Consider the following 42,666-nt stretch of genomic DNA (forward strand, 5'->3'; position numbering starts at 1 on the left):
TCAGACATACTATGCACAGATATAATCACCCGTCCGTCCTTGTGATTATCGGAAAAGGCCATGCACCGGAGTCGGCAAACCGGTATGCAGTGATGTGACTTTAATCTTTATCAGCAGGCGCATTTCGTATTAAGGGAGCCAGTGTTAGCAACCCTGCCCAGGACGGAAGGACACTATCAGGACTGAACGCCAGTTTGGCGATTAAGGGGGTTAAATCTGCAAGCGGATGACAGTGCCCCAGCTGCTGCTCAGTCACACCACGTCCTGATAAAATCTCCTGCCCGGTAATGTGATGACCGAAAAAAGCCCGTGCACTGGTGTCGGCAGACCGGCACGCAGGAATATGACGTTAATCTGTATCAGCAGGTACATCTCGCATTAGGGAGCAAGTGATAGCAACCCCGCCCAGAACTGAAGGCCAGCATGAGGACAGAACCCCAGTTTGGCGATTAAGGGGGTTAAATCCGGCAGCGTGAGTAAGTGCCCGTGCTGTGTTAAAGAAATATTCCCTAAGGACAATCTTCCGCTCGGCCTTTTGTATAAAGTTGTCACCCCGGGAGCGGGGATCACTTTACCTGCTTAGCCTAAATCTTACGTCAATCGCTATCCGGAATTTTAGCTTAATGGTCCTGAGCAAGTTAAAAGGGCTACCCATAATGACGTCCCCAGATGGTGATAAAGGAGTTAATTCCGCCTTCGGCTTACAGTGCCGCAGCTGCTGCTCAGCAACACCACGCCCTGATTAAATCTCCCGCCTGTCCTTGTGATGACCAAAAATAGTCCGTGCACTGGCGTCGTAAGACCGGCATACAGGAATGAGGCGTTAATCTTTATTAGGTGGCAGGATTCGCATCATGGGAGCAAGGGCCCTAGAACTGTAGACTAACATTAGAAAATCACAGTTTGGCGATAAAGGGGGTTAAATAAGTTAAAAGTCTTCGGTGAGCAAATTGGATAAATTTTCAGAAACCAAACCGTTAATAATAAACTTTTAGAAGAATGATTAAAGGATATTAAGTTTTGTATGCAAAATGACACCAGTGATCTGTTTTCACTAATAATGCCGCGCTACTTTGATTACCTTTGGTAAACAAAAATGTAATTTACGTGATTTTCATCTTATAATGTCAGTATTGAAGTTATAAATTTTGTTTACTTAATGCGTACACAACCTAACTGCGATTTGTATTTATGTCACTGTTTTTACAACACATTAATTATAAAACCAAAATTTGCAGCACAGTGATAAACTCATTAAGTCACAACCTCATTTGTTTACTTAAGGCATACAATAAAAAACCAGATTCTTATGAGACATCTGGTTTAATTATTTTTGCTTGAAGATATTTACTCTACGCGGCCAAACCCGCTGCTACTTCTTGAGCATAGAGAATTTCTATTGCCTCGCCATAGCTACAATTCTCGCGGCTTTGAATTTCCCATAATTTACTCCTGTCAGCACTATCCGTAGTAAAACAAAGCTCCATTTTCCGGTCTACGTATAACCGACAGATCTCTTGGAAGTTTTCGAACCTGACTAACATCTCTGAAAACACCTTTTTGACTGTACGAATATTTTTCATACGTTCATATTCTGCATCTGAAGTAGAAAAATATTTATTAGCCTTCATTGCTTCAATGCTTTCTTTTTCTTGTTTCATGATTATCTTCCAAGGCGAGTTAGCAGTCAGGGCCCGGCCAACAGAAGAAGTAAAATAATCTTCAAACGACTGTGTGATACAGATGCCAGCGCAGTTTGTTTTCCTGAACCTACGCCATGCCGCTTCGAGGAAGGAAGAGAAGAATTGGTTTGATTGATTTCCGGCACCTGATGAATTATCAGGACGAATGTACTCCCATGCTTCATCAAGGATGAACAAGCGACGACGCCCATCTTTTTTGATGAACATTGCATGCTGAGCAGCCTGAATGATAGACATTAATACAACTGTCTGAAGGTGGGGGGTGCCTTTTAGCTCCTCCAGTTCCAAAACAATAAATCTGCTGTCGAAGTTGATTGGAGGCAACGTATCGGTAAACCGGTGCCCATAAATTCCACCTTCGCACCATGCTCCGAGTTGCTCCCCAATATCCTTTATACGTTTGTCTTCATGCTTCTTGCAACGCAGAGCAAAGCCGGTTATTGAACCGGTCCGACCTGATTTTCTGGATTCTTGGTACTCTTCTGCAATAAGCTGAAGCATCACTGATTGTTGATAATCATCGATAAGGCCTTTCTCTGAAGCCATAATTTTTAGCTGATTCAAAACCATTATGGTCTGAGCAACTTTGTCTTTTTCTGCATCGTTTGAAGTTGATTCACCGGTAAATTCAGGTGCTTCGTTAAATACATCGTCGTTAACAGTGATGTCAGTTAGGAAGGCAAAGGGATTTAGGGTGAAGTCAGGGGTTTTACCGAAATCAATAAATTGACTGTTTGTATATTGTTCCGCAATCCCCTGGTAAGAACGGCCCACGTCCACAACAAATACTTGAGCACCGTCAGGATCATCATCTGGGTATTCGTTTTCTAAAAAATGCTTAAATGTTGAGCGATAATGAACGAGGTTATTAGATCGCGGTCCAGCTCCAAGATAGTTATTGATTAGATATGCTGTCCAGAATGACTTCCCTGCACCTGACGTTGCACCAATAACCATGTTATAGCTTGCAGAAGTCTTGAAAATATCAAGTCCCATGAGTTGACCTTCACGAGAAACTAAACTCAGTACTGGTCTATCTGTATTACCTTTCCAGGGCCCAAAGATCGGTGTCATATGAGCCGCTCCGGTGTTGCTCACTACTTCGGAACGGTCAAGGTCGAAAATTGTCTTTGGGTCATTGCACATTGGCAGACATGACATAAATGACGGGAAAACGATAAAGGAATCATCTGCTACTTTGACCCGGCTTTCGAGGTAAAAGGATTTGAGATCGTTAGCTGCTGTCTGCACAGAATTGGCATTACTACCCATAACAGTGAAAGTAAGATACCCTCTTAAAAGCTTTGCGCCATCCTCAAGCTCGCGAGTTACGGCCATGTAGTCATTATCCATATCCCGCAGGCGAGGGCAGAATGTGACAACTGAAGGTATACTTGCCTGTTTATTAGTGATTGCTTTGTAGCGGACGTTTTCTTTTGACAACTTGAGCGGATCGGCAAACTGAACAGTCTGAGTGATCATAAATGGGCTGAAAATTGTCTTACGTCCATGCATCCAGTTAACTACTAACTCATACATACAACCGAAATTGACGTATTCAGGAAACTTTACAACGGAAAGTTGTTTGAAGTAACGATGCTCAGATTCGTCGTCACTTTGTGTGACTGATGAGAAATGATTTTCTGTGACTGTATACTTACGGCCGGGAACGTTAACTTGTTCATTAAGCCTTTTCATAGTGTTAACGTCTATGAAACCTTCAGCCCACCGGGAGTTCTTTCCGGGGTTTACGACCTTATCTATACAATAGAGCCAGTTTTCTGCATCGACCTTAAACGGATGCAATCCAATCGTAATTAACTTACTTACAAGTTCAGAGTAAAGTGAATCGATACGCGAATGTTCCAGCTCGGTAGGAAGGGCAGACTGTAAAGGAATCGATAGCGAGATCCATACCTGAAAATCCCTCAACATAAGGTTATCATGATCAGGTTTTAAAGGCTTATGCATACTTCTGTCGTAGTAGTCCAACTGATAACCATTAAGCAGATCTGCTTTAAGCTTATCGTTCCCAGTCATACGCCCACCTCGCACAGCTGACCAAGCACTAAGCTGTAAAGTCAGGTCTGGCAATGCAGTCAGAGATATTTGACAGACAGTATCTGTAGGGAAATCCATTTTGAACATTTCAGCAAGAACATCTTGCTGATTATCAAAAACTCCAGGGGATGGATTACAGATAAACATAAACCCTAATCTGTTGCCATCAATCAAAAAATAGTGAGTCCCTGCTAATTGATCGTAAACAGGGATAAACCCACCTAATTGATGGCGATTTAAACCGCTATTGTAATTATTGATAGCTTCCATATTTGACCTTACAGTTGTCTAACAATGCCGTTCGAAGAGACAGCTTTAGTTGCTTTTTGTTGCTGCTGCATATTTTCCCGGGCCGCATCCTGTACTTCTAAAGGAACTATGCGAGCTGGGTTTGAGGTCGAATTCTTGCCAGCAATCCATGTTTGCGGTTTTACGTTGACATAAACGTAGCCGGGAAGATTAAGCGCATCGTTATCATCGGTATAAGGTGCAAAAGTAATTCTCATTACTTTCCCCTGTTGCAGAACAGCAAGTGGTTCAGGAGCCACTACAGCTTGTTTATAACCTTGCGAACGGTATTGCTGGATCTGCCCAGGGTTGAGAGTCGGGTTAACGGGCTGGCCATTGTAAAGAGAGTACATATCCTTACCAGGGCTGATATCAGAATTAGGTGCAACGTAGCGTGGGGCATTTCCAGCAGAAACCGGATAGCTTGTTTGTTTAACGACTTCCGCAGCCGGATGAACGAAAGGGTTACCAGTTGAAGAGGCAGTGCTATAACTGCTAGTCATCCTTACGTTTGAATTAACCGGTACACCAGAAATAGGCCGTGGTCCAATGGATGAAGTAGGGGCACCCATTTTTAAAGTTTTATCGTACATGACAGGTAACTGACCAACTGGCTTAATTTCGGTTTTTGAATAAGCCACAGGCTGATTTTTAAGGGTAGTAGACTGTGGATATTTGACTTCCCCTGGAGGGCTAATTTCAGTTGGATAACGGCTGTCATTGACAGCCGATTTCTCCTTTCCCGATTCCGACTCTTCCCCCGCCAGTGCAGACAGATCATCTCGATTATTAGTTAACTCCATAACTTCGCGAGGACCTTTACAGATAACGCCCTTTTCAATGCCTGGACATTCGGATTCGGAACTACCGATGGAGCACCCCGTAAGATATGAGGATGTACCTACAACCAGAGCACTGAGTACCAATCTTTTGATGTTCATAAACTAGCCTTAATTTGTCTCAAATGGATTTTTTAAGAGAGGTTCAACGCTTTGGTTCAACCAGTAGTCGAAATCTTTTGGAATGCCATTACCAGCCAAACCATCCTGTCTGACAACTGAAGGTACACCCTGCAATTTATAAATTCCTGCGAGCATCAATGACGCTACCAAAGGTTCCGCCGGACATTCTTCTGCTTCTTTTTGAGAGAGCAATCTTTTTTCAATGTCGGATTTGCTTCCCATTAGCCAACGAAGAATATCGAGGTTGTTTATTTTTCCTTTTTCTTTACTACACCAGAGCCTTCTAAGCTCTTCTTTTGGCTCACCGGGTGAGGGAACTAAAACAATATCTATCCGATACTTGTCCCGATCTGCATAGAATTTCTTAACAAGTTCCATGCAACCGTCACAATCAAGTGTTATGAAAATGGCTGCTTGTCTTTTAAGCTTTGAATTTCCCAGAGGAATGGACGCTACAGTTTCCAGAGGGAAGGGGGCCTCATCAAGACTAATAAAATAGGAATTCCTGATTTCTTCTACAGTCAGAACAGGTTTACGTTTAATTACATCAACAAGGCTTCCCCCAGTAAGGGAGTATCGGCCATCGGTCGTTACTGCCATTAGCTGCGAACGTTCGTCCTGAAAGAGGTATAGCCCACCAGAAGGAATGTATATGGCATCCTTAGGTTTATATCCTTTCATTTTTGATAACACACCCGAGATCTGACTGGGTGAAACGCCACCTTCCTTTGCCTTTGCCATTAACGCAGCAGCATCACTATTAGTTAGGACCTGCTCTGAAGCATAAGTGACCGTATTCGCCATAATGGCGAAAGCCGCCATTAAAGGGAAAAGTAACTTTTTCACTATTGGGTGCCCTCTACTTCTTTGCATTATAAGAACTTGATTGTACCGCTTCAGAGCTATCTTCAAGTTCCATATAAGTGACGATTTCAACACTATCCGGTACAGTAACGGCAAGCGTTGCATCAATAATTAAATAGCCACGGTCACGGTAGATCTTCATTAATGTTCTGAAATATTCTTCGAATTGAGATCTATCATTGTCAGCAGTACGGCCTCCGTGATGCTTGAAAAATTCCTTACGTAATTCAGGCATGTCAAGCACTGCAATCTTGTACGAAGGCTGGGATTGTTTATTGAAGTAATCGTAAACATTCATAAAGCCTTTATAACCATAAATAATGACCAATACGGCAAAGGCGAAGAAAAATAAATACTTCAATATTTTTTCAATATCAATTTCGAAGGTAATTTTTTTTGTTGTCCTTTCTCGCACCATTTTTTTAGTGATTTCAGGTCCAGCTGATTCAGGCGATTCTTTTTTTTCTAAACTATCCATTTAAACCTCAGCGACTGGTCAGATTCGTTGGAATTGTAGTTCCGGTCTGAACGACAAATGTAATAGCTCGGCCAGGGCTAATTTCTACGATTGGCCACTGTTGTTCTGCAATTGCGGTGTAGTAATCGACGAGTCGATTAAGACCACCTTGAGCTGCACCAGCCCCGGCTAATGCCCCAAGTGCACCAAAATTAGGGGACTGATACTGAGCCTGTGAATTAGGGTCGATGTTAAGTGAAGATACCTTACTGGGACTTAAGCTACCGGCAAGTGAAGAAAGTCCACCGGCAAATGCAGCTCCTGCAATTGCGTTACCATTTCGGCTGATAAGCGTGCCTCGGATCCCATTTTTTCCGTCATTTTCACTTACAGCATATGCTTCCAGTTTTACGTCAAAAGCTTTCCCTTTTGAATTAACACAAGAGATAGAAGTGGCACGTATGTAAGCACGCTGTGACGCCAGATCACCAACAGCTGAACCCAGAAGGTTACAGTCACGCAAATCCATGGTGAAATTATTGGGCATGATGACATCTTTTTTAATACGCATCGTTACTGGCATTGGTTCTGATTTGGAAGAAAGGCTTGTAGGCGCTTCAAGCCCGGTAATCAGAACACCAGTGATAATAGATGTTGCCGGAAGAAACATTTCATCTTTTCGGGCAGCATGCCGCGCTTTGCTATCAACTGGCGCAGTACCATCACCTCGTACAGTCCGAGTTGGCGCTTTATCTCCTGCAATGACCTCTCTGCCTTCCTTGATTCTGTTTTCAGACACGGGCATAACCTGAATGACACCATCGGTACCATTAGTCTTAATGGAACTTTGTGTGATTGTTCTCATTGGGCTATTACGCGTAGGTGTGATAGAAGCGTAATTAGGGTTTACGCCATTAATCGGCGCATTAGCATTAAGCTGATAAGGAGCTGCCGGTGCCTGCTCATTAATCGTTTTACGCGAACTACCAGCATCCAAGTTACGATTGCCGTTTCGATTTGTCTGCATATCATTAATTTGCTGAGACAGCTGCTGAAGTTGAGAAGTTAAACTTGCAACTTGGGCTTTAGTTTCCTGTTGGGCTTTTTCTGCTTTTTCGCGGTCCTCTTTCGCCGCATTTTGGTCAAGTCGGTTTTGCTTAACCATTTCTTTATATACTTTCTGGCTTTCTTCATTACTCAATTTGTTCATTTGCGAATCATCTAACAACAAATTGGTCTGCATGTCTTTTTTCTGTGTTTTCTTTTCTTTCTTAACTGGTGTGGAAAAAATAGACTGGCTAATAATATAAACAATCACTACCAGCAGAGCGCCAATAACAGAAAGTCTGACGGTCTTATTTTCCCAGGCCTTTTTAATGTCCATGATTAGCTCCACTTGTAGGTTTCTGGAATCGTTTAATTTTTAGATTTCGTTCGCTGTCAGACATCTGAGGAACGATATAGGGTTCACCTGCTCTGGCCCAGTTTTCACGAACAGATGGATGATTCATTTCAGCTTTATCTATCTGGCTCGTTCTAGATATTTCATGTTTGTAATTAGGTTCCAAAACGTTACTTTTGTGATAGTCAAAAGCATTCTCCTCATTAATATTGCCCTCTCCTACAAATTTATCAATAAGAGTTGGATCGTTCATTATTACTGTCTGAACGGGAAAAGCGTTACTGCCATCTTCGATACTAATGGGTGCGTCCGGAACGATTAATACACTCCTTTTTGGTATATATTCTGACCTGTAGTAAAAGCTGGTTAAAGCAAATACGACAAAACCAATCACGGTGGCCCCAAGCAGATCAGGCAAAGTAACTTTTCCCATATTATTTTCTGATTAGACTTGGTCTGGTTGTAACCCGGGCCTCGCGTTCCTTGAACAATTTATCCCGGACTATGTAAAGCTCTGTTTCTTCTCCCGGTTGCAGGTATGCTTTATCAAATAAAGCACTTGCAATAACGCCTTCTGCCATACACTGCTGATCAGCAACGATTTGACCGTATGGTTTATCGTTTTTCACAAGAATTACATCAATAAGTTCACGTGAGCCAACCAGTCTCTGACCGAGCTTTGCATACATATTAAAGTTACATGGTGACTGCTCTGGCGCAGGAATACGAGAAAGTCGGTCCTGTTGTAAACTGAATCCTGAAGGGACCTCACCAAGAGCCACAGGAGTCAATAAATCAATGATTCTTTGTTTATGATCGTCTTGTTTTGGATCCGTTGGAGCCAGTTCTTCTGACTGGGAGCGGGCCAACATTTCCTCATAGTTTTGCTTATCCAATGAGGTTTCACGTTTGGCTTGCATAGATGGGCTTAAAGATGTAGTAACTGAAATCATCGCACCGGGAACATCAAGCGGTACCAGGGTCAGGTTATAGGTCGATTCAGGTACCTGATCTTCAGACAACATAATCCCGATTGGTTTATCGGTATTAGTTGAAATAAAGACATCGCCACCATTAACAAATATGCTTGCCTCTTCAGCAGGGGTAGAAGTACTGACAGAAGCATTCTTGAAGCTGGTCGATATTCTGTTTTGAAGTCCTCGTGAAACTGGCAGTACCACATTCCCACCAGGCGGCACATTTACACGCTGAACTTCTTTATATCGGTTACGAGCTTCGACATAAAGTTCATCGGCTTTTGACGTGGCGGTCGCATTGGTTGCATTCTGCTGGGAAGAGGTACCTGTTGGTCTCCCATAGCTATCAATTGCACCAGATCGGGTCTGTGCGTCAAATCCGGGGAGACTAGGATTATTTGATAATGCTCCAGTAATAGCGCTTACCGCAGGCGAAGCATTGCTGGCTGGGGAAAGTTGCACGGTAGGGAGATCAGTTGTAGGTTTTTGTCCCTGCGCATTACCGGCTTCACTAAGGTTTGTTTGTGCACCTGACTGTTCAGAACCAGCTTGACCCGGAATAATGGCTTTTGCAGCTCCATTCTGAAATCCGTCAGCACCAACTGGCATTACAACCGGGTTATTAATTGTTGCTGGCAATTGGTATTCTTCAGCGATTACGCAGTTCGAAGTCGTGAGCATGATCAATGCTGTAATTGCGTTGAAGCCTAAGCCCTTTTTTTTAATCATCACTTGTTACCTGTAGACGGTGGCGGATTATCCAGCGTTGCCAGTTGCTCTTTGCCGTTTATCGTAATTTTTTTAATATTCGGTGTTCCGGAATATTGATTTACATATGCAATTCTTGGGCGACCATTTTTCATCCCGAGAACCCATTCATAAGTCCATTTCGATGATTCAGTTTTGTCCGGAACATTTACAAGTCGAGTCGTTTTGGTACCCCAGACATAGACCATGTCATTTTTTGGATCAAAGTAAATATCATTAGGCTTAAAGGTCTGCTCAACACCACGAGCCTGCATGATATTTATCTGCTCCTGTAAAGACTCACTCGTTTTAGCCTGTAGTTCAGGTGAAAGGGCATCGAGGACATAGGCCGTCACAAAGGAAATATTAGTTGGATTAATATTCCCTAAAAGGGTACTAAAAAAGAGAGCCCATTGTGTTTTATAAGATTCCGATGCTTTGTTACCAACAACCGTGATCTCTTCATTCATGTTTGGAGGGGTAACAATCGTCACTGGGTCAGTGAAAAAAAGAATCTTTGCAACCAATAACCCAATGACGGCTATTGAAACAGTATTAATGCGGATAAGTTTTGTATCACGATTAATCAGGGCGCTGTATGTAATTCCAGCACCTGACGCTTCAGCTTGTGGGCTAAATCGTTTTTTAATGTCCAAAAAACGTCCCTTAGCACTTTCATCTTTCTTTACGTATGACTGTTCAAGATCACCGTTTTCATCCTTTTTAGATTTTTTGAAAAAAGGGATGTTAATGCCACTTAGCATTTTCATTCATAGCTCCATCAAGAATACAAATCTCTGATAAATGGATCGTTGAAATAACGGCTACTAAAAACTGCTTTACCTGGCAAAAAACCGAGCCACCAGAGTTTGTGTTTTAGCAATCCTCTTATTCCTGACTCAGCTGCTTTGTTATACGCAATCCAATACACAACCGCTGCTACAACAGAAAACCCGAAGCATTCGAAGATATTCCCAAATGCAACCAGAATGAATGCAAGCCCTAATTTTTTGGCATCCCAAAACAAAATCAGTAGAGGCATGTTGATCCTGAAAGGGAATCTATAGGTATGCTGAGGAACGTCGTTCTGCTTACTCATTAAAAATCCAGAGAGGGGGATGAACCCCCTCATGCATGATTAACAATAAATTACAGCGGTACGCCAGCATCCATAAAGGTGCTGATAATTTTCTCGCCGTTGGCCATTACCAGCATCATGAATAATGAAACCAGTGCCAGGCCCGGGTTAGGCTTAAGGACAGAGAAATATACGCTTGAGATCAACATCGCGGCTGCCAGAATTTTGCCCGGAGCTCCAGTCATACTTTCACTCATGTATGACCAAATATCTCCCAGTGCCCCATCATCTGAACCCGCATATGCCAGACCGCAAAAAAGCACGGTCAGCAGAACAAACAAAATCACTTTTGCGCTTTTTGTTTTAAAAAGTGCAGCCGTGTTAGATTTCTTTTCACTAAGGCCAATATTTAAAGAAAGTTCCATAATTACTCCGTGTAGATTTGAGTTCACGTAAACGCGAATGAATAATACTTTTTTATTCCGATCCTTCCGTTCGCATAAACCCCCTTTTTTTAACGTTTAGCGATTGGTGAATTTTTAAGCAAAGGGCCTAAAGCATAATCTTTGAAAGGTACCAGTGAACGCTTAGTAAAAGTTTGAAAGAGGGGAGGGGGTAAGATTACGTTAAGCTCAATCCTGAAGCTGATGAGACTCCTCAAGCATAAAAGTCACTTTTGATGGTTTGAAAAGCTCTAACTAGATATCGGGCAGGTAACTAAGCTTCATATCTAATCTTTTTTGTTCCCTTATTATCTATCTCTTGATTCTGAGAAGGCCGCATATCACTGTGCTCCCTGGTTCGGCAACTATCAGTTGGAGAAACTACATACAATCCTCGGGCCGGTGCGTCATTCATCTAAATGCCTTTTACACCTCTGGGCGTGAGTGGGACTTTGTCTTGTCCATACGAACATCATTCATTCGAATGCTTTTGGCCAATGCTATTTAAGCAAATGCTTTCTGGCTGAGTCCTTTTGCGAATGAGTCTTTGATATAACTGCATGAATTTTGGGTTGTTTGGTGTACTAACAAAACAAAGGCATTTCTTTGAATGCCATTGGAGTTGTGATGCTTCTGATATTTTTTTGATCTCATATCAAGCACATAGTCCTTCTGATGCCCAATGTCATAGATGTCTTGGACCATTCTCGCTCTTAACAAAGCTGAACTGTGTGTCATTCGACCTAATGCCATTCACCAAAATGCCTTTTTATACCACTGCATAGCTATGCTCGGGATACAGTGGCAAACAAAAGCATTTCAATGAATGAATTTTTGGGATACCGACATCAAAAGCATTTGTATGAATGTAAGAGGCGTAATCCACAAAAGGCATTCACGTGAATAGAGTGCGCACGAAACCATCTTGCTCAACGGCATTTAATGAATGGGCTAGCATGTACGCTTGAGTCAGAAAGGCATACAGATGAATAGTCAGGAGTTCGTTTGAAAAGTTACTTTTTTGCACATTAAGCCGAGATGTAAGACCAGTAGTAAAAGAAGCACTAAGCATAGCACTGATAAATAACTTATTTTTCAGCAGGTTATAACCAGTGCATACCAGATAGCTTTCAACCTTGTTTGGCAAGGGCCAGCTTAGGGCTTCTTTTGAAGATCTGAAATTGTATGTCGCGACCTTTCTTAACTTCTTGATAATCGAGATATCCGATAGATTCAAGTTCCCGCATTGCTTTACGAATTATCTGGTTTTGCGTACGAATAGGGGTTGTAAGAAGCAACCTTTCCCTCAACCGTTTCATATTAACGAACAACGTACCAGCTGGCATTGCTTCAAAATAAATATAGAGAGATTGCGCAGCTTCTTTTTTAGCCAAAATGTATAGAACCTGAAGGCTTAACAATGTCTTATGGTCGTAACGATACAGTTCCCACATAGAAGGATCCCCAACCAGCTCAACAGTATCGCTTTTTGGATCAATCATAGCCTTCTGCACCAGATGCGTTACTGTGAACCGACCACTACGAGAGTCTGAGAAGGCAAGCACTACCGATGCAAGGTTCATTAATGACTCTTTAAAGCGCGCACGAGTTCGTTTGTTGATGTTTGTTGAACTGATACCACACATCTTCGCAAACTCGTTAAAAGTCAGGCTAATCTTCTCGGAAGTAAAACCATATTTACTGAAAGCCATGATGATCCCGAGCCAGCACTTAAAGTCGGTAGACATAGATAGTTTGACACCAGTTATCTTGATGTCGTCATAACCCTCCGATCTTGCAATTTCCATACACGAAAGCTCATCAGAGGCATCAACTTCAAAGTTTCGGTCGCGGTTTTCTTTTGTGCCGACAGGGGTAAATACACTCAATCTCAGCAGGGCCACGGGCTGAACCGACTTGGACGAGTTAGGCGTCAGTTGATAAGTCTTACCTGATTCATTACTGGTTACGTCAAAAGGATGGATTAACTCGTTGTTTTTAATCATTAACTTAACTCGTCGGTGATAAGATTTTCATTTGGCAAACTGTTTATAACATATTCTTGCAAATGCTTTTTACGCATTTACCTAAATGCCATAAGCATTCCAGTAAATGCCTTCCTTATTCATTCAAATGCTTTTCGCATGCATCCGAATGCCGGATCCTTTCATAAAGTTACTATAATCAATGAGTTAAAGATGCCGTGATCTTTACTTGAACTCTATTGATCTTTAGTGATCTAAAGAATTGATCTAACCTGTTGAAAACAATGATAAGTCCATATAAAACAAGGAATAGCGCTCCTTTATCAATATCTACAGATCGCAAACGGAAATGAAAGTGGGTTTACTATCATTGTTTTATTCAAGACAGTTTTTATTTTAATTTTATTAAGCAAATTTTTTGAGTTTACCTTTTAGATGTATCAGCCCTATTTGGCAAATTTGAGGTTCATGTATCATGTAGTAAACAGGAGGAAGATATGAACAACAGCAAACATACAGTCATTGAAGTGGATACTAATCTAGTTGAAATTGAAAAGGGATTTAATCCCCGAGAGGCGGTAATCGGAGATTTGTGTTACGAACAAGAACCTGTCAAATCGATGATTGTGTCAATCAAACAAGCCTTTAAGGAAGGAAGGCAGGTTGATATGATCAAGGTCGTAAAAAGAAAAGGTAAATATTTAGTTCGTCAAGGTCATACTCGTTTTCATGGCTTAAAATTAGCAATTTCTGAAGGTGCTAATATTCCAAAATTATCTGTTATCTTAATCGATTATAAAAACGAAATTGAAGAATACCTTGAGAACCTCGATGGTAACAGAAGCAATGGGCTAAATCCGGTTGGGCAAGCTCATGCATTAGCTCATGCTGTTAGTCTCGGGTATTCGGTTGAAGAACTAGCAATGCGATATCAACGATCAACTACCGCAATTCGTAATATGCTAAAAATCCTTGATATGCCATTAGAGCTTCAACGTTTGATTAGCCTAAATCTAATCAAAAAAACGCTCGCCATTGAAATAATGTTAAAATATTCCAACGATCACAAAATGGTTTTAAAACATATAGAAGGTTTCTTACCTGGCGTTAAGAATATTGAGACTACAACGAGCAAAATTGTAGGCATACCTGAACACAATGCAGCTGGAGCAGGACCAGACACCTTAAATAAAGGCGGACCAGAAAAGAAAAATTCGGCAGTCACACGTAAGACTTTGGGTATTAAGCGCCTCTCGCATAAGAAAACAGAACGGCTAAAATCTGAATTTCTTGAGCTTGTGGAAAGTACACATACGGAATCTATAACGAATACTCAAACAGAACTAAAATTTGGTAGAGATAGTGCACACTTGTTCAAAAATGTTGATAGTAAAAATGTAATATTTTCTGATGATGGTGTTCAAATAATCTTGAATGATGAAAAGCTAAATATTTTATTGTCTTTACTTAACGACGAAAATACAGCAATCATTCTTTCTAAACCAAAATTAGAAGAGCTTCTGGAAATTCGAGATCTCCTTAAGGAATAAAAACCCGAGGATTAGTTGAGTGATTAAACCTATAAAGCTGACTCTTATCGATAATTATAATGATTTGCTTCTAACTCATGAAGTCCTTAAACGCAACATGGAAGAGTTAGAACACGGTAAACGTTTTGACCAATTTCCTGAAGGGCATGACCACTATGAAAAAACTGTGAAAGAAGCTGTAGCAATCGTAGAGGCACGTTTGGAGGTGTTTCGAAAATGAAATCTCTTTTCTTTACTCTTGATGGTCATATGGTACCAGCCTCAGTGAATGTATCCCTTAACGGAGATGGAAATTATTATGCACCTATCGAAAGAGAATGTAACGAATGTGCGGGCACAGGCCACAAAGGGGCTGATGTATGTGAAAAGTGTCATGGGGTGCAAACAGTTGGACCCATTATTGAAAAATTAGTGGTACTAGAGCCAATTACCTTTCTCGATAACATTCCGGAACTGCGTGTTAACCCAACACTCGAAGCATGGAAATCCAGAAACCACGTACTTATTGAGAAAGCAAAAAAGGCTAACACTAAGTTTTCTAATAGTATATTGGCGCAACTAGACAATAACCGTTTTTTGACAGAACGCCAGCTGGATTGTTTCTTTACAACCTTTGATGTGATGTTGTCTGAAACTCCGGAAAATGAACAAGAAATTTTAAAACATAGCTACAATATCGGCCAGGTCATAAGCATTGAACTAACATTTACTGAAGTCAGGGCCGCGTACGCAAAAAGTAAAGGGAGTTATTTTTTTACATTTACTGGTAAAGTTAGAAATGACGGGATCGCTTTAACGGCCGATAAACAGGATCACATTTTATTGGGTGAACGTTATCATTTGACTGGAAAAGTCAGAAAATTCTATGATTTTGATTCGAAAAATTATGCTGCAATAACAGTTTTTAAGTTAAGTAAACTCCAAGACAGTTAAATGTTTTACTGCTTAAATATAGAGCCAAGACTTAAACTGTCGTTAGGACTCACTCACGTAATATTGTTGCTTACGCAATGGGTTTTATCCCTCATAAAGATCTGCGAGTATAAATCTTTTACATTTAAATTCCCCTCTATCACAACCTTTTCAATAGTAAAAAAATGATAATCTTATTAATTATAATTTTTAATTTTTTGTATACCAATACCATACAGTTAAGGCTAAAAGGTGATGATGGAGATGGACTTTAAAATGCACAATGATCTGGGTCTCGGTTTCATTTGTAAAAATGCAAGAACATCGTCAAAGCCAACGTTAAGAAAAGTTACTTTTCCGGTAAGCGCATATGAAACGTCTAAGCTTTCTTTAACCGGTTTTCAATGCCCCACAGCCTGCCGATTTCCTTTTTTTGTGCTATGCATGATAATCCATAACCATCTTTCGTCTGCATGCCCTATCAACCAAAATGAATGTTCAAATCATATATCGCAATTTTCTATCGACATTAAAGTACAAGATTGGCTTAGCCGTTCAAGAGTAGCGTTTATTGATTTCCATAATCTAAGAAATACAGATAAAACCACATTAATAACAGTGGAACATCTTGAAGCTTTACTTACTGTTATGTCAACTACTCTTGTCGCTTACGCTCCATATTCAAAAAAGAGACTTAACTTTAGCTTTCTAAATTCATTTACTTTGTCTAAAACTTCTCAAAGTTACACATTAACTTTCCCGGTAGTTCTCAGTCCGCTTTTAGATGCTCTTGGCGGTTTCATTCAGGAATGCATAACCGAAAAATTGTTAAAACGACGAAATTCGAATTTCATGGTTTACGAGTATCTTAAACGTTCAGGCCAGAGCTCTCATAAAGTGGAGGACATTAATAACGACTTACAGCTTAAAACTCTAAATATAAGACTTATGAGCGTCCTTACTGGGCTTTCTCAGCAAGGACTCATTTCATTTATTTGCGAAGGAAAGAGGGGCGACCGGAGAATAGAAGAGCTTCAGTTTATACCTTATGTTCAACGAACTCACCCTGAGGTATTAACTTTTCAGGAATGGATTAGCCCCGTTGATTAGAATTAACTCTATTTCAGCACGGCCAGTATTTCTGTTTCCGTTTTCCGTGTATTTGGCTTACTTCCTACGGATCGGTAAGCGCTGAGTCTGTGTATGACGAATCCACGCTCTTCATAGAGGCCCAAAGTGAATGGTGTCAGGCTATTTGATATCGCAACAGCAGCGCCTTTTCTGTGAGCGTCAACGAGCATATTTGCTAACAGCACGTGGTCGCTTTGGCTGAACGGTTTACCATCGTAACTGACAAAACTAGTTTTGCTTGTTTTGTCATATGGCGGATCACAATAAATCTGATCTCCTTCGCCGGTTGCGGCCAGAGTCTCCTCAAAACCAGCGGTGATCAGTTCAATACCTGAAAGACGAAATGAAAGGTAGTCTATTTTATTGAAGTCAAGCTTCAGTTCTGTATGTTTCCCCCAGGGCACTGAATAGATTCTTTCTGAGTTATAGCGGCACATACCGTTATAGCCCAGGCGATTCAGGGAGTAAAACAAAGCCGCTCTTTGAAGCGGTTGACCAGAAATACAGGTTTTGTTGAAACGGTCCCTCATCTCATAGTAGTCCTTTTCGACAAAGGTTTTATCCGCTAGGTTTTGGACCTGATTTATAAAGTTAGTTTTCTGTCTTTGAATAGTCCTGTATAGGTTGATCAAGTCTGGATTGCTATCTGCAAGCAATGCATTTTGTGCAAACATGTTCAGAAAAACGGCACCACCGCCTATAAAGGGTTCTACCCACCGGCAACTATGATCGTGTGGGTAGTGATGGCTGATGAAAGGCATCAGTTTCGTTTTTCCACCAGCCCATTTGATTATCGGCATGTGTCTGAGATGTCGAGTCAAAGTGTCTATACCTGAGAGAGAAATTTAGGTGCTGGTATCGTACCTAACCACGGGCTTTAACTAATAACTTAGGGAGCAAAAAAAAGTTGTTTAAGACGCACAGTTTTGACTTTCAGCATTGCGGATTTATAAGATTTTTCCTCACTGATACCTGAACTTTATGTTTTGGATTTATGTCTTTGTTTATGAAGCGATTTTGATGCCATCACAAGAAATGGGGAGCCCTCTTTTTTTGTGAAAAATCAGAATAGGCTCAAAAAGTACCTTTTTTGCGAAAAATTATGGATTTTTTTTTCGGTAGTATCCCCGCTACGCAGAAAGTAAGCAGAAAAATGTAACGGAGCCCCTATGAGTGTTTTACTGACAGAACCTACACAGCAAGCTAATGACAAGGTCTTTAAAACGGCCCATGTTGCCTTTTCAGTAGTTACTGGCACAGGTCGTTACGTCACTGGGCTTAAACAGTTCCGTGATGCAAACCCTGAACTTTGTACTGAAGTAAGTGACCAGAAAGCATGGGCTATCCACCCTTCAGTAATTCAGGTCACGCCAGGCTTCAACTCCCGCGAAATGGGAATGGGTGACGATTACTATAAGCTCCCTGAGGTTGAAGAACACATCTACAACATCAAGAATGCCTACATTCGAGGTGACTATGTAGACCCTATCCGAGTACGTGTCATTGATGGGGTACCTTTTGTTCGCCAGGGGCACTGCCGTTTAAAAGCCGCAATGATGGCATGTGATGAAGATCATGACATCACAATCCTTTGCGTTGAGATTAAAGAAGATGAAATTGGCTGTGAGCTCGCGACCATTGATGGTAACCGTGGTCTTGCGCTTTCTCCTGTTGCGCTTGGCGAGTCCTATCGTCGCCTACATTCTCTTGCTGGCTGGTCACTCGAACGAATTGCTCAACGTGAAAATAAAAGCCCGACGACCATCAGTTCTCTTATCCGCCTGACAACCTGTTCTGTTGTTATCAAGAAATGGATTCATGCTGACGCTATTTCGTATGTTAACGTGCTTTCACTGATCGATGAGCTCGGTGAAACAGAAGCAATTTCACGTATCAAGAAGATGATCGCGGAACTTGAGCAGGCCGATGCGAATGGCATCACGGTGAAAAAAACCCAACATGGTCAGGTACGAGTCAGACCTTCAGACTTCAAGCCAGCACGGATTCCGCCGGTTATTGCCACAAAAGCCGTAGAAGGCGTCAAACTCATCACCACCAGCTTATTACAGAAACTGGGGGATATTGAATTGCCGGAGATGACAGATTCAAGTGCTGACGAAGAAATCAACATTACGTTGAACCGCAGTACTCTGGAGATGCTGAGAAATCTTTCAAAAGAGATCACAGAATCAGAGAACAAGCAGCTTCGCCGTGCGGAGAATCGTCAGGCAAAACTTAATGGTGAGAAGCCAAAATACCCACGTAAAAAAAATGCTAAGAAGGCAGGGGAAGAGACCGATCAGGATACTGACCCACAGCCGGACGCAGAATAATTTACTTTTGGCAAAGTGTTGGTTTTGTCAGAGTCATTAAGGATTCAGGCTTTTTGCCCGCCTTTTTTAAACCTCCATGTATCGTTCTTGCCCCGTTTATGCGGGGCTTTTTTTTTGCTTCTTTCTATGAGTTGACATCTTTAAGTTTTATTCAGAGACATAAAAAACTTTTTCGTGTCACTGAACCTATTAGGTTACAGAGCGACGTTGCTATCCTGGTAAAAGTTTTTTCTAAAGGACCGGTAAAATGTCATCTCTTGATTCTGAAGCTAAACCCGATAATGCAGGTCACAGCGTACTGGCTTTAACAACCTCTCATAGCCTGGTGGTTAGCTCTTCTGAAACATTTCTTCCAGATATGCGCAAAGAGCTCGGCATTATCGCGGATCTTGTTGAGTCCTATAATGATGAACTCTGCTTGTTGAAACACATGGCTGTCCAGTTCAAAACCCACAATCACCAGAAACTTTATTCTTATCTCTCAGGCTACAACCACAGTATCTCTGAAGCGGATGCCTTGTTCGCGGAAAACGCTCTGAGATCTGAATACTGGAAACGCGTTATGGCACTCACTGATGTTTTGCCTATCATGTCGGATGCCAAACGTAACGAATGGGATAAGCAGTTTACGGCCGACCGCTATATTATGCCGCCTCAGGTGATCCCTGATTTCACAGCTGACGCTGTAGTAGGCACAGTCGTTGCTTTGCTTAATGACCGCAATCAATTTATTAAAGAAAGGGTTTACGACGTCTTCCAGTCTCTGAGCCGCAGTCATAAGACAAACAAAGCTTTTGGGTTCTCCACCCGCATGATCACTACCGGAGTTTGCGAGCCGTCTAAATACCCCTGGCAGAAATTAAGGGTGGATTTTAAAGAGTCTGGCATTTCACCACTGAGCGAGCTCCGCGTTATATGCGCATTCTTCCGTGGCGAACAGGTGAAGGCGATCCATAACACCAAATCATTGGTTGAGGCGTTGGTCGAACATGAGGGGTTCAGAAAATGGATCTGCATCGATGGCAACAGTATTCGTTTCAGGGTTTACAAAAATGGATCAATGCATATTGACGTCCACCCTGATATCGCCGAGCGGCTTAACAATATTTTATCAGCTATCGTACCGCTGGCATTACCTGCCGACCGCATGGCTCATAGCAAGAAATCTTTGGAGGCATTCCCTGTACTTAAGCAGTGCATCGACTTTGATACCCGGATGCAGCTTTCTGAACTAATGTTTAAAAATGACGGGGACAATAAATGGAGTTGCTGGACATCTTTAGGGTCTCTCGCCGAACGCAAATCTTCGAGTGTTGCCGCTGACACCCTTCGGTTCTTAGGGGCAACAGTAACAAAATACGATGTGACATTTTCCTATGATCCGTGTGAGGTTATTCGTTACATCGGCCAGATAGGGGAGATGCCTGATATTGTATCGCATCAGTTTTACCCTTCATCTTGCCGAATCAGCGAATATGTATATTCCCTGCTCGGTGCAGGGGAAGGGGATACCCTCCTGGAGCCTAATATTGGCCATGCGGATTTGCTTAAATCATTCCCTGCCGGTGTGATCGTTACTGGCATCGAGCTTGATACTTTGAATTGCCTTATCTCCCGGGCTAAGGGATACGATACGACAGAAGCTGACTTCCTCACATGGTCTAAGTCTAATCAACAGAAGAAGTTTGATTATGTCGTGATGAACCCACCTTTTGCCGATAACCGGGCCAGGCTGCATCTCCAGGCAGCTGCATCTCATCTCGCAGCCGGGGGATCTCTAGCAGCCGTTCTTCCATTATCTCTTCAGGGGCTCGATAACCTTCTGGGGGAAGAATTCCGGACGGAATGGATGGACGTTTTTGAGAACGAGTTTGAAAACACGACCGTTTCGGTTCGCATCCTGTACGCCGAACGTATTCAACAAGAGGAAGTCCTATGAGCAACCAACCCACCAGCCTGCCAGAAGAAGATATTGAGTTTGTTATGGATACCTTTCAGAGGAGCATGGGTAAATCCAAACCTGTCAGGGATACTCAAATAGAGGGCGAGAAACCGCAAAGTAAAGAGTCCGCAAACTCAACTGAAAACCCCGGTTATGAAGAATTCTTTTAATTACGCTCATGATATCCTGGTGCAGTTATTTAGAATGATATTTGAGGGATGGGGGACATTGTGATTAAAAGGCGTAACATTCGACGATCAGTTTATGGATTGCTTATTGTTCTTATCGCCGGAAATGTGTGGTTAGGCCTTAGAGCTGATAAAATTCATAAAGTGCGTTATCAGGATTTCTGGTCACCGGCAACTGTGATTAAAGTAACTGTAATGCCTTCAACGAATGAAATCCAGCTCAGTGGTAAAATCCCTAAATCGGTAAGAGTTTCAAACAATTATGTTGAGTACTCGTTACCGGGCACACTCTCGGACAAGACCATTTACCGAAGCGTGTTAGAAGATGAGATGCTCACTTTGCTTAATGCTGGAGGTCAACTTGAAGTTAAATACACTCTGGACAAGCAGACAAATCGAACTAAGGTATGCACTAAGTGCTTACGGGTGATTAAAGATATTAACCATCAATATTCAGCCACTGAGGTAAAGCATGGGCAGTCCTAAATTTGAAATTGCTGAGCAAATTAAAATGTGGATCGTTGTTTATCTAGTTTGCTTTTTAGCACTTTACTGTGTGTTAAGCGCTCTACATGCGCTTTATGATCCGCTAAATTTACCTGCCCTGACGTGGCCTATCAGCTGGTTCGTGGTGCCTGAAATGACAAGTTTTGGCAGTGCATTATTAGCTTTTGTCCTAACGCCAGGCCTTTGCTCTATAATTGCTGTTTTATTCGGTAAGTCTACCTTTAAAAAAGCTAAAACAAAAATATAGAGTTAATTAGATTGGTGGCTCAGGTTTATAAAACCTCTCACTAGAGAGGTTTATTTATTATTTTTGACTGAGATTAACAGCGTTTTCCATAAATGTATCAATAACAACCGTAAGAGACTGGCTGGTACCATGGCTATACTCAGGCCAAGGTAAAAAAGGATATGAAGAATACGCCATCAACATGATACTGGTTGGGCAACGCCAGTCCGTTGGAACACCTTTACTGTAATGGACAATCATAGCCGGGCGACTACAATCAATATCTCCAGCGTTTTTATCGAGTACGAAAGTAGCCAGAACGCCGGTGTCCTTCTGGGATACGAAAACAAGGCTGTCAGTAAAAATAAAGGCCATTAAGGAAGAGGCCAGGAAAGCGCCAGTAAATAAGGACTTCTTCTCTTTCCAAACGCGTCGAGCATATAACCCCATTAGCGCTACCGCTGAAACCATTCCGGACCACTGAGCACCCAAAGAAAAATCTGTTACTGTTTTAGATGTCATACTTTCATTAATAGTAATCATTGCGACAATGAATGGTGATGCAATTCCAAGTGTTGCTAGGACTATCAGCGATATTTCAGACCGGTTTTCTTTAGCGGATCCTTTACTTATTGCAGACATTGCTCTGAACATAACGAATGTACTGTTGAGCATCAGAAAACAGCATAAGAGCATGTATAACATTGGGTTTCCTCAACCTAGAAGTGATGGTTACCCTGTTATTTTACATAAATTTGACTCAACAGATGCTTTTAAAATCTCGCTTCCTTGAATTTAAAAACATATCAGCACAATTGGCAAACATAAAGGAGCAGCGTCTATCAAAAGTTACTTTTATGATTGGTTGAATACTCATTTTGAAGGCTAAAATCCAAAAAAGTGGGTACAAAAAGTTACTTTTGCGTCATCCAGATGCACTGCCGCCATTTTGCATTCTGTACGTTGGTTGCTTTCTCACTTGATGTCTCTTTTAACAGGCAAATTATCACTTTATCCGACCGGACCTTGTAGGCTGAATCCGTAGAATAAGGCTATAACCTATTCCCGGAGCATCATATGCGTAAAACTCTAATTGGCTGCATGGTTGCAACTGCCCTTGCTACTGTATCTTCGGCACATGCTCAGGTATTTAGCTACTCATTTACAGATACCAATAAGGCTGTTCGGAATATTAAGCCTGCAACACAAACATATCTTAATCCCGCTGGTGTTTTGACTCTGAACTTGATATCGGGTCTTGATCGGTACGAGCGAGTGACGGTCACACGAGACAGCGATAAAAAGGTTATGTATTCCTCCGTCTCGACCAAAACGAGCGTTGCAGATCGTATCGTTGCTGCCGATGGAACAGAATACTATGGAAAGGATATGGTTCTACCGGCGCTCGGAGAAGGGACCTTTACTGTAGTCAATGAAACTCTGGATATTCGCCAGACTGTAGTGAGCACATCTACTTATCATTTCATCGTTGATACAACTCCTCCACGCTATAAGAGTATTTATCCGAGTCAAAACGCAGGTTACGACATGGTACTTTCTGGGCCACTTTGGGAGTTGGGCCGAGGCGGTAGTGGCCAGTTTTCTATATTTGCAGACGGTATTGAGGATGCTAGTGGAATTGCCAAGATCCGTCTTGTCATTAAACGAAGTAATGGTTCTGTGGTCTCCGACAATAACCTGAGTTATGACACAGCCAATAAACGTGCGTTCTATCCGTGGATTAAAGATATGAACACCCAGGCTGGCATGCCCTCAAGTGATCTTGATGAAGAATTCACCTTCAATTTCATCGTTACGGACCTGGCAGGAAATACGCTTAACATTCCTCCCCAGCGGTTTTTATATGACGATCAAATGGGAGAATTTACGCCATTTGCAGTTCATGACTCACGTGTAAGCACCAGTGTTGTACCCGGCATTTCTTCGGGATACGTCCCGTTTAAACGAGGCCTTACAGTGCTGGAAAACCCCTACAAGTTGGTTATACGTATCCCAAGAACTAACTGGAAGCCATATCGAAATGGTGGCATGAGCATTACCAATAACTATGGCGGAGTACAGGTCCTTTCCGAAGATGCCACCTATGTCTACGTGGAAGTTAAGCTGCCACAGGGTGCCTTAGATGGAAACTACTATAGACCTGTGAATACATATCAATGGTCTGGAGGAGATCTTGGTCAGTATGCCAGCTGGCTCAACTGGGATCCTGCCTCTGTAAAGAGTCCGGCTTGGGGAAGTTCACCCATAGAACGACAAAAGGCTGATGGAACATGGTTCAACAGCGTAAACTGGAACCTGTTCAAGGCATCTGATATGCCTATAAAACTTACTAATATCCGGTTCAATGTACAGGCTAGGCCATATGATCAAAAAATCACTGGCGGAGCAACATGCAGTATTCCAGCTGGCTCAACAACCTGTACCGTCTCTTTGCCCCAGGATATTATAAATGGCACTACCGGCTATCTTCATAGTGGCTATGAAGTAAGGTCAACCACCGAAGCAACCTTCTTTGCCCCTATATGGGAGAATATAGCCTGGCATACACTGGGTCCCTCCGTCACTGGATTTGATTACATTGAAACCACCAACATTCTCCAGGTTTACGTGAATCAACCTGGAGATGGTTCATATTTCGACCATGTTTATGTAAATCGAGTTTGGTTGTCAGATAAAAACCGTAACAACGCAGAAATAAGCGTAACCGGCAAACAAACAGGTAGAAATATGGCGTCTGGGAACTACACGTATGAGTTCAACATGAAAGAGGTACCAGAAGGCAGTTATAACGTGGTAATTAATGCCCAAGATACATTCAACAATACCGGTAACCTCCCTTATCAAACTGTTGTCGTTGATAATACAGCACCATCTGTAAGTATTAGCTACGAAGGAAAACCGATCAGCAAAAACGTAACAGTATATGGGCTGGAGAACGTCCGTATACAGCTCACCGATGCTCTAACTAAACCATCCTTAAGCCGTATGACTCTTCGCGGTGGCCCTGTTTCTGATGCGGTGGAATTGTCTTGGGTGAATCTGGGAAACAACCTGTATGCACCTAATTATCCCAAGATCTTTCCGTCTCTTAATGAAGGCGAAACATACACTCTCACAGTTCAGGCCAAAGATGAGATGAACAACGTTAAAGAAAGCTCAGTCGAATTTAACTACCTTCCAAACAATCTCGTCAGGCTAGAGAATCTGAAAACCTTAGCTGTCAATGCTTCTCTCAAAACATCTGACAATACTCCTCTGGCTGTTCTGTATGCCAGCCAGCTGCGTAAAAAGGATGGTTCAATCGCTACAGGGCTTCAGGACGCAGTGCTTACTGTCCGTAAGGACGCTGCATTCGGCGTGACTGTAAATGGTGTTTCTGCGATGCCAGGTGAAAGCAAAGAGCTTCAACTGGATTTGGGGCTCGGGGACAGCCGTAGCTTTCCTATTTTCCCTGCTGTATCCGGCCTTACAGGCAGATCTGAGTTCATGATTAACATTGAAGAATTAAAATAAAGCAGGGCTGTTTTGCTGAAGCACAACGGCCGTCTTCTGATGCGCCGTAGCCCATGTTGTTGCAAATCAGTCCGACGTTCATTGCGTAAGTAACGCTTACTGCGGACCATGGTAGTGATTAGACTCACTACCATGGTCATTTCACCACATATCTTCTCTGCATTGCTCTTGTTGGGCAGACTAGTAACTCGTCACTAAATTGCAGCTTTTGTCTTGCTAAGTCGCTGGTATAACTGCACTACGAAATCGTCAAAAGATTTTATCCCTCATGTAGATCCAATAAATGATCCCAAAGGTGCCAGAGAGTACAAAGAAGATCCCGGTACGCTGTAGGCCGCATGGTTACTGGGCTGGAGCATTGTCACTGACAACAGTAGCGACATAAGTGACAACGGGAGTGACTTAAAAGACAATGGTAGAGACTATTTCGACGTTGGTAATGATTTTAAGTGACAATGGTAGTGAGGTTAGACTTAAACTTCCACTGTAAGGTAAGGTGACTCGCATTATTTAAATAAATTATTACTTTCAATTACTTGCGACACGAGTCTGCATGTATGCTTCTATTTCTCAAAAATTTATCCACCGAAAATGCCTGTGGCTGTGATTTAGCTTTGACGACAGTTTTTATCAGGGAGGCAAGTTGAGACCTGTATAAGAACTAAGCATTTATTTATCCCCATTTTCCACAAGGTAGTTCCAATAATTAGTACCTTAGTGTTCCTGATAGATCAAAAGAGATCCCCGCTGCCTCCAGGCCAGACGGCACAAGGCCTGAGACGTGATCAGTGACAACAGTAGTGATTATTTTGACATTGGTAGTGATTATTATAACGTTGGTAATGAGTTTTTTGACATCAGTAGTGATCAGAGCGACAATAGTAGTGACTTTTCATTAGATCTTTTTAACTTGATCTGATCCGTTGTTGATAAGAGTTGCAGGTCATTGTATGCAAAGAGTTTTTGCCAAGTTTTAATGAGTGGAGTCGTTTTTTTAGGTAGAACTTATGCACAGATATGGATCATCACAATGATCCATCCAGTGACATAGAGTTCGCTGGGGCTTACTATTCACCAATCTGTTTACACATTCAGTGATAACTTATTATGACTAAAGAGAAAGATACTGAGCAGCAGGACCTGGTCACCAGGGCTTTCTCTGTTAGAGAGAAAGAATCAGGTAAAGACATCATTTTGCGTCCTAACAGCAACCGTACGGTGCAGTCTATTGCTTTGATGCGGCTCGGGCTGTTCGTCCCATCACCAAAGAGTGTGGGGCGTCAAAATCGGGAATATAAAACGGTTGGCTTTGACGCAACGAAAGAGTTACAGACGCTCTCTTTAATGGAGAGCGAGGGGTTCACCAATATTTCAATTGTCGGTGAGCGTCTTGATATGTCAGTAGATTTTAAGACGTGGATGGGCATCATTCGAACCTATGCCAATCATCCGATTAACAATGACACGATAAGCTTAAAATTCACTGAATTCCTCAAGCTATGTACGCCTGAAAATTATCGCTCATCTACAGCGTCCAGAAAACGTATAGACGCCTCCTTACGCAGGTTAGCATCCGTTACCTTGTCGTTCACCAGTAATAACTCGTCCAAAGTCTATACAACGCATCTGGTACAGTCTGCCCTGTTAGACCCGGAATCAGATCAGGTTGTCCTTCAGGTTGATCCTAAGATTTTCGAGCTCTATCAATACGATCATAAGGTTTTGATGCAGCTGAAGGCAATTAAGGAGTTGGCCAAGAAGGAAAGCGCCCAGGCTCTCTATACGTTCATAGAGTCATTACCGCCAAATCCTATACCGATATCCCTTACTCGGCTGAAAAATCGTCTGAACCTCAAAACACGAGCAAATAGTCAGAATGCTACCGTGAGAAAGGCTCTTGAAGAGTTGGCATCGATAGGATACCTCCAGTACACCGAAATTAAGAAAGACGGAAAAGTATACTTCCAGATTCATAAGCGGGATCCCGATCTGAATTTGAACAATACTCAGCCTCCTTTAGAAGTGGTTGAAGATGAAGAAGAGAACTCAGGGTCTTCTGTTTTAGAAGGTGAGTTATGCCCACCAGCTGACCCGATAGACGGCGATGATGTTCTTACCGTCCATGATTTAACCGCTGAAGAACTGCGCTATATTCGTAGTCTTCGAAGCCAGAAAAAGAACAGCAACGCCAGCTAAAGTTAACCCGGCGGTTCAGGCTCCGGGTGCTAAATTACTTCTTCGATTTTCGTTAGTCCCAGCCCGCTCTTTCACGTCAACGGTAATGAGTCAAAAGTCATTACCGTTGTCATTGTTCTCTACCACCCTATGTAGATCGAGATTGCGAATTCAACGCTTTCTCCTGAGTCACCTGTTAACACCCGGTTTCTACGCTTTACTTCATTGGCCAGTACATCCAACGGAAAATATCGTAACGGGGTGACAATGGCAGTGAGTTGACCCACTCACTACCATCGACATTCAAATCCCGGCTTCTCTGGTAGCTATAGTGACAATGGTAATGATGTGTACCTTACTGGCATTGTCATTGTCCTCCGAGTGTGCGTTCAGCTTTGGGAGGACACCGGAACTTAATGCGGCGAGTCACGGCCATTGTGAATCTCGATTGGATTGGCGAATACGGCTTCCGGTTGGGCCAGATGTCAATGGTTATGCTTCATCCAGCTCATTACTGTAGTCATTGCCGTTCAGCTGAGCTGATGCTCCTCTCATTCTATGTGGCGACAACGGTAGTGAGCCCAGAAAGTGACTACCGTTGTCATGGCCGTCCAGTAGAGCGGGTCAACCTCTTAAATCACAGGGTGACAACGGTATTGAGCCCAGAAAGTCACTACCGTTGTCATGGACGTCTGGTTAAGCGGATCTACCTCTCAATTCACAGGGTGACAATGGTAGTGAGCCCAGCAAGTCACTACCGTTGTCATAGTCGTCCCGTTGAGCAGATCAACCTCTTAACTTACAGGATGACAACGGTAGTGAGCCTATTAAGTCATTACCGTTGTCATTGCCATCCAGAAGAGCGGATGATCCTCTCAATTCATACGGCGACAATGGCACTGAGCCCAGCAAGTCACTTCCGTTGTCATAGCCTTCCAGAAGAGCAGATGAGCCTCTTAATTAACAGGGTGACAACGGTAGTGAGCTCATTAAGTCATTACTATTGTCATGGCCGTACAGCTGAGCTGATCATCCTCTCAATTCACACGCCGACAATGGTAGTGAGCTATTAAAGTCACTACCATTGTCATAGACGTCCAGTTAAGTGGACCATCCTCTCAATACACACGGTGACAACGGTAGTGAGCCATTAGAATCACTACCGTTGTCATTGCTTTTCAGGTGCACTGATAAGGCTCTCAATAGACACGACGACAATGGCAGTGAGCAATTAGAGTCACTTCCGTTGTCATTGCTTTCAGCTGAGCTGATAAGGTACGTCATTTACACGATGACAATGGCAGTGAGCCAATCGAGTCACTACCGTTGTTAATGCCGACCAACCGAGGGAAGGGTCCGCTCAAAGAACTGAGTGACAACAGTAGTGAGATCATCCAATCACTACCATTGTCAGCTTAAACCTGTAGGACGAAGAGGCTTGTCCGATAAAATGACGACAATGGAAATGAGCCTATCCATCACTACCACTGTCATTAAAGTCCAGCGGTTCAACGTTAATCAGTAGCTCCGGATGACAATGGTTGTGAGTCAGGCAATTCCCAAGCATTAAGTGACAGCAGCGTAACACCTCTAAGCTCACTCCTGTTGTCAGGGGTTAGGGTATTGAGTCTCTACCGTCGTCAGTGTTTCTGAGACACCAGTATTGCAGATCACTACAATTGTCACTTAAGTATCGACGGGGGAATAGATGCAAGTGACTGGCTAACCAGTACCAGTTTAGATTCAAAACGATCCCATCTTTGTGGATGCACTTGAGTAAGCTCGTATGACGATATGTCAGAGAAGTGACAACGGGAGTGAGTTGCCGGACTCACTACCGTTGTCATCCCCGGTTGAAGGAAGAGGATCCCCGGGGCTGTATATTTACCGGGTATCCTTACTCAAGGGTTTCGACACTCACTCCCATTGTCGTAATCAACGAGTGTGCATTGTCTTTTAAAAGCATCGCTGGAAACGTACGATTAAAGTAACTTTTCTTTCGGTTCTTCCTTGCGAATCTCTGAAGACGTACTGGCTGATCGGAGTCAAGGAGGGCAGTAAAATTGAAGCCGTCAGTTTTACTGTCGGCTCCGGGTAGTTACTTCAACTCGTCGATCTGAATCATGAATTCTGAGGTGCCAACTTTCCCATTTTCGGAAGGATAAACGGGTAACAGAAGATTATCCCCCTGGCCCATATCTATTTGCACCTCAACTGACTCACCTGGAGCCGCCTGTGCCCCGTTAAATTTAATACCGAAGGCTGCATCCTTCCGCACAGTCAGCGTTGCGTTCTGGACCCCTTTAGCAATTTCTCCATTTGTCTTACGCAGAACGTTAGTGGACAGGTACGCAAGGGGTACGCCATCTGTCGTTTTGAGAGGCGAACTGACCGATAATGTGCGTAGATTATGTAACTGCACAAGGTTATTCGGTAGATAACTGAACTTCTGAGTATAGGTTTTGGTATTCGACTGACTATCGGCAACTGTTACGCTAATTGAATAATTTTCAGATGGTTCGAAATTTGGGAACAGCCTCGGATACTCAGGCATGTATGTATCTTTGCCTGCCGGTGACCACGTAAGCTCAACGTTATCAGCTGTGGGGCCACCTACGAGCTGAAGACGGGTTATCCTCGGGGTTGTCAGATTATCTGCCAGAGCGATCCTGAGGTTCTCCAGGCCGTACACTACCGTATCGTCTTTTACCGGCTTTCCGTCGAATGTTATGGCCACTGTCGGAGGAGTGTTATCCAGAGCAATTTCTCCGAAAGTTTTATTGGTCTGGTTCTGGAAGAAGTCCCTGATGTTGACCTCAACGTTGTATTTTCCTTCAGACTGACGGGATAAATCATAAGCAATCGTGTAGTTACCTGAGATACGAGATTTGATTACGCCTGTGGGTGACATCCGGGTACCGGTGTTCTTATCGGAAAGATAAAATTCCCTCAATGAGACCGAGTCGAACCAGTTACCATCGCCTTCAAGTGACGCCAGTACATCCAGCTGCTTGTTAGTCTCGTCATATGATATCGAGTTTATTACCGGCAGTTGTTTATTGTTCCAGCGTGTCATAATCCATTGCTCAGACCGCAAAATGGGATTGCTGATGCTGCGAACGAAGTAAAGGATCCTATTGTAGCCCTGGGTACCCAAGGCCATATCAAACGTCTCAGGCGCTTCACACGAGGTTTTTCCTGCCGGAATGGTGCAGGTCGCCTTACCGCCGATCTCTTGTGCAAAGGGCCGGGCTTCAACGTTAAAACGAAGTCGGGAAATTTTAATTGGCAGTCGTGATGAAGCCACACTCTCAAAATCCTTCCACTTAACCCAGTTCCCCTTATCATCGAGGAAATCTACCCAGGTACCCGCAAATGCAGGCGTTTGGTTTGCAGATGGGTTTAGAACGAGGCTGTATGACGGATAATACCCTCCCCACTGGCCAAAGTTCGCCATACGAGCCATATCCCCATTAATTGAGCCATAGGGAAGAGTCATTTCAACATAAGCATAAGTGCTGTCTACAGCTATCTCTTTGGGGGCGGAATATTGATTGATGAACTGAAGCCCACCTTCTGAATAAGCACGGTAGTTAGATTTTGGGATCCGGTAGACTAATCGAATAGGGTTTTCGTTAACGACCATACCGGCTTTGTAAGCCGGATAATTAGAAACCCCGGGTACGACGCTGGAAGACGTATTTGGATCATGAACGGCCCACAGTGTCATCTCACCCAGCGTGTTGTCGTAGCGAAATTTTTGAGTTGGCAGCGTTCGGCTATTACCTGCGTTATCGAAGATAACAACTTTTGCAGTAAAGTCTTCATCCAGGTTGCTGTCTGGTATTCCGGTTCCCTTAACTGAATTCTTAGAGTAAGTGTGGTACATCTTTTGGCCGGATACGTCATACTGCATCTGTGTAGTGCTGTAGAGGCTACCGTCCTGCCTGTAAATATATATTAGGCCCTTATCAATACCATTTGCATCACTTACGCCCGAAGAGGTGAAGTCATACTGCCCCGTTGCCTCTAATCCAAGCTTCCACACGTCACCAGCGGTAGAGCCAGAACCAGTATTAGCGGTAAGAGCATTTGCCGCTGGAGGGGTGACATCAATTAGCCAGTTATAGTTATAGGTCGCTACAGGCTTCTGATTGAGATCTAACACGTTTATCTGAACGACAAATTTGCCTTCACCCAAAGCAGGCAAAGTTACTTTTTTGCCGTAGAACTCACTACCGTCAGCAGCTGTTAGTCGGTCTGATACACCCGTCCGTGTAGTCGTAGTATTAAGAATGACAGTTCCAGTGTCTTTCGTGACTTTGACATTAACGAAACGATCAAGACCTGAAATAAGTGTCAAAGTTACCGGTGATGCCGGATTAAGCATAAGACGAGAAGACGGGGCGTGGATCTCAATACCGTTCGTGTCTTTAAAGGCCGATTCATATATCTGAGCTGGGGCCTGAACAGACATACCGAGTCCGGCTACAGCAGTAATAAAAGCGAGATGTTTCATTCTTATTCCCCTTTAGGTTTGGTGTTATTTTAAGCTTTTCCTAAAGGTCACTATGTTCGTAAAAGTATAAAAAACTTCTCCATATGGTGCTCGAAATTACAAATCTATAATTTGCCTTTCGACAAACCTTATTGTGCGTTCAGGACGGAAATCTTTCTTTTTGGAATTACATCTGACATTTCTGTGGTGTCCAAACTGGCAACGATTGCAAAACTTATAACATTAGCCTGAAACTATCGGCATCCACATATCGCATTAAGTGATGCTTTTACTTTGTGTAAAAAAGAATCAGGATAAATTAGGTATGTCAGATATAAATGCGTTAACGGACGGCATATATGAATCAAAACCTGGCGGCATTACGCCACCAGTCGAGAGGGGAGTGAACCTCAGTCAGTACGTCTACCTTCGTTCCGCAAGGCGCTTCTTGTTGTGAATTACAAACTGCCCTGGCGAGAACTGCATCATTTCACCCCTAGCAACACACGTGCCTCTTCAACGGTTTGCCAAGAAGGCATTGCTACGCCAGATTGAGTGCCGTTGCCCCTGCGCTCACCTGTGTCACATTCTACATAAAGACGCATCAGCATCGCTTCTGTTTCAGCGGCCCGGCTATTATCCATTACCAGTTCTGCTGCGCGTCGTAGCTGTTCTGGAATGTCATTCCACATTCCCGCACCACTTCTGTCTTTGTTAGTGAGCAAGTCTTCAATAGCAGATGAAGCCATGTTAAGCAGGTCAGCCGAAACTAAAGGCATCGGCGGGGCGGTATAGAGGATTCGACGTCTTCCGCGTCTGTCTGGATCGTATTTATCATAAAAAGCTTTGTTCACATCTTCCCAGTGCCACTGAAGTTGCCCGGTTGCGTCATGGTGGCAAAACTCGCACTGATAAACAGGCGCAATCGACATAACTGCCTTTCCAATACGTGCCAGTACAGCAACTTCGTCAGCTCTGAGACTCATTGCTTCGCTTGGGTTACTACCCTCGGCAAATTCCAAAATTTGTTCAATACGTTCTGGTGTGAAAGTGGTCATAGGCTTTGAAAACATATTTTTCCAGTTGTGCTTACCATATCATCAGGCATTAGGAGCGTTAGCGAATAATTAACAGGTCAGGACCAAAACTAAATCCTTCCCCCATACGGTCTTCATGACGGGAGACATATGCCTTACCGTATTTCTCCAGATCCTGTAAGCGATCTTTTGCCAGATTCCACGAGTATTCCTGGCCCCACACGGGTCCGTCACGCCCGTCAAAGCGGTCAGGTTTACAATTTGCTTTCAGAAGAGCGTAGACATGCTCCACCGTGGGTAGCTGCAAAGCACTATTAGCCTGAGAAACGGCAGTATGCGTCATTTCTGTTCACTCTTTATTGATTTAGTCAGTTAAGCCGGTCAGGTAACTTTAACCGGCTACTCGTATTAAGATTTCTTTCCGGTTGCTTGTCAGTTAGCGGCGAAGATCAATTTCAAGGCGGGCTGTTTTGACCTTTGTTCCGGACTCCCTAAATGTATCATCCGGAAGAGGCGAAATTTGTCCGCCAAGTTGTTTGACTCGCTCCCTGAGCGCTTTTGTCAGTGTGTCTTCCCGGAACAATACCCCAGCTGACAGAATGGCCTGTAAGCGACCTCGCTTAGCGAGCATTGCGATGGCATGCATGACTTGTTTAACGTCAGAGCGTTTAAGGAATGGTGGATTCATAACGATAACATCAAAAGTTTCATCGGGCTGGTACCCAAGAAAGTCGGTATGCACCAGCTCGACTCCTGTGCTAAGGACACTATCGTTCTTCACTGCAAGGAATCGCTCATCGTTCAATTCGATCCCGGTAATCAATGCATCCGGAGCCGCCAGTTTTAAGGCTTTCAGAATGCGGCCATCACCAAACTCTGGCTCCAGTACACGCTCCCCGGCAGCTGGTTCAGCGCGTAGAACCATATCTGTGACTAAATTCTCAGGTGTAGGGAAGAAATTGAACAGATCTCGTGGGATGTCAACCGAACCTGTCAGAATGATTTGCTCGATACGCTCAGCTGCATCCGCCGTAAAAATATGTGCCTGCTCTTTTCGGTTCCATTTGCCACCGGCGGCTTCGAGCACTTTGTTTGTCTTAACATAAATGCTGCGGTCGAGCTGGTCGGCCAGGAAAAGAAAGTTCCCTTCAGCACGGCAGCGAGATAAGACGTTCAGAACTTCAGTTGAGATTTGCATTAAAACTCCATTAAGAGGATTTACCCGCCTGGCGGCAGCGGGTTGGTTACTTAAACGGGACAATTCAGATTTGGCCTTGGTTAGTCGGCAGACAACAGCAGGGATGGGCTGTTATAAGAGAAGCGGTCAACGGGAGCCTTATCAAATCGCTGACCGCTTGCATCAGGGGTCAGAACGAGTCCGTTATGGGCGCAATGAATGTGGAGCAACATATCCCCGCCGGTGTTGATGTGTAAGGCAGGCACACCCTGATCGATTTCGAACATGACACCAAAACAGGGGTTACCTTCCTTGTTAACAACTTCACAGTGGATGTTATGTTGGCCGGTAACGCTGACCTGATAGGCCTGACTGTCCTCTTCTGGCAGTGTTTCCTCCTCCAGGCGCCAGTCCTGAAGTGTGAGGCTAATTTCAGGGGTGTCATGCTCTTTCTGAAGAGCCTGGATACCTTTACGGAACAGCTGCATCATTTCAGGAGTAAGGCAGTCTTCCTCAGCTCCAAAATGTTCTTTCCAGCCTTCAGGATCTGCATACATCCAGACGTTTTTAGCGAGCGAAGGTAAGGAAGCATCAGGCTCTACAAGGAGGTGAGGGATGTTCTCTTTGATTCCGAGATAACGTACCGGCTGGCCATTAAGCGGTAACCCATCCGACACTGTAACTTCTGTTCCTGGCAAGACGACGCTGTTTACCAGACCTCCACAATGTTCGGCCACCACGCGGCCTAAATCTGCCATAAACATCCGATGCTTTTCTGGTGAGTCCAGCTCACCAAGGAGTTCAGGTTTAAGCAGTAAACCGGTAATAATCTCAGTCAGTTCACGAGGAGATACTAATTTATACATTTTGTTTTCCTTTTCTGTGTTGGCTTTATATTACCAATCCAGATGCACGAGCTAATAACCTCCAGACAACTTTTTCAAAAATTATTTACTTAAAGCAGGGTGCTAATATGCGCAAGAAATGAATTTAGGAAGGACGGCTTCAAATTTAACTTTTTGGTTTTTTATTTTAGACGGACTTTAAAATAGCATCGTTGATAAAATAATAAACATGGTTTGTTTTTTTGTTTGTATTGACAATCAAATGGGTATAAATTAATTTACTTACATGGCGTATATTTAACGCCACCGCCCCGGCGGCACCGGGCATAAAAGGAAAACCATTTTGAAACCGATGCTCAAAAAAGATTTTTTTTCAGCTATTGAAAACCTTCTCAAAGCTGGCTTTCAACCTCGCTTTTACACTGTTAACAGTGGCCGAATCGGTCTCATTACATTCACTGATAAAAATGGAACAAAACAGGTCGAACAGGTTTATTCCTGCACTTCTTTAGCCGCCAATACTTTTGGAAAGCGCTTCACCACTTGGTTAGAAGAAATTTTTCAAAAGCATAATGAAGAAAAAGTAGCTGATTCCGGGTTCGAGGTTGGTAGCCGTGTCTGGGATAAATTGATGTATACGTTGCGCACCATTTCAGAAATTCGTGCCGGGGGGGTGCTGGTGCTGGATAACGGTGCACAGCGTACACTGGATGAAGTGCAAAAAACGGCACCTGAAACAAACCAGGTGGAGCCAAAGGAAATCTCTTCACTTCAGGAGCTGCTGAACGCTTCCAAAAATCTGGAGCCGACTTCGCCTGAGCTAATTGCGGCTCTTAATGAGGCTCTGTCAACCGCCATAAAACGGTGAATGCAACGGCAGTCTGGCACATCAGGCCTTGTCAGAGATTAGGCCTGAAAAGCACTTACGTACCGATATAACACCTAATTCCCCTCTAAGGAGATTGCCCTAAATGGCGATGAATAAAAAAGAACAAGCCGCGTATGATGAGCTGGTGGCACAGGCCAGAATAAACCGCGCTTTACGCTGGTCTGACTATGGCGTTGAACGCGATATGCCCGTACCAGAGGTCTCGGGGGAATACCAAAACGGCTGGAGCTTCAACACCGCCACTGGCACTGTTTATCCGACATGGAGCGGAACTACGGTTCACGGCACACGGGAAGAGGGAGAGGTTGTCGATGCAACCTCCCGCCGCATGCGAGGCATGAATGGTAGCCAGAACGGCATACCACAATACAGCACCAAAGAACGCGCCCTGAAGGCATTACGCTGTTCGCTTGAAATCAAGTTTGCCATGCAGCTGGATGCCATAGATAAAGCTATCGCAAAAGAAATAGAGCTGTCCACCGCTCGCCGGGAGAGCGATACATCAGATGCCTAGCGGTAAACCATCAATTCAGGCCCGTGATCAGAGGGGCCTTAACGCCCTGAAAGAGGCGGTTCCAGCGACGGCACAACTACAGATGCGGGTTACCCCTGAACGTAAACTGCGTTACGTCAATCAGGCAAAGGCCGAAGGTCTGGGTCTAACAGACTGGGTCCAAAAGCATATGGATAACGTGTGTGATCTGGCAGGCCAGCCTGAAATAACCATGTACAAAGATGATGGAGAAACAAGTGGCCAAAAATAACAACAGTCTCAAACAGCATGTCTTCAATATGCTGTCGGCTGGCAGCGAACTTAAAGAAGTGAAGCGTTTTCTCACCAGCAAGCGAGTTAAAGCCCGCCTGGCAGTGTCAATGATCCACGAGCAGGCGATTGCTGTGCAGAACACTGAATACCAGAATTATCCGGCTTATAGCTAACTGGTAACAACAATTACAGAGAGATACTTAAAATGAGCGTAAACCCAGAATACACCAGGGTTCAGCATGTCCAGATTATTCGCGAGCGAGATGGGCAGAAGGAAGTTGTTCGAGTCTATGATGAAGATGGCGACGTGGTTCTGTGTTTACCTGCCTACATTCAGGATGAGGAAATAAATCTTATTCTGCGCCGGTTGAATGACGTATATTCAGTCGGATATCGTGTAGGTGATGCAGCCCGCCGCCGCGCCATCAAAAAAGCGCTGGGGGATGATGAGGAGTAAGGCCATTTTTACTGGCAAGATATCTGTATACCGGAGTCTTTAGAGTACGTTCTAATGGCTCCGGATTATTAATACTGTTTTACTCATGCAATAAAAAGCAAACCAAAATTCTTTCGCTAATTCATTTTTAAATGCTCAAATCATTAAATGTAAGGAGCGTTATTTATCAATAGGTATGGCGTTCTTAATGGCTATTAAGCTAGTTCTGCTTTCGCTTGCTTCTGGAAATTAGGGAAACCTAATTTTACCCTATCAAAAAGTAACTTTTCTGGTTTTGTTGCATTCACGTAAACAAAAAAAGTCCCGCCGGGCAGAAAAGAAAAACATCAAAAATAGCTATTTTCCCGAAAAGATCACGAACACTGAAAAAGTATCATGGGGAACCTGATCAGGAGACAACCCATGAAAATCAAACTAGCCCTGCTTATTGCATTTGCAGGTTTCAGCGCAGGAGCTTCCGCTGAAATCGCAGAATTCAGCTTTAAAGATACCCTGAACGTTAAAAAGACCGTATCGCCTGCATCCGTATGGATTAATCCGGTAACGAGCTTTGACGTTGCCGTTATTTCCGGTCTGGACCGTTATATTACGCTCAGTCTGCTGAAAAGTGACGGGAGCCTCATCTGGAGCACGAAAAGCAGCCTGGTTACCGTTGATGACCGTACCACATCTTCGACAGGCTTTGATTATTACGGCAAGACTCTGACCGTACCAGCGATGGGAGAAGATAGCTTCACCCTCAGAGAGGTGATTACCGACTTGCAAGGGAAGGAGGTCTCCCGGCAGGATTACCCGCTTGCAATTGACCGAACGCCTCCGGCAACGGGTACCATAAGTTATACGAGAAATGGGTGGAACTTTGGCAGCGAAGCGATCTTCACTTCAGTACCAGCCGGTATGCAGTACGCCAGCGTCCAGGCACTGGTCTTTAATGGACTGAGTGATAAAGGTTCCGGGCTTGCTAATGCTGAATATTTCATAACCGATGCCGCTGGAGTGGAGCGTAAAAAGCCAGCGGAAATTAATACAGTGGAAGGTAGCGTAACCGTTCAAGTCGCCGACGCAAGCAGCAATGCCCTGGCACCGGAAAACCGCTCTGAATATAAAGTGGGGATCTACCTTTATGACAAAGCGGGAAACAGGAGCGAACTAAGCCGCCGAAGCGTAATTGATCGGGTTAAGCCTGACGATATCATCCAGGTGCAGGACGCCACTACCGGATCATGGGTCTCCTATCAGTCTGGCATGACCGTCTTCCAGAACCCTATTTCCGTACGGGTATTAAGGAAGAAAAGTGACTTTACTGCTGTTAACGGTTCCAAATATGGCTGGGCGGACTCGAATTTCCAGACGTCCGATAGCACTTATAATATCTATACTTTCAAATACATATATCCAAATGTGGGGGATACTTATCATGAATTTCAGACTCTGGCGGGAGGAGTAAGACGAATTCATCATAACTCCCTCAACTTCACTCCAGCCCCGGCGATGGAAATAGCCCCGAAGATAGTGGCTAAAGAGATGTACCGGAGTGATACCAGTGAGTGGTTAACTCAGGCCTCAATCAGCGTTAAAACCGCCACCATTAGCCGCATAAAGGTAACCGCAGAACCCCGACCATACGTGCAAAAGTTCAGAACGGTAAAAAATGCAGCCTGGTTCTGCACTATTCCTGTCGGACAAAGTTCATGCGAGATGACGGTTAACTTCAACTACACCAGTGACAAAGGATTTGAGTATCTGCATCTTTACTCGGGAAAAGATGGTGACAGCATATTCGATGCGCTTGCTGGTAATTTTACGGTTATCTGGGATAACAACCCACCGGTGGTTAATGTCGCTCAGGTAAACAAGGCCTCCAAGACAATCACTATGACGGCCACCGATAATGATCGCGTCAACGCCTGGAACATCAGCTACTGGGATACCAAAGTTTTCGAAGCCACCCTTAAAAATGCCCGGGGGGAAACTTTCACCCTGAAGCCTGTGACTGTCAGTGAAAGCGATTATAAAACCAAAAACGCCACTTTCTCATACGCTGGTCTACCGGACGGGGATTATACGGTTGTTAGCGTGTCTGCCACGGATCTTGTTGGAAACACAGGAACCAAAACGCTTAATGCACCGCTGAAAATTGACTCAACGCTTCCGGTTATTGCGTTCAGCTTTAATGGCGCAGACGCAGAAGGAAAACTGGTTAAAGGGCTTGAGAACCTACGCATAAGCGTTACTGATGCCTCTGGGGATGCTTCCCTGATATCGCTTCAGCTCGCTGGTGGACCTAACTCTGAAAAGGTCACCCTTGCATTCACGCCGCTATCCAAGGATGTCTTTATTCCTGAATACCCCAGAATCTTCCCCAATACTGACGAATCGGGACAGATGTATCATCTGGAGGCTCTGGCTATTGACGAATCAGGTAACCGGACCACTAAAACGCTTAATTTTACCTACCAGCCAGCTAACCTGATTATGCTGGATAATCTCAAGACGCTGGCCACAGCCGTAGCACTGAAAGCAACGGACAACACGCCGCTGGCCATCATCCGAACCAGTGTGTTGCGTCGTCAGGACGGTTCTATCATTACCGGACAGTTAAACGGAACCCTGACTGTTCAGAAAAACGCCCAGTTCGGCGTTACGGTTGCCGGAGTTACGGTCCAGCCTGGTGAAACTAAATCGCTGTCACTGGATCTTGGTAATGGTGAAGAGCGCACATATCCCGTTACTCCCGCTGTAAGTGGTCAATCTGGCACGGCCACATTTGCTATAGAATTCCCTCAAACATAAACCCTACACAAGGGTACGGTAGTATGCCGTACCCTGTTACGCCATCCTCAATGTAAAATGTAGAGTTGAGCATGACTTAATTATTACTTTCTCATTAAGTGTCTCTTAAACTGCAAACGGGAAAGTAATATTCCCGAGACGGGAAGGACTCCTTCCTTTTGGTTATAATCTATGATGCTAAACTGTGTAATTACACCGGAACAATGTCCTCGTTTAAATCGCTGGCACCAGTACATGATTTATCCATGAATGCTTTTTGATGCAATTTTACTTCAGAATGCTCTTAATTTTTTAAACAAATTATATTTGAATCCTTCGTGTATAAATTTGCAGACCCTCTCTCAATGTTTTTTTAAAATATTTACTCTCAGGTTATTAGCCAGTAGATTCATTCTGTCATGATTACTCCAGAACTAACCGGAGGAATCACATTATGACCAAATATTATGATCGCAGTGGAATTGAAATCTCCAGCGCAAAAATCCGCTGTGTTGATTCTGTAAAAGGTACTGCGGAATATACTTTTCGTATTGTTTGCGATAAATGCAATGGGCGGGGAGAGCGTAAGCATTTTTATAGAAGTCGCTGTATGGCTTGTAAAGCCACGGGTTACAGCCTCGAAACGACCCGTACTGCTTACACGCTGAATGCGCTGTACCGCATTAATGCGCAAGCTGCCCGCAAAGTGTCAGCATCCCTGCAAGACGAGCGTTTAAGGACTGAAAGCGCCCACAGTTCTGCGTTCACAGCATGGTGCAGGTCTCATCAAAAAATGGTTGATGCAATCACCCAACAATCCAGTAGTAATAATTTTCTGGAAAGCCTTAAGTCTTCTTTAACCCACCAGCGTCAGTTAAGTGATAAGCAGCTGGCAGTTGCCGCCCGCATTTTAGGTATTCATTAATTCAAAGCCCTTTTAATTTAATTTTAAGGTCAATTATTACGGAGGAACTATGATCCATTCATTTAAAGACAGACGGCTTGAAAAGTTCTTCCGTAATGGAAAAACAACGGCAGGTATTCCTTCTGAAATTATTAACGCAATTCTGTGTCGACTTGAAACGCTGGATAATGTCCAGAGTGAGCGGGAGTTATTATCCAACAGCTTGCGTTATGAACGCTTAAGAATGACGTCAAACCGTTATTCCTCCATTCGAGTAAACTCTAAGTATCGATTATTCTTTGAATGGAATGATGGCGCACATAATGTTCATTTGTCTGCACATGACTATAAATCGCTCATCCATTAAGGTTAAAAATGAAGCTATTTTCAATTTCATCCCGGGATACAAGCATGGACGCGATGTTTTATATCCAGGCCAGTACTAAACAACAGGCAAGTTACATATTTAGTACCCTTTCCCCGAAGCCTACTGCGAACTGCCAGCTTACAGATTTGCAGAATGAGACGGTCGTCCCTTCCATAAGCCCTATTTCGCTTTCACTTAACCCCTGGTCGATCAATTCCCAGTCCCGAACCCGGGAACTGCGTATGGCCACGCATGGTCTTAACCTGATCTGTGCAGTCACGGATGAGCATACCCGTCAGATAGTTGACTTTTGCGATAACCTTGGACAGCAGCTTAAGGATCCGGACGACAAAAGCGCCTGGGTTAAGCTCATTAATTCTGAATGCGCTTTGCTTAATTCTCCGCGTCTCTATCCCGTTCTGCTTGAGCCGGATACACCGGCACAATTTGAAATCTTTGTGCCAGCTCCGGAAGATGGAGAACACGACACGGTCATAGCCAGCGTTGTTAAAGAATGTTTCGGAGATGAATGCCGGTACAGAGTAACGGACAAAGCTTTTGCAATGTCGGAAAAGCCAGTCATCAGGCTGGAAGCTCATTTCAATGACAAACGCGAAAAGGTTTTAGAACTGACCTTTTCCTGTTTCAATCTTTCACTCTCAGCGTCCGTGCATGAAAACCAGCTACGTCAGATTTTGTTACTTTGCGAAGACTTTGGCGTAAGGCTTCAGGGTAGAGCAGGGGCATCCTGCCACGTTAATATGCGCAGTGCTTACCGTCGTCTTGCTCATGTTGGCACCGGCTCTCGCCCAGGTGATGACAGTGATGTGCGGGTCTATACCTCGTTAAAAGAAGAAAAAGATGTTAAGAGGCTGCTTGATAAGTCAACCAGGGGAAGTGAGCTTGTACCGGCGAGGCACGGGCAGCAGTTTAACGGGGTCTTAGTGAATGCCACACCCGCATCGGCCACTACTGGTTTCATTTACCTTTCGCATGATTTTCCGGAAGGCCAGTTTATGATGACAGCCGAGGTGTTGCATGTTGGAATTACACCAGGCGGTATTTACTACATTGAAACACTGGACGGTTACCGGTTTATCGTGACAGCGTTTGAGAAGGGATTAATGAACGGTTTGAGGGAGTTTATAGCTGCAAATGAGGAATATTTTAAGTATTACCGCTGGTCTTAGTATCTGAGCTGAAACCGGTAGGCCAGGGAAGGCAACCGGGAAAATGCAATTTAACCTGATCCTATACCTACGACTATCTTTATCCACTTATAATAGCCTCACCAAATTATAATGCCCGATCACCGCATTTGCTTAAACCTCACATATTCTTCTTATGCTTCCCCTGATAATCTACGACCGAAAGACAAAGGAAAGTGAATACGAAATAAGATTTATGAGCACGGTAATGACTCCAACTTATTGATAGTGTTTTATGTTCAGATAATGCCCGATGACTTTGTCATGCAGCTCCACCGATT

Annotated in this window: 38 protein-coding genes; 19 read left to right on the plus strand and 19 right to left on the minus strand. The window is 43.6% G+C overall.

What is annotated here, in order from left to right; genetic code table 11:
* Positions 1–1,352: 1,352 nt before the first annotated feature.
* The 11 genes from QMN38_RS21900 to QMN38_RS21950 all read right to left on the minus strand — a co-directional run bounded on the left by QMN38_RS21900 (position 1,353) and on the right by QMN38_RS21950 (position 12,988).
* Entirely contained in the window at positions 1,353–4,034 is a 2,682-nt protein-coding gene (locus tag QMN38_RS21900; protein ID WP_000387412.1) for a TraC family protein, read from the minus strand.
* 8 nt (positions 4,035–4,042) lie between these two features.
* Entirely contained in the window at positions 4,043–4,993 is a 951-nt protein-coding gene (gene trhV / locus QMN38_RS21905) for an IncHI-type conjugal transfer lipoprotein TrhV (protein ID WP_001022588.1), read from the minus strand.
* Positions 4,994–5,002: 9 nt separating this feature from the next.
* Positions 5,003–5,755 carry a protein-disulfide isomerase HtdT gene (gene htdT, locus QMN38_RS21910; protein WP_182911723.1) on the minus strand — a complete coding sequence of 251 codons (753 nt, stop codon included), beginning with the start codon at positions 5,753–5,755 and terminating at the stop codon, positions 5,003–5,005.
* A 118-nt stretch (positions 5,756–5,873) separates the two neighbouring features.
* Complete coding sequence (locus QMN38_RS21915; protein WP_000377632.1) at positions 5,874–6,356, minus strand: hypothetical protein; 483 nt, start codon at positions 6,354–6,356, stop codon at positions 5,874–5,876.
* A gap of 7 nt (positions 6,357–6,363) precedes the next feature.
* Positions 6,364–7,719 carry an IncHI-type conjugal transfer protein TrhB gene (gene trhB, locus QMN38_RS21920; protein WP_000351841.1) on the minus strand — a complete coding sequence of 452 codons (1,356 nt, stop codon included), beginning with the start codon at positions 7,717–7,719 and terminating at the stop codon, positions 6,364–6,366.
* Positions 7,709–8,170, minus strand: a complete 462-nt coding sequence (gene htdO / locus QMN38_RS21925) for a plasmid transfer protein HtdO (protein ID WP_021242895.1) — start codon at positions 8,168–8,170, stop codon at positions 7,709–7,711. Before htdO ends, trhB begins: the two co-directional genes overlap by 11 nt.
* 1 nt (position 8,171) lies before the next feature.
* The gene (locus QMN38_RS21930; RefSeq protein ID WP_000592092.1) at positions 8,172–9,443 is read right to left on the minus strand and encodes a TraK domain-containing protein; all 1,272 of its coding nucleotides are present in this window, start codon (positions 9,441–9,443) and stop codon (positions 8,172–8,174) included.
* Positions 9,443–10,231, minus strand: coding sequence for a TraE/TraK family type IV conjugative transfer system protein (locus QMN38_RS21935; protein WP_000783153.1), 789 nt, complete (start codon positions 10,229–10,231; stop codon positions 9,443–9,445). Before QMN38_RS21935 ends, QMN38_RS21930 begins: the two co-directional genes overlap by 1 nt.
* A gap of 11 nt (positions 10,232–10,242) precedes the next feature.
* Positions 10,243–10,593: a type IV conjugative transfer system protein TraL gene (locus QMN38_RS21940; RefSeq protein ID WP_001447770.1), complete on the minus strand. Its 351-nt coding sequence runs from the start codon at positions 10,591–10,593 to the stop codon at positions 10,243–10,245.
* Between the two features lie 17 nt (positions 10,594–10,610).
* Complete coding sequence (locus tag QMN38_RS21945; protein ID WP_000423602.1) at positions 10,611–10,964, minus strand: hypothetical protein; 354 nt, start codon at positions 10,962–10,964, stop codon at positions 10,611–10,613.
* Between the two features lie 1,148 nt (positions 10,965–12,112).
* Positions 12,113–12,988 (minus strand): RepB family plasmid replication initiator protein, encoded by an 876-nt coding sequence (locus QMN38_RS21950; RefSeq protein ID WP_000594611.1) that lies wholly within the window; start codon positions 12,986–12,988, stop codon positions 12,113–12,115.
* A gap of 476 nt (positions 12,989–13,464) precedes the next feature.
* Between QMN38_RS21950 and QMN38_RS21955 the strand changes: the two genes are divergently transcribed.
* From QMN38_RS21955 to QMN38_RS21970, 4 genes are all read left to right on the plus strand, one after another.
* Positions 13,465–14,517 carry a hypothetical protein gene (locus QMN38_RS21955; protein ID WP_001065778.1) on the plus strand — a complete coding sequence of 351 codons (1,053 nt, stop codon included), beginning with the start codon at positions 13,465–13,467 and terminating at the stop codon, positions 14,515–14,517.
* A gap of 19 nt (positions 14,518–14,536) precedes the next feature.
* Positions 14,537–14,737: a hypothetical protein gene (locus QMN38_RS21960; protein WP_000594930.1), complete on the plus strand. Its 201-nt coding sequence runs from the start codon at positions 14,537–14,539 to the stop codon at positions 14,735–14,737.
* Positions 14,734–15,450 (plus strand): DnaJ-like cysteine-rich domain-containing protein, encoded by a 717-nt coding sequence (locus tag QMN38_RS21965; RefSeq protein ID WP_000838219.1) that lies wholly within the window; start codon positions 14,734–14,736, stop codon positions 15,448–15,450. The genes QMN38_RS21960 and QMN38_RS21965 overlap by 4 nt, the downstream gene beginning before the upstream one ends.
* A gap of 255 nt (positions 15,451–15,705) precedes the next feature.
* Positions 15,706–16,539 (plus strand): hypothetical protein, encoded by an 834-nt coding sequence (locus tag QMN38_RS21970; protein ID WP_001805246.1) that lies wholly within the window; start codon positions 15,706–15,708, stop codon positions 16,537–16,539.
* Positions 16,540–16,547: 8 nt separating this feature from the next.
* Here QMN38_RS21970 and QMN38_RS21975 read toward each other — a convergent pair whose 3' ends face one another.
* A complete protein-coding gene (locus tag QMN38_RS21975; protein ID WP_001121574.1) occupies positions 16,548–17,360 on the minus strand; it encodes a DNA adenine methylase in 813 nt (270 codons plus the stop codon).
* Between the two features lie 369 nt (positions 17,361–17,729).
* On the opposite strand from QMN38_RS21975, the gene QMN38_RS21980 reads away from it, so the two are divergent.
* The 5 genes from QMN38_RS21980 to QMN38_RS22000 all read left to right on the plus strand — a co-directional run bounded on the left by QMN38_RS21980 (position 17,730) and on the right by QMN38_RS22000 (position 21,777).
* On the plus strand, positions 17,730–18,893 hold the full coding sequence (locus QMN38_RS21980) for a hypothetical protein (protein WP_000114860.1): 1,164 nt from the start codon (positions 17,730–17,732) through the stop codon (positions 18,891–18,893).
* Between the two features lie 247 nt (positions 18,894–19,140).
* Positions 19,141–20,832 (plus strand): DUF4942 domain-containing protein, encoded by a 1,692-nt coding sequence (locus QMN38_RS21985; protein WP_000096325.1) that lies wholly within the window; start codon positions 19,141–19,143, stop codon positions 20,830–20,832.
* The gene (locus QMN38_RS21990) at positions 20,829–21,005 is read left to right on the plus strand and encodes a hypothetical protein (protein WP_000070862.1); all 177 of its coding nucleotides are present in this window, start codon (positions 20,829–20,831) and stop codon (positions 21,003–21,005) included. The genes QMN38_RS21985 and QMN38_RS21990 overlap by 4 nt, the downstream gene beginning before the upstream one ends.
* Positions 21,006–21,065: 60 nt before the next feature.
* Complete coding sequence (locus QMN38_RS21995) at positions 21,066–21,509, plus strand: hypothetical protein (RefSeq protein ID WP_001805248.1); 444 nt, start codon at positions 21,066–21,068, stop codon at positions 21,507–21,509.
* Positions 21,496–21,777 (plus strand): hypothetical protein, encoded by a 282-nt coding sequence (locus QMN38_RS22000; RefSeq protein ID WP_000535423.1) that lies wholly within the window; start codon positions 21,496–21,498, stop codon positions 21,775–21,777. Before QMN38_RS21995 ends, QMN38_RS22000 begins: the two co-directional genes overlap by 14 nt.
* A gap of 57 nt (positions 21,778–21,834) precedes the next feature.
* Here the strand turns inward: QMN38_RS22000 and QMN38_RS22005 are convergent, their stop codons facing one another.
* Positions 21,835–22,461: a hypothetical protein gene (locus tag QMN38_RS22005; RefSeq protein WP_000966518.1), complete on the minus strand. Its 627-nt coding sequence runs from the start codon at positions 22,459–22,461 to the stop codon at positions 21,835–21,837.
* Positions 22,462–22,833: 372 nt separating this feature from the next.
* On the opposite strand from QMN38_RS22005, the gene QMN38_RS22010 reads away from it, so the two are divergent.
* Both QMN38_RS22010 and repHI2 read left to right on the plus strand, forming a co-directional pair.
* Positions 22,834–25,290: an Ig-like domain-containing protein gene (locus QMN38_RS22010; protein WP_001232713.1), complete on the plus strand. Its 2,457-nt coding sequence runs from the start codon at positions 22,834–22,836 to the stop codon at positions 25,288–25,290.
* 1,107 nt (positions 25,291–26,397) lie between these two features.
* Positions 26,398–27,486, plus strand: coding sequence for an IncHI-type plasmid replication initiator protein RepHI2 (gene repHI2 / locus QMN38_RS22015; RefSeq protein ID WP_000159528.1), 1,089 nt, complete (start codon positions 26,398–26,400; stop codon positions 27,484–27,486).
* A 2,077-nt stretch (positions 27,487–29,563) separates the two neighbouring features.
* Here the strand turns inward: repHI2 and QMN38_RS22020 are convergent.
* The 5 genes from QMN38_RS22020 to QMN38_RS22040 form a co-directional block, all read right to left on the minus strand.
* Positions 29,564–31,984: an Ig-like domain-containing protein gene (locus QMN38_RS22020; protein WP_000681217.1), complete on the minus strand. Its 2,421-nt coding sequence runs from the start codon at positions 31,982–31,984 to the stop codon at positions 29,564–29,566.
* 464 nt (positions 31,985–32,448) lie between these two features.
* Positions 32,449–33,036, minus strand: a complete 588-nt coding sequence (locus QMN38_RS22025) for a hypothetical protein (protein WP_000491820.1) — start codon at positions 33,034–33,036, stop codon at positions 32,449–32,451.
* Between the two features lie 43 nt (positions 33,037–33,079).
* Entirely contained in the window at positions 33,080–33,343 is a 264-nt protein-coding gene (locus QMN38_RS22030; protein ID WP_000149862.1) for a hypothetical protein, read from the minus strand.
* A gap of 93 nt (positions 33,344–33,436) precedes the next feature.
* Positions 33,437–34,198 (minus strand): methyltransferase, encoded by a 762-nt coding sequence (locus tag QMN38_RS22035; protein ID WP_001167418.1) that lies wholly within the window; start codon positions 34,196–34,198, stop codon positions 33,437–33,439.
* An 80-nt stretch (positions 34,199–34,278) separates the two neighbouring features.
* Positions 34,279–35,043 (minus strand): hypothetical protein, encoded by a 765-nt coding sequence (locus tag QMN38_RS22040; RefSeq protein ID WP_000277498.1) that lies wholly within the window; start codon positions 35,041–35,043, stop codon positions 34,279–34,281.
* A 331-nt stretch (positions 35,044–35,374) separates the two neighbouring features.
* Between QMN38_RS22040 and QMN38_RS22045 the strand changes: the two genes are divergently transcribed.
* The 8 genes from QMN38_RS22045 to QMN38_RS22080 all read left to right on the plus strand — a co-directional run bounded on the left by QMN38_RS22045 (position 35,375) and on the right by QMN38_RS22080 (position 42,367).
* Positions 35,375–35,890, plus strand: a complete 516-nt coding sequence (locus QMN38_RS22045) for a hypothetical protein (protein ID WP_012695482.1) — start codon at positions 35,375–35,377, stop codon at positions 35,888–35,890.
* A gap of 103 nt (positions 35,891–35,993) precedes the next feature.
* On the plus strand, positions 35,994–36,425 hold the full coding sequence (locus QMN38_RS22050; RefSeq protein WP_001251242.1) for a hypothetical protein: 432 nt from the start codon (positions 35,994–35,996) through the stop codon (positions 36,423–36,425).
* A 236-nt stretch (positions 36,426–36,661) separates the two neighbouring features.
* The gene (locus tag QMN38_RS22055) at positions 36,662–36,850 is read left to right on the plus strand and encodes a hypothetical protein (protein WP_001107529.1); all 189 of its coding nucleotides are present in this window, start codon (positions 36,662–36,664) and stop codon (positions 36,848–36,850) included.
* A gap of 32 nt (positions 36,851–36,882) precedes the next feature.
* Positions 36,883–37,134: a hypothetical protein gene (locus QMN38_RS22060; protein WP_000115760.1), complete on the plus strand. Its 252-nt coding sequence runs from the start codon at positions 36,883–36,885 to the stop codon at positions 37,132–37,134.
* A 402-nt stretch (positions 37,135–37,536) separates the two neighbouring features.
* Positions 37,537–39,927: an Ig-like domain-containing protein gene (locus QMN38_RS22065; protein ID WP_000694551.1), complete on the plus strand. Its 2,391-nt coding sequence runs from the start codon at positions 37,537–37,539 to the stop codon at positions 39,925–39,927.
* A 433-nt stretch (positions 39,928–40,360) separates the two neighbouring features.
* Positions 40,361–40,831, plus strand: coding sequence for a hypothetical protein (locus QMN38_RS22070; protein ID WP_000170639.1), 471 nt, complete (start codon positions 40,361–40,363; stop codon positions 40,829–40,831).
* Positions 40,832–40,880: 49 nt separating this feature from the next.
* On the plus strand, positions 40,881–41,177 hold the full coding sequence (locus QMN38_RS22075) for a type II toxin-antitoxin system RelE/ParE family toxin (protein ID WP_000581857.1): 297 nt from the start codon (positions 40,881–40,883) through the stop codon (positions 41,175–41,177).
* Between the two features lie 44 nt (positions 41,178–41,221).
* Positions 41,222–42,367, plus strand: coding sequence for a hypothetical protein (locus QMN38_RS22080; protein WP_000339750.1), 1,146 nt, complete (start codon positions 41,222–41,224; stop codon positions 42,365–42,367).
* A gap of 237 nt (positions 42,368–42,604) precedes the next feature.
* Here QMN38_RS22080 and QMN38_RS27050 read toward each other — a convergent pair.
* Positions 42,605–42,666, minus strand: a 62-nt coding sequence (locus QMN38_RS27050) for an IS1 family transposase (RefSeq protein ID WP_071528444.1), incomplete at its 5' end; no start/stop codon positions are given.

This window comes from Citrobacter sp. R-1.5.2 (assembly GCF_035064245.1).
Classification (GTDB): Bacteria; Pseudomonadota; Gammaproteobacteria; order Enterobacterales; family Enterobacteriaceae; genus Citrobacter.

Coding starts and splice junctions, on each gene's coding strand:
- QMN38_RS22025 (WP_000491820.1), bottom strand. CDS start 33,036: ATGTTTTCAAAGCCTATGACCACTTTCACACCAGAACGTATTGAACAA.
- QMN38_RS22030 (WP_000149862.1), bottom strand. CDS start 33,343: ATGACGCATACTGCCGTTTCTCAGGCTAATAGTGCTTTGCAGCTACCC.
- QMN38_RS22035 (WP_001167418.1), bottom strand. CDS start 34,198: ATGCAAATCTCAACTGAAGTTCTGAACGTCTTATCTCGCTGCCGTGCT.
- QMN38_RS22000 (WP_000535423.1), top strand. CDS start 21,496: ATGGGCAGTCCTAAATTTGAAATTGCTGAGCAAATTAAAATGTGGATC.
- QMN38_RS22010 (WP_001232713.1), top strand. CDS start 22,834: ATGCGTAAAACTCTAATTGGCTGCATGGTTGCAACTGCCCTTGCTACT.
- QMN38_RS22020 (WP_000681217.1), bottom strand. CDS start 31,984: ATGAAACATCTCGCTTTTATTACTGCTGTAGCCGGACTCGGTATGTCT.
- QMN38_RS21985 (WP_000096325.1), top strand. CDS start 19,141: ATGTCATCTCTTGATTCTGAAGCTAAACCCGATAATGCAGGTCACAGC.
- trhV (WP_001022588.1), bottom strand. CDS start 4,993: ATGAACATCAAAAGATTGGTACTCAGTGCTCTGGTTGTAGGTACATCC.
- QMN38_RS22050 (WP_001251242.1), top strand. CDS start 35,994: ATGGCGATGAATAAAAAAGAACAAGCCGCGTATGATGAGCTGGTGGCA.
- htdO (WP_021242895.1), bottom strand. CDS start 8,170: ATGGGAAAAGTTACTTTGCCTGATCTGCTTGGGGCCACCGTGATTGGT.
- QMN38_RS21990 (WP_000070862.1), top strand. CDS start 20,829: ATGAGCAACCAACCCACCAGCCTGCCAGAAGAAGATATTGAGTTTGTT.
- QMN38_RS21935 (WP_000783153.1), bottom strand. CDS start 10,231: ATGAAAATGCTAAGTGGCATTAACATCCCTTTTTTCAAAAAATCTAAA.
- QMN38_RS22040 (WP_000277498.1), bottom strand. CDS start 35,043: ATGTATAAATTAGTATCTCCTCGTGAACTGACTGAGATTATTACCGGT.
- QMN38_RS21970 (WP_001805246.1), top strand. CDS start 15,706: ATGCACAATGATCTGGGTCTCGGTTTCATTTGTAAAAATGCAAGAACA.
- QMN38_RS21955 (WP_001065778.1), top strand. CDS start 13,465: ATGAACAACAGCAAACATACAGTCATTGAAGTGGATACTAATCTAGTT.
- QMN38_RS22005 (WP_000966518.1), bottom strand. CDS start 22,461: ATGTTATACATGCTCTTATGCTGTTTTCTGATGCTCAACAGTACATTC.
- QMN38_RS21980 (WP_000114860.1), top strand. CDS start 17,730: ATGAGTGTTTTACTGACAGAACCTACACAGCAAGCTAATGACAAGGTC.
- QMN38_RS21945 (WP_000423602.1), bottom strand. CDS start 10,964: ATGGAACTTTCTTTAAATATTGGCCTTAGTGAAAAGAAATCTAACACG.
- QMN38_RS21915 (WP_000377632.1), bottom strand. CDS start 6,356: ATGGATAGTTTAGAAAAAAAAGAATCGCCTGAATCAGCTGGACCTGAA.
- QMN38_RS22065 (WP_000694551.1), top strand. CDS start 37,537: ATGAAAATCAAACTAGCCCTGCTTATTGCATTTGCAGGTTTCAGCGCA.
- htdT (WP_182911723.1), bottom strand. CDS start 5,755: ATGGCAAAGGCAAAGGAAGGTGGCGTTTCACCCAGTCAGATCTCGGGT.
- QMN38_RS22060 (WP_000115760.1), top strand. CDS start 36,883: ATGAGCGTAAACCCAGAATACACCAGGGTTCAGCATGTCCAGATTATT.
- QMN38_RS21965 (WP_000838219.1), top strand. CDS start 14,734: ATGAAATCTCTTTTCTTTACTCTTGATGGTCATATGGTACCAGCCTCA.
- trhB (WP_000351841.1), bottom strand. CDS start 7,719: ATGGACATTAAAAAGGCCTGGGAAAATAAGACCGTCAGACTTTCTGTT.
- QMN38_RS21975 (WP_001121574.1), bottom strand. CDS start 17,360: ATGCCGATAATCAAATGGGCTGGTGGAAAAACGAAACTGATGCCTTTC.
- QMN38_RS22080 (WP_000339750.1), top strand. CDS start 41,222: ATGGACGCGATGTTTTATATCCAGGCCAGTACTAAACAACAGGCAAGT.
- QMN38_RS21930 (WP_000592092.1), bottom strand. CDS start 9,443: ATGATTAAAAAAAAGGGCTTAGGCTTCAACGCAATTACAGCATTGATC.
- repHI2 (WP_000159528.1), top strand. CDS start 26,398: ATGACTAAAGAGAAAGATACTGAGCAGCAGGACCTGGTCACCAGGGCT.
- QMN38_RS21900 (WP_000387412.1), bottom strand. CDS start 4,034: ATGGAAGCTATCAATAATTACAATAGCGGTTTAAATCGCCATCAATTA.
- QMN38_RS22045 (WP_012695482.1), top strand. CDS start 35,375: ATGCTCAAAAAAGATTTTTTTTCAGCTATTGAAAACCTTCTCAAAGCT.
- QMN38_RS21950 (WP_000594611.1), bottom strand. CDS start 12,988: ATGATTAAAAACAACGAGTTAATCCATCCTTTTGACGTAACCAGTAAT.
- QMN38_RS22070 (WP_000170639.1), top strand. CDS start 40,361: ATGACCAAATATTATGATCGCAGTGGAATTGAAATCTCCAGCGCAAAA.
- QMN38_RS22075 (WP_000581857.1), top strand. CDS start 40,881: ATGATCCATTCATTTAAAGACAGACGGCTTGAAAAGTTCTTCCGTAAT.
- QMN38_RS21940 (WP_001447770.1), bottom strand. CDS start 10,593: ATGAGGGGGTTCATCCCCCTCTCTGGATTTTTAATGAGTAAGCAGAAC.